51 protein-coding genes (1 of these 51 running past the window's edge) are annotated in these 57671 nt (G+C 41.2%); 23 read left to right on the top strand and 28 right to left on the bottom strand.

From position 1 onward, the window contains the following. From gcvP to N483_RS08435, 3 genes are all read left to right on the top strand, one after another. Positions 1-1237 carry the 3' end of an aminomethyl-transferring glycine dehydrogenase gene (gcvP, locus tag N483_RS08450; RefSeq protein WP_023400830.1) on the top strand. It extends 1661 nt beyond the left edge of the window, so 1237 of the gene's 2898 nt are visible here — the last part of the coding sequence; its start codon lies beyond the left edge, outside the window; it ends in the stop codon at positions 1235-1237. 340 nt (positions 1238-1577) lie between these two features. Next, positions 1578-2003, top strand: coding sequence for an acyl-CoA thioesterase (locus tag N483_RS08440; protein ID WP_023400831.1), 426 nt, complete (start codon positions 1578-1580; stop codon positions 2001-2003). Between the two features lie 224 nt (positions 2004-2227). Next, entirely contained in the window at positions 2228-3220 is a 993-nt protein-coding gene (locus tag N483_RS08435; RefSeq protein WP_023400832.1) for a fatty acid desaturase, read from the top strand. Between the two features lie 237 nt (positions 3221-3457). Here N483_RS08435 and N483_RS08430 read toward each other — a convergent pair whose 3' ends face one another. Continuing rightward, the gene (locus N483_RS08430; RefSeq protein ID WP_023400833.1) at positions 3458-3772 is read right to left on the bottom strand and encodes a hypothetical protein; all 315 of its coding nucleotides are present in this window, start codon (positions 3770-3772) and stop codon (positions 3458-3460) included. 587 nt (positions 3773-4359) lie between these two features. After that, positions 4360-5220 carry a hypothetical protein gene (locus N483_RS08425; RefSeq protein ID WP_023400834.1) on the bottom strand — a complete coding sequence of 287 codons (861 nt, stop codon included), beginning with the start codon at positions 5218-5220 and terminating at the stop codon, positions 4360-4362. A 705-nt stretch (positions 5221-5925) separates the two neighbouring features. Between N483_RS08425 and N483_RS27455 the strand changes: the two genes are divergently transcribed. The 3 genes from N483_RS27455 (at position 5926) to ppiC (ending at position 6824) form a co-directional block, all read left to right on the top strand. Continuing rightward, positions 5926-6138, top strand: a complete 213-nt coding sequence (locus N483_RS27455) for a hypothetical protein (protein ID WP_023400835.1) — start codon at positions 5926-5928, stop codon at positions 6136-6138. Between the two features lie 18 nt (positions 6139-6156). Then, the gene (locus N483_RS27450) at positions 6157-6321 is read left to right on the top strand and encodes a hypothetical protein (RefSeq protein WP_023400836.1); all 165 of its coding nucleotides are present in this window, start codon (positions 6157-6159) and stop codon (positions 6319-6321) included. Between the two features lie 224 nt (positions 6322-6545). Beyond that, positions 6546-6824: a peptidylprolyl isomerase PpiC gene (gene ppiC / locus N483_RS08415; protein ID WP_023400837.1), complete on the top strand. Its 279-nt coding sequence runs from the start codon at positions 6546-6548 to the stop codon at positions 6822-6824. Positions 6825-6969: 145 nt separating this feature from the next. Here the strand turns inward: ppiC and N483_RS08410 are convergent, their stop codons facing one another. Further along, positions 6970-7518 carry a hypothetical protein gene (locus N483_RS08410; protein WP_023400838.1) on the bottom strand — a complete coding sequence of 183 codons (549 nt, stop codon included), beginning with the start codon at positions 7516-7518 and terminating at the stop codon, positions 6970-6972. A gap of 368 nt (positions 7519-7886) precedes the next feature. Next, positions 7887-8906, bottom strand: a complete 1020-nt coding sequence (locus tag N483_RS08405) for a phospholipase D family protein (protein ID WP_023400839.1) — start codon at positions 8904-8906, stop codon at positions 7887-7889. 539 nt (positions 8907-9445) lie between these two features. On the opposite strand from N483_RS08405, the gene N483_RS08400 reads away from it, so the two are divergent. Beyond that, the gene (locus N483_RS08400; RefSeq protein ID WP_023400840.1) at positions 9446-10138 is read left to right on the top strand and encodes a hypothetical protein; all 693 of its coding nucleotides are present in this window, start codon (positions 9446-9448) and stop codon (positions 10136-10138) included. A gap of 104 nt (positions 10139-10242) precedes the next feature. Beyond that, positions 10243-10959 carry a transposase gene (locus N483_RS08395; RefSeq protein ID WP_023400841.1) on the top strand — a complete coding sequence of 239 codons (717 nt, stop codon included), beginning with the start codon at positions 10243-10245 and terminating at the stop codon, positions 10957-10959. 16 nt (positions 10960-10975) lie between these two features. On the opposite strand, the gene N483_RS08390 is transcribed toward N483_RS08395, so the two are convergent. From N483_RS08390 to speD, 3 genes are all read right to left on the bottom strand, one after another. Then, positions 10976-12757, bottom strand: coding sequence for an ABC transporter ATP-binding protein (locus N483_RS08390; protein ID WP_023400842.1), 1782 nt, complete (start codon positions 12755-12757; stop codon positions 10976-10978). Between the two features lie 146 nt (positions 12758-12903). Continuing rightward, the gene (gene speE / locus N483_RS08385; RefSeq protein ID WP_023400843.1) at positions 12904-13863 is read right to left on the bottom strand and encodes a polyamine aminopropyltransferase; all 960 of its coding nucleotides are present in this window, start codon (positions 13861-13863) and stop codon (positions 12904-12906) included. A 21-nt stretch (positions 13864-13884) separates the two neighbouring features. Further along, positions 13885-14322, bottom strand: coding sequence for an adenosylmethionine decarboxylase (speD, locus tag N483_RS08380; RefSeq protein WP_023400844.1), 438 nt, complete (start codon positions 14320-14322; stop codon positions 13885-13887). A 587-nt stretch (positions 14323-14909) separates the two neighbouring features. On the opposite strand from speD, the gene N483_RS08375 reads away from it, so the two are divergent. The 3 genes from N483_RS08375 (at position 14910) to N483_RS08365 (ending at position 19231) form a co-directional block, all read left to right on the top strand. Continuing rightward, positions 14910-15296 (top strand): hypothetical protein, encoded by a 387-nt coding sequence (locus N483_RS08375; RefSeq protein WP_023400845.1) that lies wholly within the window; start codon positions 14910-14912, stop codon positions 15294-15296. 420 nt (positions 15297-15716) lie between these two features. Beyond that, on the top strand, positions 15717-17591 hold the full coding sequence (locus N483_RS08370) for a S8 family serine peptidase (RefSeq protein ID WP_023400846.1): 1875 nt from the start codon (positions 15717-15719) through the stop codon (positions 17589-17591). Positions 17592-17803: 212 nt separating this feature from the next. Continuing rightward, positions 17804-19231 carry a hypothetical protein gene (locus N483_RS08365; protein ID WP_023400847.1) on the top strand — a complete coding sequence of 476 codons (1428 nt, stop codon included), beginning with the start codon at positions 17804-17806 and terminating at the stop codon, positions 19229-19231. A 185-nt stretch (positions 19232-19416) separates the two neighbouring features. Here the strand turns inward: N483_RS08365 and N483_RS08360 are convergent, their stop codons facing one another. Then, positions 19417-21060 (bottom strand): DUF6794 domain-containing protein, encoded by a 1644-nt coding sequence (locus N483_RS08360; protein ID WP_155735407.1) that lies wholly within the window; start codon positions 21058-21060, stop codon positions 19417-19419. Positions 21061-21291: 231 nt separating this feature from the next. On the opposite strand from N483_RS08360, the gene N483_RS08355 reads away from it, so the two are divergent. Beyond that, the gene (locus N483_RS08355) at positions 21292-22320 is read left to right on the top strand and encodes a fibrinogen-like YCDxxxxGGGW domain-containing protein (protein WP_023400849.1); all 1029 of its coding nucleotides are present in this window, start codon (positions 21292-21294) and stop codon (positions 22318-22320) included. A 352-nt stretch (positions 22321-22672) separates the two neighbouring features. Here N483_RS08355 and N483_RS08350 read toward each other — a convergent pair whose 3' ends face one another. The 5 genes from N483_RS08350 to N483_RS08320 form a co-directional block, all read right to left on the bottom strand. Beyond that, on the bottom strand, positions 22673-23266 hold the full coding sequence (locus N483_RS08350; RefSeq protein ID WP_023400850.1) for a hypothetical protein: 594 nt from the start codon (positions 23264-23266) through the stop codon (positions 22673-22675). A 1-nt stretch (position 23267) separates the two neighbouring features. Next, positions 23268-23456 carry a hypothetical protein gene (locus tag N483_RS08345; RefSeq protein WP_023400851.1) on the bottom strand — a complete coding sequence of 63 codons (189 nt, stop codon included), beginning with the start codon at positions 23454-23456 and terminating at the stop codon, positions 23268-23270. After that, positions 23453-23707 (bottom strand): helix-turn-helix domain-containing protein, encoded by a 255-nt coding sequence (locus N483_RS08340; RefSeq protein WP_023400852.1) that lies wholly within the window; start codon positions 23705-23707, stop codon positions 23453-23455. Before N483_RS08340 ends, N483_RS08345 begins: the two co-directional genes overlap by 4 nt. Before the next feature lie 1223 nt (positions 23708-24930). After that, positions 24931-26289: a hypothetical protein gene (locus tag N483_RS08330; protein WP_023400854.1), complete on the bottom strand. Its 1359-nt coding sequence runs from the start codon at positions 26287-26289 to the stop codon at positions 24931-24933. A gap of 1306 nt (positions 26290-27595) precedes the next feature. Continuing rightward, positions 27596-27850: a helix-turn-helix transcriptional regulator gene (locus N483_RS08320; RefSeq protein WP_023400857.1), complete on the bottom strand. Its 255-nt coding sequence runs from the start codon at positions 27848-27850 to the stop codon at positions 27596-27598. A gap of 303 nt (positions 27851-28153) precedes the next feature. Between N483_RS08320 and N483_RS08315 the strand changes: the two genes are divergently transcribed. Then, positions 28154-28417 (top strand): helix-turn-helix transcriptional regulator, encoded by a 264-nt coding sequence (locus N483_RS08315; RefSeq protein ID WP_023400858.1) that lies wholly within the window; start codon positions 28154-28156, stop codon positions 28415-28417. Between the two features lie 86 nt (positions 28418-28503). Here the strand turns inward: N483_RS08315 and N483_RS08310 are convergent, their stop codons facing one another. Continuing rightward, positions 28504-29292, bottom strand: a complete 789-nt coding sequence (locus N483_RS08310; protein WP_023400859.1) for a hypothetical protein — start codon at positions 29290-29292, stop codon at positions 28504-28506. A 599-nt stretch (positions 29293-29891) separates the two neighbouring features. Between N483_RS08310 and N483_RS08305 the strand changes: the two genes are divergently transcribed. The 3 genes from N483_RS08305 to N483_RS08295 all read left to right on the top strand — a co-directional run bounded on the left by N483_RS08305 (position 29892) and on the right by N483_RS08295 (position 33921). After that, on the top strand, positions 29892-31949 hold the full coding sequence (locus N483_RS08305; protein ID WP_023400861.1) for an NHL repeat-containing protein: 2058 nt from the start codon (positions 29892-29894) through the stop codon (positions 31947-31949). Between the two features lie 76 nt (positions 31950-32025). Beyond that, the gene (locus N483_RS08300; protein WP_023400862.1) at positions 32026-32271 is read left to right on the top strand and encodes a hypothetical protein; all 246 of its coding nucleotides are present in this window, start codon (positions 32026-32028) and stop codon (positions 32269-32271) included. Between the two features lie 12 nt (positions 32272-32283). After that, positions 32284-33921, top strand: a complete 1638-nt coding sequence (locus N483_RS08295) for a methyl-accepting chemotaxis protein (RefSeq protein ID WP_023400863.1) — start codon at positions 32284-32286, stop codon at positions 33919-33921. Positions 33922-34294: 373 nt separating this feature from the next. Here N483_RS08295 and N483_RS27605 read toward each other — a convergent pair whose 3' ends face one another. Next, positions 34295-34423, bottom strand: coding sequence for a hypothetical protein (locus N483_RS27605; RefSeq protein WP_269201371.1), 129 nt, complete (start codon positions 34421-34423; stop codon positions 34295-34297). A 294-nt stretch (positions 34424-34717) separates the two neighbouring features. Here N483_RS27605 and N483_RS08290 point away from each other — a divergent pair, with 294 nt between their 5' ends. Both N483_RS08290 and N483_RS08285 read left to right on the top strand, forming a co-directional pair. Next, positions 34718-37144 carry a hypothetical protein gene (locus N483_RS08290; RefSeq protein WP_023400864.1) on the top strand — a complete coding sequence of 809 codons (2427 nt, stop codon included), beginning with the start codon at positions 34718-34720 and terminating at the stop codon, positions 37142-37144. Further along, positions 37144-38184, top strand: coding sequence for an NAD(P)/FAD-dependent oxidoreductase (locus N483_RS08285; RefSeq protein ID WP_023400865.1), 1041 nt, complete (start codon positions 37144-37146; stop codon positions 38182-38184). Before N483_RS08290 ends, N483_RS08285 begins: the two co-directional genes overlap by 1 nt. A gap of 142 nt (positions 38185-38326) precedes the next feature. Here the strand turns inward: N483_RS08285 and N483_RS08280 are convergent, their stop codons facing one another. From N483_RS08280 to N483_RS08265, 4 genes are all read right to left on the bottom strand, one after another. Beyond that, complete coding sequence (locus N483_RS08280; protein WP_023400866.1) at positions 38327-38926, bottom strand: hypothetical protein; 600 nt, start codon at positions 38924-38926, stop codon at positions 38327-38329. A 9-nt stretch (positions 38927-38935) separates the two neighbouring features. Next, positions 38936-39202: a hypothetical protein gene (locus N483_RS08275; RefSeq protein WP_023400867.1), complete on the bottom strand. Its 267-nt coding sequence runs from the start codon at positions 39200-39202 to the stop codon at positions 38936-38938. A gap of 92 nt (positions 39203-39294) precedes the next feature. Then, on the bottom strand, positions 39295-39519 hold the full coding sequence (locus N483_RS08270; RefSeq protein WP_023400868.1) for a hypothetical protein: 225 nt from the start codon (positions 39517-39519) through the stop codon (positions 39295-39297). 761 nt (positions 39520-40280) lie between these two features. Continuing rightward, a complete protein-coding gene (locus N483_RS08265; protein ID WP_023400869.1) occupies positions 40281-41501 on the bottom strand; it encodes a serine hydrolase domain-containing protein in 1221 nt (406 codons plus the stop codon). A 394-nt stretch (positions 41502-41895) separates the two neighbouring features. Between N483_RS08265 and N483_RS08260 the strand changes: the two genes are divergently transcribed. Both N483_RS08260 and N483_RS08255 read left to right on the top strand, forming a co-directional pair. Then, positions 41896-44136, top strand: coding sequence for a winged helix-turn-helix domain-containing protein (locus tag N483_RS08260; RefSeq protein WP_080672645.1), 2241 nt, complete (start codon positions 41896-41898; stop codon positions 44134-44136). A 397-nt stretch (positions 44137-44533) separates the two neighbouring features. Then, positions 44534-46324 (top strand): winged helix-turn-helix domain-containing protein, encoded by a 1791-nt coding sequence (locus tag N483_RS08255; protein WP_023400871.1) that lies wholly within the window; start codon positions 44534-44536, stop codon positions 46322-46324. Positions 46325-46338: 14 nt separating this feature from the next. Here N483_RS08255 and N483_RS08250 read toward each other — a convergent pair whose 3' ends face one another. From N483_RS08250 to N483_RS08235, 4 genes are all read right to left on the bottom strand, one after another. Further along, positions 46339-47973 carry an SUMF1/EgtB/PvdO family nonheme iron enzyme gene (locus tag N483_RS08250; protein ID WP_023400872.1) on the bottom strand — a complete coding sequence of 545 codons (1635 nt, stop codon included), beginning with the start codon at positions 47971-47973 and terminating at the stop codon, positions 46339-46341. 495 nt (positions 47974-48468) lie between these two features. Continuing rightward, positions 48469-48777 carry a hypothetical protein gene (locus N483_RS08245; RefSeq protein ID WP_023400873.1) on the bottom strand — a complete coding sequence of 103 codons (309 nt, stop codon included), beginning with the start codon at positions 48775-48777 and terminating at the stop codon, positions 48469-48471. 82 nt (positions 48778-48859) lie between these two features. Beyond that, positions 48860-49519, bottom strand: a complete 660-nt coding sequence (locus N483_RS08240; RefSeq protein WP_023400874.1) for a cupin domain-containing protein — start codon at positions 49517-49519, stop codon at positions 48860-48862. 40 nt (positions 49520-49559) lie between these two features. Continuing rightward, the gene (locus tag N483_RS08235; protein WP_023400875.1) at positions 49560-50327 is read right to left on the bottom strand and encodes an SDR family NAD(P)-dependent oxidoreductase; all 768 of its coding nucleotides are present in this window, start codon (positions 50325-50327) and stop codon (positions 49560-49562) included. A 104-nt stretch (positions 50328-50431) separates the two neighbouring features. Here N483_RS08235 and N483_RS08230 point away from each other — a divergent pair, with 104 nt between their 5' ends. The 3 genes from N483_RS08230 to N483_RS08220 all read left to right on the top strand — a co-directional run bounded on the left by N483_RS08230 (position 50432) and on the right by N483_RS08220 (position 53262). Then, on the top strand, positions 50432-50770 hold the full coding sequence (locus N483_RS08230) for a winged helix-turn-helix transcriptional regulator (protein ID WP_023400876.1): 339 nt from the start codon (positions 50432-50434) through the stop codon (positions 50768-50770). 230 nt (positions 50771-51000) lie between these two features. After that, a complete protein-coding gene (locus N483_RS08225; RefSeq protein ID WP_023400877.1) occupies positions 51001-52380 on the top strand; it encodes an L-cystine transporter in 1380 nt (459 codons plus the stop codon). Positions 52381-52740: 360 nt separating this feature from the next. After that, a complete protein-coding gene (locus N483_RS08220; RefSeq protein ID WP_023400878.1) occupies positions 52741-53262 on the top strand; it encodes a DUF3859 domain-containing protein in 522 nt (173 codons plus the stop codon). 113 nt (positions 53263-53375) lie between these two features. On the opposite strand, the gene N483_RS08215 is transcribed toward N483_RS08220, so the two are convergent. The 5 genes from N483_RS08215 to N483_RS08195 form a co-directional block, all read right to left on the bottom strand. After that, a complete protein-coding gene (locus tag N483_RS08215; protein ID WP_023400879.1) occupies positions 53376-54566 on the bottom strand; it encodes an acyltransferase family protein in 1191 nt (396 codons plus the stop codon). Positions 54567-54913: 347 nt separating this feature from the next. Next, positions 54914-55303, bottom strand: coding sequence for a glutaredoxin family protein (locus N483_RS08210; protein ID WP_023400880.1), 390 nt, complete (start codon positions 55301-55303; stop codon positions 54914-54916). 58 nt (positions 55304-55361) lie between these two features. Continuing rightward, positions 55362-55583, bottom strand: coding sequence for a hypothetical protein (locus tag N483_RS08205; protein ID WP_023400881.1), 222 nt, complete (start codon positions 55581-55583; stop codon positions 55362-55364). Positions 55584-56023: 440 nt separating this feature from the next. Then, positions 56024-56245, bottom strand: a complete 222-nt coding sequence (locus N483_RS08200) for a hypothetical protein (RefSeq protein WP_023400882.1) — start codon at positions 56243-56245, stop codon at positions 56024-56026. Positions 56246-56769: 524 nt separating this feature from the next. After that, positions 56770-57123, bottom strand: a complete 354-nt coding sequence (locus N483_RS08195; RefSeq protein ID WP_023400883.1) for a low molecular weight protein tyrosine phosphatase family protein — start codon at positions 57121-57123, stop codon at positions 56770-56772. Positions 57124-57671: the final 548 nt, after the last annotated feature.

Raw genomic sequence — 57671 nt, 5'->3', positions numbered from 1 at the left:
TGAACTGCACGACTGGCTTGTAAATATCACAGGCTACGATGCAGTTTCACTACAGCCAAACTCAGGTGCACAAGGCGAATACGCGGGTCTTATCGCGATCCGTAAATACCATGAATCACGTGGTGAAGGTCACCGTAACGTATGCTTGATCCCAAGCTCTGCACACGGTACTAACCCAGCGTCTGCACAAATGGCAAGCATGAAGGTTGTGGTTGTTGGATGTGACGACAAAGGTAACATTGACCTTGACGACTTACGTGCAAAAGCAGAAGAAGTGTCTGAGAACCTATCTTGCATCATGGTTACTTACCCGTCTACACACGGTGTATACGAAGAGACTATCCGTGAAGTATGTGATGTTGTTCACCAGCACGGCGGTCAAGTATACATGGACGGCGCGAACATGAATGCGCAAGTTGGTGTAACAAGTCCTGGTTTCATCGGCTCTGACGTATCGCACTTGAACCTACACAAAACATTCTGTATCCCACACGGTGGTGGTGGTCCAGGTGTTGGTCCTATCGGTGTTAAATCGCACCTTGCGCCATTTATGCCTAACCACAGCATCATCAATGTTGCGGGCACCACAGAGGGCAACGGTGCAGTATCAGCAGCGCCGTATGGCTCAGCGGCAATTCTACCTATCTCATGGGCATACATTGCCATGATGGGCAGCGAAGGTCTTAAGCAAGCAACTGAAATGGCAATTGTGAACGCGAACTACCTAACGGCTAAGTTAGCGGATCACTACCCAGTGCTATATCGCGGCCGTAACGATCGTGTTGCACACGAGTGTATTGTTGACTTACGTCCACTTAAAGAAGCATCTGGCATTACTGAAATGGATGTGGCGAAGCGTCTTATGGACTATGGCTTCCATGCACCGACCATGTCGTTCCCAGTTGCAGGCACGTTAATGATCGAGCCAACTGAGTCTGAGTCTAAGGTTGAAATTGACCGCTTTATCGAAGCGATGATCTCAATCCGTAAAGAGATTGCTAAGGTTGAGTCTGGTGAGTGGTCTGTTGAGAACAACCCACTAGTGTTTGCACCGCATACACAAGCTGACGTACTAGGCAACGAGTGGGAGCGTGCATATGACCGCTTCTATGCTGCATTCCCAGTACCAGCGGTAGCGAAAGACAAGTTCTGGCCAACGGTAACGCGTATCGATGACGTATACGGTGACCGTAACCTTATCTGTTCATGTCCAGCTGTTGAGACATATGCAGAGTAATTGATATCTGATTGTCGGGAAAAATCCTGACATGGATTTTGATTTGAAAACCGCCTTAAGAAATTAAGGCGGTTTTTTTGTGGGTGAGTTTTGGGGTTCTTACTTTCGTCATCCTGACGGAGGTCAGGGGTCATTTTGCAGAGGTGCTAGGCTCAGCTGCAATCCTAATCAAAGGGGTCAGAGTAATTGATTCTTTAGAATACAAATCTTCTCGATTTAACTTTGATACCAAATTAATAAGACAACTCCCTATAGTTAAACCCTTCGCACAAACTCACCTTGCTGCTGGTACGATGAGTTGTTACTCTCAAAATAAATAATCATAATTTGAGGTAAGGTCATGCAGGAGTTTTTCGAAAAGTTTGCAATTAACACAAAAATTAATGTGGTATGGGGTGAAATGGATGCATTGGGGCATGTGAATAACGTGTCGTACTTTCGTTATTTCGAAACCGCACGCATTGATTTTTTAAAACAAACAGGCTTACTTTCTATTTTATCTGAACCCAGCCATAGCCCGGTTCTACGTGATACTTATGCGCAATACAAACGACCGGTGACTTTTCCTGATACCTTGTATATTGGTTCATATATTACTGACATCAAAGAAGATCGTTTTACCATGCGCTACGAGGCGTTGAGTGAATCACTGCAAGCAATATGTACAACAGGGTACGCAACTGTGGTGATGTTTAATATGAAAACGGGACAAAAAGCGCCCATTTCAGGCGATATGCTGACGATACTTAAGCAATACGAGATGTAAATCAATGGGGTCAGTGTAAGTCAATGGGGTCAGAGTATTTCGATCCTGCTTTCAATTGACCCGCTAAGTCAATGGGGTCAGAGTATTTCGATCCTGCTTTCAATTGACCCGCTACTTTTGTCTGGATACGTTGGGGAAGGCGTAACGTGAATTTCAAAAACCGTTTACTCTGACCCCATTGATTCCGGTATGATTCTAATATCAACTATTTAGTACAGCTATCAATGTCAAAATTAACAGCGAATCAGAATATCAATGCGATAGTGACAGCGATTAAAGCCGAAGAGTCATCGCTAAGAGGGCGTTACCCTATTCTTAAGCAGCAAAACAGCATTGCGATGGTGATTTTTCTGTTGTCATTATGCTCCTTTATTGGCGTTGTGACGCTTTATTATTTCGCCGTTGTGCCTGCGTGGCTGTGCGTTATTTTAGTTGCCTTTATTACTTCTATTGCCCATGAATTAGAGCATGACCTGCTCCATAAGCAGTATTTTAATCAGCATCCATTTATACATAACTTTATGATGCTAATTGTTTGGTTGATGCGACCAAACACTGTGAACCCTTGGTATCGCAGGAAGATCCACTTACATCATCATAAAGTCTCTGGTACTCCACAAGACTTAGAGGAGCGCCTGGTGGGTAATGGTATTAAGTCTCCATTTTTGAGAGCGGTTGTGGTAGCTGATGGGCTGCTGGGTTTATTGATCAATTCAAAGCGTTTTAGTAAAGAAATACGTGACTTTAAGTTTTTTCAGGTCTTTAATGCAGGTGTTCCGCTGGCGACGATTTACTTTGCAATCTTACATAGTGTGATTGTTTATTATGTACTGCAATTTATTCACCCATTTGAATTACCTGCATGGGGAGTGGAGTTGCTTGCAGTTGCTGAGTTCTTGATGGTGGTATTGATAGTACCAAATATTATTCGTTCAACCTCTCTTAATTTAATTACTTCTTCAATGCACTACTATGGTGGTGTGAGTAATATGTTAGAGCAAACACATGTGATCACCAGTCGCTGGTTTTTACCTTTTCAACTATTTTGTTTCGATTTTGGCCGTACACATACCATTCATCACTTTGTACCGAATCAACCCTTTTATATTCGGCAATTGATAAGCAAAAAAATACGGCCAATTATGGCCCAGCACGGAGTACGTTTTAATGACTTACAAAGCTTAAAGCGTGCGAATGAGTACTCAGGAAAAGAGTAGAGTAGTCGACCTTTGTGTTAGTCAATCAAAGGGGTCAATCAAAGGGGTCAGAGTCATATGAACCCTTTCAAAATGCTCGCTTTAATTGCTACTTTGAATGACCAACAGCCCGCATCGTCACTGTTCAAATGAGGTTGGTAATCCCAAATAACATGAACGATCAACGACTCTGACCCCACAGTTTCATTGTTTTAAGAGAGTGCTCTCGCTGCGCTCATAGTCATAATCTCTTTGCCGCTAGTGCACGGTAATAGGCAAGTCATTAACCACCAATGACTGCCCATTTTTCTGGGCGCGCTGAAAACTAGATATCAAAACGTCATTGGACAAAGTATTGATATCATCAACCTCTTCAACCATGCAAAACGTGATGGAGTCCCAACCTAAATCTTTGATAAAGGTTTTAAGGTTGTTGATATTATCTTTGTAGTTTTTATCGGTCGTTAACAGGCCGATAGAGTGCTTGTTGCCGAGTTTGTATTTACTTTGATCTGTGGTCGAGCATTTTGCGTAGCCGCTCAATACATACACGGTATTTGTGCTTTCATTCATGGTGGTGACATCACTCAATTTAAATTTTTTTCTTAGTGAGTTCTTGATGCATTTTTTAAACCAAGCTTTCTACGTAGCGCGAGATTACTTTGCTAGGCCTTGAAAGTAGTGGGCAAAATATTTTTATTCGAGGTCAATTCCACCTAAGGTGTCAATTTTTTGCTAGATACAGCCTTTCTATCAGGGGAGTCAGCGCATTGAAGCTTGAGTAGCAAGCGTTCACTATGAAATCAATAACCCTGACCCCATTGAGATTGGCAATATCAGGAGTCCCTGACAAGCCTTATTGTGTTAAAAAATGATATGCGACGATGTCACACCATTAAAGCTCTCCGATGTGAGTAGGACGATTTGACACGTGACGATAGTGAGTATTAAGTCGTTTTTTATCTATACCTACATCGATATCTGAGCTCTTTAATTTGTAGATAGTGTGCGCGGAGTTGATGGGGTAATCGCATGATGTCGTTTCTAAGGCTTTATGCTAAGCATGCCATTAAATTACGATTTCAGGATGCTCCACTCTCTGTTTACGCTCGTATGTAATCGACTTTTGCTTCTATCTCTAAGATTCATATAGTTGGCCGCTATTTTTTATTACCGAGTTCTATCCATAGCTCTTTATCATCAGTCAGTGTGGACTTAGGTAGAAACGGATTATCTATGGTCAATATCGTTTTATCGTCCCATTTGCTAAGGGGAAACAAATGCTTGGTCGTAGGGTGAGTTTGGATATATTGATCAAAGCTTCCATCTTTGATTGCCAGCATTAAGCCCGACTTCAGATCATCAATGAGCTGCGTGTTGTTTTTATGAGTAAAAAAATACATTGGGAACCGATAGTGCAAAATAACATCATCAAATACCATTAACTTAGGCATGATTTTTTTTCGACTTTCTACTTCAGAGAAGGCTTCATTGATCCCTCTGGGAAAGGCTTTACACCTATCTGCATAGACTTGCTTAAACATGTTTTCATATACGACGTTGGTGATCACGCTAAGGCCCGCCGCTAGCATGATGTCTGTATCAGGCCAGTGCTGCCCTTGACACAAAGTGGTATTTTTTAGCGATTTTAAAGATTTGATTTGAGAAAAGAATTGTTCACTATCTTGATGAATAGTAAAAACTCGATACCCGAGTAGCCCTTTAATCAGTGGAATGGGCACCACGCCCAATTCTGATTCTCTTTGCTGGTTGGTACCTGCCCAGTACAAGTCAATTAAACGATTAGACTGCAGTTCAAAGAGCGCTCTGTCCTGCACCATATAAGGTGAAAATTGAATCCTAATTGGTTTATTGAGTTTATCAAAAGCCAGCTCTATGAGTCCCACATAGTAATTATGGGTACTATCATACTCTGACTGACTGCCTCGAACGCGAATTGTTTCTGTCGCAATAGACGCCTGGCTTACTAGCAATAACCAAATAAGTATGAGCCTGTACATTGGTCTCTCATCATTGTCGCCCAATACTACTAGCGTAGTGCATCTTTTGAAATTGCGTTGTGTTCATCTGATTATTTACTTTTTACTAGTTGGTGCCTTGTCTTGTGAATTTCAAGGATCAAAGGGGTCAGAGTCGCTGATCCCATTCAAAACACTTGTCTGGAATCAATGATCTAATATCCAAACCGTGAGTTGCGTTACAATCCTTATCGAGGTCAATAAGTGTAAAGCATAAATTTAATCAACGACTCTGACCCCATTGATACTGCGATCAAAGAAGTCAGAGTCGCTGATCCTATTAAAATATTTGGCACGAGGCCATGATTTAATATCCAAAGCTTGATCTGCGCTACAACTCTGAAAGAGGTCAACAAGTGTAAACCATAAATTTAATCAATGACTCTGACCCCATTGATAGAGTCGCGAGAAATTTTATTTTGTTAGTATCTCTGTTCAAAATTACTTGTTTTGGCGTACATCGATACTAACAATACGCAACGGCACAGAAAGTATGAGTTTTACAGACATTCCTTACTTCAGAGAAATTCAGATAAAGCGTGACAATATAGAGAGTTTCGAGGTTTGCCCTTTTAATATTCCTACGATTAGAGAGCTAGATTACTTAGAATTTCATTCCGAATTTATCTTTTTTTAGGGGGAAGTGAGCCGGGTAAGTCTACACTCATCGAGGCGATTGCGGAGGCTATGGGGCTTAACGCTGAAGGTGGCACTAAGCAGTCAACATTCACTACCCATAAAATCCATTCGTCACTCTATGAGTATCTCAAGGCAACTAAAAGTATTAAGCACCCAAGAGACGGGTACTTTCTTCGAGCTGAGAGCTTTTACAACCTCGCGACGCTTATGGGTGAAGTGGGGAGCCAGAGTGGCTATGGCGGTAAATCTCTGCATCAGTAATCACACGGAGAATCATTTATGGCGACCCATTCGCCAGTATTGTTGGTATACCCAAGGGCAAAAATTTATCACTTCTCACAGATAGGTATAAGTGAAGTCAAATACGAAGATCCTGATCACTATGCAATTACAAAGGATTTTTTGAATCATCAAGAGCAGGTGACGAAAGTGCTGATGGAATAATAAACTGATCAAAGGGAGCGATGAATGCGGAGTCAATTGTATTTGCAGCTAAATTTTAGGGGTCGACCTTTTTTGTCTTCTGCTGCAATAACGACTAAGCCATAACTTGGCCTTTATTCCTTTCATTTCGATTTAGTATCCTAGTGCTCATCTTTCACAACGTATTGGTGTATTATTGCATTTAATTATTAGTGCAATAATTTACACAGTGAGCATAGAGTCATATGGCCAATACAGCGCATGCATTACACATATTGGTAAAGCATAAAGAGCAAGCGGAAGATATTCTCAAACAGCTAAAAAAAGGAGCAAAGTTTCAAACTTTAGCGAAGAAGCATTCAACCTGCCCATCAGGTAAGAAGGGTGGAGACTTAGGTGAGTTTAGGCGCGGCACCATGGTACCTCAATTTGATAAAGTTTGTTTTTCTTGTGAAGTACTTACTCCGCAGCTGGTTAAAACTAAATTTGGTTGGCATATCATTAAAGTGTTGTACCGCACTTAAATAAGCTCAAAAGGCTTAGAGTTTTATTTAAAATGAAAACGCAGTGGCCTTGTCATAAAACACTCTGCGTTAGACACTTTTCAAAAAGATCGCAGCTTCATTGATTGTGGCCAACGAAGCTAGCGTCTAACGCGGTTAAATATTTTTATTCCGCTGCGGTTTTTGGCGCCTTTAAACGGATGATGAGTGGTTTGATACAGAAATGTGCAAAAACAGATACCACGACAAATATCACCACGCCAACAAATGGGATCATAGGGCCTGTAAAATAGGCTCCACCTAAAACGTAACCGACAATCGCTTCAATTCGGTATAAAGGCAAGAACAGCGAAATAAATGTGATAGCCATTAATATAGACAGTGCTGCGGTTGAATAACCTAGGCTAAAAATAGTCGACTGGGCAATACTAATAACTAACATGGCTAAAAAACTTATGTAAGCCGCTTTATGAAATTTGGAGCGGTCCTGATTATCTTGTAAATGCTGACTTCTTTTTTCAATACTGTAAGCGGTGATCCATACCAAAAATGGTAAGATCACAAGGCCCCACCAATTCGACAAACCTGGCATATCCTCTCGAGCTAAAAAGTGATGGGTGACGACACCACCATTTAAGCTTTCCCATATTAAAAGGGCGATTTGACACACAATAGCAGTTGCCATTAGGTAGTTTCTTATTGTTTTTATATCCATAACATAGTTCCTTATTTTATTCAGTAAGTGCATAGCCATATTGAGCAATAAGCGCACCAAATATAAAGTCTATAGTTTTCAATGTATTATCGTTAATTTGAGCATGGATATTGTTGTTAGCTACCAATTATTAGTGATTTTAATGAATAAGTGGTGTGAATTGGCATGGTCATAATCAAAGGGGTCAGAGTCGTTGATTCATAAAATAGAAAGCGATTCGCGCGCACAATTGATATCCAAGTAAACACTTGGACTTTGTACTTCATAAACAGGTATGAAATCTCTTTGCTTTACTTTGTTCAAAAGCAGCTTTGCACGGTCAGGTTCTTCGAATTCGGATCTGTGTGTAATGCACTTTTTCGGGAACACTATGCCAATTTTTGTAAGTTATGTTCAAAGTGAGCCATAACTTTGTCTCTCAAAGTGCCATATTTATCAGCGCTGATATCAAGAAATGTAGGTTGAACGGCCTGATCTGGTATTTCTATCACGAATCTATCATCTTTAGGTGTTAGCCACCTGACAGGTATTCTCCATTCATTTGTTGATGTAGACTTTTTAAGCGCTTGCTCGGGGATAACTTTGTTGGCCCTTTCTAGGGCTTCTCCTATTGCAATTACTCCGGTTTTTTTGGCGTAAAGAAAGATAATGTCGCCAGGTACTACTCTTTTCATGTGATCTACATATCTATAGCTTTCCCAAGCAATCGCATGTTCACTGGCAAGCATTAATTCCTCATCCAAATAACTGCCATCTTTGCTTCGTTCGCTGTACTTTCGATTGCTATTACAAATAAAAAAATTAGATTTTTTATAATTGTGATGTTCAAATTTTGCTTGTCGATAATTGATTTTCAATTGATGGTAGTCGTTTTGAATTTTCTTTATTTCTAGCGCTGTTTGTTGGTGTTTACTTTGGAAACCAATCAAGTTTTCAAGTATATCGCTTGTTAGTGGCGTGGCTTTGAACCATAGGTTTGCGTACCACTTTACTAACTCAGAAACTTGAGGGGAGTCACTGCTTACACCTACTTCGAGATTGTTTTCCATTGCGTTGCGAGTGAAGTTTGCCGAAGTAATAACAAACTTGTTGTGGTCGAATATATAAACTTTAGGGTGAAAGTGGTTATTGTCTGGGTCTAGTAATCGAATTTCGATACCTTGTTTAAATAGTAAGGCAATAGCGTCCAAACATACTGAGCCACTCAAAATATCATTTGCAGATATTGATGTGAGGATCCGAACTTTTACATTCTTTTTTTGTTCAAGCAGCGCTGTCTCAGTTAGGTATGCTGTTGCAATATCAATACTCTTTTTAGAATTAGAAATAAGGCTCTGCAGTTTTTGTTTATGCTTTCTCACATTGCCATCTTCAATTAAAATATCCATAACCTTTTTCTAGTTCCTTGTTTTGCAATTGCTTTGTGGCAATGTATCAAAAATAATATATAAAAGTAACGTTCAATCAAAGAGGAGTGTAAAAAGCTTAAACCTGTTATCAATAAGGAGTTTGTTGTCGTGATGAAAAGGTTAGGATTAAATAATCAATGACTCTGACCCCATTGATTTTAAAGGTTGGTATTCAAAGTCATGCTGTCATGTATTATCGCTTTGGCTCTTCGTCCAATTTTTAATTTTTTAATATGCAAATTTGTTAAACAACTGCTGATGTTGTGACGCTTTCTACAATCTACTTAGATGCACCTGTTATTATTTTATTCGAAATTTAAATTGCTCTATTTGTAATGTTAAATTGCATGTCGTTTAATAATTTTATGATTGTAATAATGCTTTGCGCAGAAATAATCACATCACTTGTGCTAAAACGGATTGTTCTTGTGAGCGTGTGAGTTTGCGCTATTTTTTATACTCTAATATTTTTTAATTTAGCTAATTATTCGCATATGGCTATCAAGGATTGGAGCAAAATGATGGAAATTAATCGAAGCCGTAATGTTACTAGTCAGCCAGCGCCCACCCGAGGTGAGCAGCCTGCACTTAAACAACAATTGAAAGGTTCACAGTTGCAACTTGAAGTGCCTTTAAATTCGGCAAAAGTGACTATGCAAACACATGTTCGTGTGAGCAAAGAGGATGTTAAAACGGCTGAAGACGAGGCAAAAAGAATCACCCTTGCATATGTTGATGCAATGGAAAAAACTCACAAAGCACTGAAGACAAGTCTGAGTGAATTTGAGAAGTTTAAAACAGAACAAGCAAACAAAAACCCAAAATTGGACTTGAGTGATTTGGATTTGTATCAAGACAAAGAAGGGGATTTAAAGCTGAACAGTGGCAAGCTTTCTGCCTCGCAGATAACTGACTTAGAAACAGCACTGTCGGGTAACGAGAAATTGAAAGACGCATTTACTCAACTACACAGCGGAATTGTTGAGGGCTTACAGCTTAAAGATTCGTATCAGTATGCTGATTTGAATGCGTCTTCGTTAAATGGCTCAATCAGATTAAATGAACTGACTGAACAATACAGTAAACAATTCCACTTTGAAGGCTTTGGACAGGAATATAAAACCCTTTCTGAGCGCTTAGATGTTGATGCTGGGTTGTTTGGCCACTTTTTATTTGAAGCGATGAACCCGAAAATACGCACGTTTGCATAGGTGACGTTAAAGGTCAAAGGGGTCAGAGTCGCTGATCTCTTCACAAATTTTGAATAAAAGTAATGAATTACCGTAGCCACAATAGCTAAAGGATTAGTGACAACATGGCGAGATTACCAAGATTGAACCTACCTCATATACCGCAGCATGTTGTTCAGCGAGGCAACAACCGACAAGCGACGTTTGTTAATACAAAAGACTATACGGTTTATTTAGATAAACTAAAAAAATATGCTAATGAATATGGTGTGAAAGTTCATGCATATGTTTTGATGACGAATCATGTTCATTTACTGCTGACTCCAACAACGGCAAATGGTACGAGCAAATTAATGCAGTCTTTAGGGCGCTATTATGTTCGATATTTTAATACCACCTACCAAAGAACCGGCACTTTATGGGAAGGGCGTTATAAGTCGACGTTAGTGGATACTGAGCGGTACTTTTTACTTGTGAGTCGCTATATTGAATTGAACCCAGTTAGGGCTGGTATGGTGTCGGAACCTGCGAAATATACTTGGTCAAGTTATCATCATAACGCATTGGGAAAAAACATTTGCTTACTGACAGAGCATGATGTTTATTTGGCTCTGGGTTTATCTTCTCAAAAAAGGCAGGCAAACTACCGAGCTTTGTTTGTTGATGAGATCCCAGCAAAAGCGCTGACAGAAATTCACGCAGCGACAAATAAAATGTGGGTGCTCGGCAGCAAGCAGTTTAAGCAACATATAGAAATGTTGTCAGGTAGACGCTCGACTCCTTTGCCTCGTGGCGGCGATAGAAGGTCAGAAAATTACAAAAAGCAAAAAGACAATCAATAACTCTGACCCCATTGATTTAGATGATATCAGCTGGTTTTGTATCTCTGACAATTTTACCGTCCTTGATTTCAATAATGCGATCCATCATGGTGAGTACATCGTAAGAGTGGGCGATTGAAATGACGGTTTTCCCCTTCATGAGCACTTTGAGGGTTTCGATAAACTCAGTTTTTAAAGCTGGATCAAGCGCACTGGTTGCTTCATCGAGCAGGAGTATTTTTTTATTTCTCAGTATTGCTCTGGCAAATGCCAGACGTTGACGTTGACCGCCAGATAGTTGTCCGCCATTTTCCCCGATAAAAGCAGACAAGCCACGACGGCCTCGCGCATCTTGATAGCTGTCAACAAAATTTAAGGCGTTGGCCATGTCAAGAGCATGCCTTACCGATGCCTTGCTCACGTTATTTAAGCCAAAAGCGACGTTCTCAAAAATACTCTGATTAAAAAGACCAATATCTTGATTTAAAAAACTTATTTCACTACAGATGCTTTCGGTTGAATAGTCTTCGATATTTTTACCATCAATATAAATGGCTCCTTCTTCAATTTCATCAATACCAGAGAGCATATTGAGCAAAGAAGACTTACCGGAACCAGAAGGGCCGATGATCCCGACTTTTTCACCCGCTTTTATTTTTAAAGAGAAGTCAGTGAATAATGGTGCTTTGTTTTCATAGGCAAACTCGACATTTTTAAACGTAATTTTGCCTCTTGCAGCATGGAAATTTCCCTCCCCTTCGATGAGCTCTACTTCTTCAAGAAACTCATTGATCAGCTCTCTGCCGACGGTCACTTGGCCCCAAGAAACAAAAAAGGCGTCAAACTCATCTTGGCACCATTCTGAGAGGGATATTACCCGATAGACTAACGCTAAGACCATGGAAAACTCGCCGATTGAGAGCGTGCCCTCCATCCATAGCTTTAAGCACATCCCGCCTGTCCCAACAAGTAACAATCCGTTGAGTAAACCTACCACAGAGGCAAAACTTGAAAAAACTCGATATTCCTTCGCGACGACTCTGCGATGTCGAGAGGCCCATTTTTCAGCGAATTTTTGTTCGTATTCTTTATTAGATAACATTTTCACTGTTCGAATACGCGCAAAGCGTTCTGTGAATTTACCGGTTATTTCGGCGCAACTCTCAGCTTCTAGACGGTTAGTTGTTTTGGCTTTGGGGATCCATTGCCCCATCAATAATACTAAAAACAGGCCAGTCCAAATAAGGAATGGGACGGTAAGCCATCCATCGATATTGCCCACGTAAACAAGTAGCGCGCCAATAAAAGCCAAGATAAAGCCAGCGAAACCACAAAACTGTAAAACCACATCAATGATGGCTTCGGACGTATCGACAATCACAATGGCTGTAGCCCCCGGATCGTCCTCTTCGTGGTAGCTCGCCGGTGTGCCTATTAATGTTCGGTATAGCTTAATGATGGTATTTTTTTGTAAGTTTGGGCCGAGCAACTGATGAAAAACAAGATTCTTAATCAGGGTAATAGTCGGAATAACAACGGCAATCGCAATAGCAATGAAGATTAAATCATGCCCTTTGTCGTTGAGTTGTGATTGATTGCCTGCATTATCTAACCAATCGACTAACGAGCCTAAAAAATCATAGGTCACAATTTGTAAAATCCCGCCGAATAAGGCAATGACGAATGCGATAGCTATCCAACTGGAAAACTCTTTTGAGCACTGCTGAATAAATAAAAGATTGTGTTTAGCTTGGTATAACTGGCTGTCAAAAGAGTCTTTTTGGCCTATTTTTTCAAATCGTTTATATAATGATTTCATCGCTTTATGCTGTATCTATATGTATCAAACAGAGTTCAAGAAAGTGAGTTGAGCTTAGAGCTAATAAGCCACTGGCACGGTACCAACCTCCGTATCAGTGACTTCTTTAAATATGCTTATGCCCAAGTGGCATATTGAATACGCGACTATTGATCGTTGCTGTTATTTGATGTCTCTGGCGTGTAATCGTCCCAATCACCGGCTTCAGGCATCGACAGTGTGTCCACGTTTTCGCATTTAACAGCTTGATCTACATGCTCTCGCATGTCTTTTGACAAGAAAAAAGCACCAAAGTGTGCCTCAGGTGAGTAGTATTTAGTTTGAATATTCGCTGTAGCAACACGTGATTCTAGCGTTTCTAGTGGCAGCGTATTAATGCTGCCATTTCGAGTAGCCCAAATAAATGCGTGGGAGCCGCCAAAATAGTCGTAGCAGCCGCCCATGTATATGCCAGCAGGGTTGTTAAATGCTTGAGTTAAACGCGACACCATGGACTGCATCATATAAGGTTCGAAATAAGGCGTACCACCTTGTGCGACTAAAATACCTTCAGCTTTTAATGCGGTTAAGCAATTGGCAAAAAATGACGGAGTGAATAAGGTTTCCGATGCACCGCCATCGGGGTCCGCTGCGTCTAAAATGATCAGATCAAAACAATCATTGTATTGGGAGATAATGTCAGCGCCATCGCCAATGCGCAACTCAAATCTTGGATCATCAAAGGCGCCATTGTTTATTTCGGGCAAAAATTTACGGCTCAATTGGATAATTTGCTCATCAATATCCACCATGACCACTTTTTCAACACTGAGGTGTTTTAGTACTTCACGTGCACTGCCACCGTCACCACCGCCGACAATGAGCACGTTTTTAACACGGTTATGAAAAATAATAGGAACGTGAGCCATCATTTCGTGATAGATGTGTTCGCCTTTTGTCGTTACCTGAATACCATCGTCAATGCGCATTACTTTACCAAGGTGGCGGGTCTCAAAAATACTGACGTCTTGAAATTCTGTTTCCACATCTACCAAATCTTTTTCTGAACGAAGTGCAATGTGAATACCACTTGTCATTTGCTCATAATGCCAATTAATTTTAGTCATGTGCTTGAATACTCCGTTTTGTTATGCGGTTATTGAGGTTGCTTGTAATTTGTTGTGCAAAAGTGGTTGGAACTCTCCCAAGCGACTGATGGAGCCGCCTCTAGTGAAGTCATTGACTACCATTTTACCCGGTTGAAAATACTGTTCTATCACGGGCAGGCACAGCTGGGGTTGTGCATCACCACACATAAAAATGTCCATGGCTGCAAAGTTGTACTCCGGCCAAGTGTGAATAGAAATATGACTCTCAGCCAAAATAATCATGCCAGATACACCGCCGTTAATTTCAAAAGGGTGCACATGGGTTTTCAGGATCGTGGCGTTTGCAGCGTTGGCGCAGTTAATCATCATGTCCTCGATGTTTTGCTCGCCCATTAAATTTGAGGCGTCGAATATATCGACAATAATGTGTTGACCCAAAGGGTGAACTAGCTGTGGCTCTGCTGAGGTTATATTCATTTTTTTACTCAATGTGCTGTTTTAGATACGCTCTGGGGGTACCGCCCTTTTCAATATTTTTATAGTGAAGTAAGGCAACACGTAACAACCAGATATTTAGTTACTGGGAAAGCCATTAAAATAAATTTTTTCTGACCGCAGGTATTCCAGCATTGAAATGTGCAATGATTGTGGACAAGTACAAGGTGATGAAAATTGCCCTTTTTGGGCAGTGAGAGACATTCTTTTTTATCTTATCTAGTATTTAATTTTAAAAAGGCATTTGTTCAATTTCGTAAGTCGCTTTAAAATTCTAAGTTTTTTATTTGAAATCTACTTTCTTATTAAGCCCTTCCATTTTATTTAATTAATTTAATGTCAATAATCCACGATGTTGATTTTTGTAAGTTATTGCATTTAAAGGAGTGTTTGTTTTTTGGTGCGTAAGATAATTGATTTAATATATTTTGTGTGTTTTTAATTCGTTTTTTGTGGTTGTATTAAAAAATAATGTTGATATATTCCTTAATTAGGAACGTTTAATGGCTTTTTTATTTCCCTTAATTTTAAGGGGTAACGTTAATATATGTATAAAGGAATAATATACAATGAAAGCAATAAATAAATTTTTAGGCGCATCTGTTTTTGCATTAGGCATGTCAGCAAACCTTGCATCTGCTGCTGAGGTTACAATTTCTGAGCAAAATTATGGCTCTGTCACGATTGATGTCGCTGAAGTTGTAGTTAATCACAGTCAGTCAGGTACTTTTTCCATGAACGTGAGCGCAAATCATTTATCAATCACTGCAACAGATAGCAATGGCCGTCAATTCAGATGTTTTATGAGTAATGTTGTTACCTATGACGAGCCGGACACACTTGAAAAAGTGGTGAATATTGCCTCTGCTATTTCAGAGGGTGATAGAGTAAAAATTGAAATGCAAAGAGGTGCTTTACCTCAAAAGTGCTTTGTTACTAAAGTCTTAGATTTTTAAACCCTTTAAATCAATGGGGTCAGAGTCGTTGATCCCATTTTAATATACAGTGACAACCTGTTCATATGTACCCTAAAGGTACCTATTGTGGGTTGTTACTTATCAGCTATAGCTTTAGTTTCTAGAATATGATCACAAAACCCAATTTCAGAGGGGGTCTTTCAGGCAATTAAACAGCCTCATTTTAATCTCGTTTTTCTATTCTCAATCGTTTCCAACCTTAGCTCTACGATGACCTAATTGTTATTTCCTCGCCACTTTCAATGATTATCTACTTTTCTTAGCCTTCGCTTTTTTAGCGGGATTTAGGTCGTTTTAAATACTATTTTGTTAAAGTTAGGAGAATAAGGTGTGTATTTTTATTGACAAGTTGAAAGTTAGAATGCTAGAAATAAATTGAACCCATAAAAGGAACTTGTTATGAAAATAAAAAAACAATATCTTGCAGGTCTCGTTTCTGCGCTACTTTCAGTGAATGCATTGGCAACAACGGATAGGGATTATGAGCACCGTTGGCTTGATCCAAATGGTGATCCCATGTTGGCACTGCAGTGGAATCTGCTTAATTCAGGCGCCATAAGCAATACGCAGTCGGGTATCGATTTGAATTTATGGCAAACGCATATTTGGGGGCATAAAGGCCAAGATGTGCTTGTCGCTGTGATTGATTCTGGCGTTGATCTGGGTCATGCGGATCTGGCCGCCAACGCCATTGATGATCCAGCAATAGATGCTCAGCCGACAATTGGTGGCGATCATGGCACCATGGTCGCTGGGATTATCGCAGCCGCTCAAAATAATATAGGTGTTCGAGGTGTTGCACCACTTGCGCAAATTGCTGCATTTACCAATTTCGGTGGAACATTTGACAGTCATGAGCATTGGAAAGTAAGTCACGGCTTTGATGGTAATCAATTTGACAACACGACGGCTGATAGAATTCGTGTATTCAATAAAAGTTATGGTATGAGCCCATCTGTTAGCTTACCGTATACTTTTTCTAAAACAGTTAAAGATGCGCAAGGTAATGACGTACTGCTCTTTAGTCAGCCCGAACAGGAAAAAATCTATGAGACGGTGACCTTGTCGACTAAAGAAGATCCGCGCACAGCTGTTTATGTGCAGGCTGCGGGTAATTCTTATCTTGCTTCTCGCATTCATTATTTTTCAGAGCAGGGCCTGTCGTTCTACGGCTATAGTTTTCCTGTCGGAGATAACTATGGATTGCCTTGGACCAATGGTAACTCACTCTATACACCAGCTAACTTTTGGAACCTCGCCGTGAGCGCGCTAAGTGCCGATGGTGTGCTATCTAGTTATTCAACAGTGGGTAGTAACGTATTTCTCACCGCGCCTGGTGGGTTAGACAGAGGTACGCCCGGACACGCAACCACCCGTATTTCATGTGACTGGATCATTGAACATGTTGATGCGAATTTTGACTGCTCAGAACATGATGATTTTACAGTACGAATGAATGGTACGTCGTCTGCAGCGCCAAATGCATCAGGTGCTATTGCGCTGTTGTTATCAGCGGCTGAGCAACAAAACCATGACCTTACTCCGCGTGATATTCGTCACTTGTTGGCGCGCACTGCAACCAAGGTAGATCCAACTCGAGCAGATATTCAAGTTAATGGCATCACTGGCCTCGAGGGCTGGTCAACCAATGCGGCGGGGCATACTTTTTCTCCTTACTATGGGTTTGGTTTATTGGATGTGGATAAAGCGACAGAGTTAGTGCGTCGCTTTGCCATTGAAGACTTGCCATCAGAGTTGGTAAAAACACCTTGGTATGGTTTAGGTAATACGGTAAATGCAATGATCCACGATGATGCATCGCGCACTACAACTGCGTCAATCCAGGTTGATGATGACTTGTTTATTGAAGGTGTTCAGATCCGCCTAAATGCCAAACATGCTCGTATTTCTGATATAAAAGTGGAATTAGAGTCACCAAGTGGTACACGCAGTATTGTTATGTCACCATTTAATAATTTAATTGGTCAGCACCTTAACCTGCCTGAGCAGTCACCTGGCAGTGCCGATGGTTACAACGATCATTTGATGCTGAGCTATAAATTTTGGGATGAAAAGGCAAATGCAGGTACTGGTGAGTGGAAAATCCACGTCACTGATATGAGCAATGAGCCTATGTCTTTTTCGACATTCGATTTTGATACAGGCCGACAAGTACAGTCTGTCGAGAATAATGTAAAGCCAGGTACCTTAGAGAGTTGGTCAATTCGTATCTTGGGACATAAAAATAAAGTGACAAAGAAAAAAGCACTTTAACTTGTTTTAACTCGCTAGCTAAGCCATGGGTTTTGCTAGCGACTCACACTTGTGGGGGCCGGGTTGCGGCGCCCATTTTTACTTTCCCCGTTCGTAAACTTTTGTAAATTCTTAAGCTTAGCGTTTTACATTGCTGACATTTCATCACATTAATAGGGCATCGACTTTGTTGCAGTTATGTCCATCTCTTTGTGAAATAAAAGGAGCGTCACGTGTATTTACGATTTAGTCTAATTGTCTTGATGGTTTGGTTTGTGCAACCAGCCTACGCAAAAGGCACTGAAGCGGTGATCAATGAAATAAAAGCAAAGTACCAAAACACACTTTCAATTGATGCGTTTTCTTTGCGATATCACTTTCTGAATAATGTTTATAGAAGTCAAAACTATTGGGATATGCAAACACCTAACCGGCATATGTCAATCAGATCAATCGATGTCGACATGGTCAATAAGCACTTTTATGACAATGATATCTTATACTTTGCCGGAGGCAGACTATATGACAGAGTACAGTTTCAAAATGATACACATAGCTATTTTTACGAAAAAAATGCGTCGACTATAGGGAAAGGGGTGATCTCAAGGGGGATGGATAATTTCGATCGTGCCTTACCTTATACACTGAGCAATGTAGACTTTTTGGCCATCAGACCTCTATTGCGAGAAAGCGAAATAAAAAAGCATGTAAAAGTAACTTATAACAATGAAGCCAACACGTTTTTGATCACACATCAAAACGCCAATCAAAAGACGATTAAGTATGTGTTTGATGCTACAACACTGCGCTTAAAATCTCTTGATCTGGGTGAGGGCGGCGGTCGGTTTGAATATAATAATGTGCAAACCATCAATGGCTTTACGTTAGCGACTGAAGTAAATAAATATTACACTGGCGATTCTTCTCCTACCTATATTAGCTTCAATGCTGATTTTTATGTGATAGATAAAATCGACTCCGATAAACTTACATTGCCAGCTGGGTATGGGCCTATCATTAAAGCCGGGGATGGGGTGAGGCAGGCGACCAAAATTGCTGAGAACTTGTATGTTGTGACTGATTCTTCAGCGCGACATAACAGTGTATTTCAAGTGAATGGAGATGAGATCACTCTATTTGGAGCAAGTCCGAGCGAACGTGTTGCCCGGCAGACTCTGAATTTAATCAAGCAGCAATTTCCCACCAAACGTATTACGTCAGCTTTTATTACTCATCCTCACCTAGGTCAAATTAGAGGGGTGAAAGTACTGGTTGAACAGGGGATCGAAATATTGGCAGATGCATATAGCATTTCTGCTATCAAAGCATATGGTCCATTTGCACCACATATTGAAAACTTTAAGTTTAAACAAATTGAACATGAGCAAGTCATTCAAGGTGCACAATTTTATATTTTGGAAAATATGTCAGCAAAGCGCCAGGGGTTTGTATATTTCAAAGATGCGCAGATAATTTTCCAATCAGGTTTTATGCATATCCCATATGATAATACGATTGCGACAGTCGTTCCTAATTATACCCGTGCATTCATTCGCTTTATTCGTGAAGAAGGGCTTGTTTTTAAACGTATTGTCGGGAACTTTAACAATAATAATATCTCAGTAGAGGTGGTTGATAAAACCTATGAAGCGAAGATGTAAGTGAACTTAATAGGTTTAAGCCTTTAAATAGTAAAAAGCCGAGCAGAGACTGAGCCTAAAGAGGTGGTCACAGAGACCACCAACTCAGTATGGCAATAATCTTATACATCGGCCACAGGTAAAACAATTTCTATACTTCTTTAGCAAGCTATCTAAGTACATTAGCAAAAGCGCCAACTATAAAGTTAGTTACGGCCTATAAGATAGGCTTTTTTTGTCATTTCGGGTAAATAAAAATCGTAGGATGAGCCATTTTTCATCAACAAATATACACCATCAAATCGATCTCCGAGGATAAAACTGCCATCGTTAAATTTACCCAGTCGCTGTGGTTTTATATGGTAGCCATATTGAGGATCCGCTGTGTAAGGGACTCTGTCCATGCCCTGTGGGTAATCAAAATAAACAACGGGCGTTATCTCATTATTTTTTACTGATACTATGCCATTGGAAGAGGCTAAATACATAGCTTCATCCGAAATCAATATGGCACTTGTGGGTAAGAGCGCCTGCCAATGTATTTGGTGTTCCGTGGTGATGGTTTTTTGAGGATCTAGACTGTTGAAAATAGAGGCAAACTTTGTATTGCCACTTTTGTCGAGCTTGACCAATGTTCCATTGTTTGGCGTGCCTATCCAAAGGTTGTCGTGGTTATCAACGGCTACATCGCTGATGTTGACAGCTCGCCTGCCAATGTATTTATGCACAAAGAACTTATTTGCACTTTCGAGATCCATTTCTGTTAACTTAAGCCGGTATAAGTCGGTTTCATTACCAGTATCTTCTACCTGAAAATAAACAGCATTGTTGAACAACAGCGGTGTTGCGCTTCTTTGCGGAAAGAAAAATTCACTAGCTTGTTGGTTTCCATAGCCGTCGGAGTCGAACTCAGGATATTGCCTAGTACTTGAATTAGCTTGAAATAGTAGAGCTAGTTTGTCTGAATTCAAGGTATAAATGGCATCTTGAGAAATAATGAGCAATCCTGCTTTACTTTTACCCAGCCGCAACCAGTCAAATTGAGTGGGTAAGTGCAGCGCCTGATGTGTCGAAGGTGTTGCTGGTTCGGTTGTGATAATTGACCACTGGTTATTTACTTTACATAGCCATTGGGCCTGATTTCCACGCACAATAACATCGTGAATTTCTGGGCAGCCTTGAACCGCGACTGGCGAGAGCTGTGTTGACTTTGCGGATATAAAATAAACCCCATCATGCCATATATTTTTATGAGTTTTTCTCCAGCCTTTGACTGTGACAATAAAACCATTGCCATAGGGCTCGAGCCCCCAGATATCTTTATTAGTTGGCTGCTTGGGTAGCAAAGCTTTGGGGGCTTGATGTGTTTTCCATTGCCACCCGAGTATGGCCGACTTTCGCCTAGCGTATCTTTTTCGTTCCTGTAAAAGGTGCTTTTTATGAAGAATTTCAATCTCTTGCTGAGATATTTGATAGGTGTGGAGCTGCTTATCAACTTCCCATGGAAGACCATTAAGTTCGCGATGTAAGCTTTTGATAATAATACTGCTCATATTGTCAGGGTGACGAATATCACGCTGTGCAAACCATTGAGCGAGCGCCGACTTAGACCAAAGACCCAGTGAGTTTCTGAGGCCAGCTCCAAATCCATGGTGATACTTAGCTAGGTCTTGTTCTGTAGTATTTTTCAGTGCGGCTAAGTCCTCAGGCGGTAGCGTAGATTGAAGTCTTAAAACCGCTTCTTTCAAGTTTTGTGGCGTTTGTTCTACGGTTTGGGAGGGGGGGATTGCACAGCTACTGATGAACAAAATCAAAGATATGCTGAACAATTGGATGAACATTCTTTCCATGAATAAAACCGCTCGTATTATTGTTATTTCTTGATTTTATTACTGTCAGTTTAAGACATCAAGAGGTTGTTTCGCGGCTTGAAAAGTGCGTTTTATTGCAATGATTTATTGATGCCTCTGGTATTTAAGAAGTCAATATTACATACTCGCGACTAGCAGTTTTACTCGGGAGAAAACTGCTTAGGAACCATAGCCACTTATTACTTTGGCTACTTAAATTAGGAATATTTAATGAAAAACATCAATAAACTTACCGCTTTTGCTCTGCTCATGCCGACAGTCGTTTTTGCCACAGAGAATAACTTTTCTGGTGACTATCAACTTCATTTAGATACTGTTCATGATGGACAGCTTGTTAACGAAACAACAGTTGATCTGACCGTGAAGGGCTCTAGAGCGCACTTTGTGGCGAGCGAATCTGAACTGATCCTATCAGGAGAAGCCAGTGTCAATGCGCTCAATATCAAATTCCAAACCAGTGATTTACTTTCTGGTGAATTGCGCTACTTTGCAGGGGGGCTCAGCGACTCTGGTGTTTACCAAGGCAGCTGGCATAGTAATACAGGAGCCAGTGGTGACTGGCGTTTTAATCATAATCCGGCAGCGAGTTTTGAGACTTGTAAGCAAGTTTTAGATGCAGGTTATAGTGTCGGTGATGGTGTGTATAAATTGCTAAATGAGTCTGGTGAGCAACAGTCATTTTATTGTGATATGACCACAGATGGTGGTGGCTGGACATTAGTCGGTAGTTATCCTAAAACTCAGCCCGGTGGTATTGCTCGCATCTCTGATTATGGCACGATACCTGAAACCAGCCCTAATGACCCAAGTTCACTATTTCTCTATCAGCAAGACTTAAGCAAGTTTCGTGATGCTAGAGAGCAAGTTGCCTGTGCTGGTGCAAATTGTGTAAGTGGCAAGACTGTTTATGCTGACAATTTATCAACCTATGATTTGAATTTGATCCGAAGTGCGTGGGGCTATTTAGATCGCGTGGAGCATATGCCTAAGGTTGCAGATATTCCAAGCTGCAGAACAGATTACAACGACACAACAACGCTTGTGTCGAGCTGCGTTTTACCTACTTATTTAACGTGGGCAAACAACTCTCATCAAGTTGGTTGGCAGGTTGACCCGCACGGTCCAACTCATTGCTGGGTTGCACGAGGTACCTATGCGTCTGGAGCAATTGGCTCTGGTTTATGTGCAAGTAAAGTGGAGCCAAATGGCACCCGTTTTGCGCTATTGTGGATGAGGTAAGTAATTACCTATGATCAAAGGGGTCAGAGTCATTGATCCCTTCCAATCAATAGGGTCAGAGCTATTGATTCTTTTGAATAAGTTACTTTGGATCCCTCATCACGCTTTATGGTATAGCGATGATTAATGATTATAAAATCTGAACAAAGGGGGGGCTTTATTGAATGCAGGCGATCGATCCTTATGGCAACTTGGCTGTTTCAATATGAGCTTTGCTTGTATCAATATAAATTGCGGAATGTAAGAATAACTCGCCCCTGGGATCAGAGGTACTAGACCTCTGCACCAGCTTTTTATCTACAATAAATTTTTGGGGCGTTTTAATACTATGGGTTGTGTGAAATGTATGAAATCACTGTACCTTGACTTTAATTTCACTTCTGATGGAATGCACCACCATAGAGAGTAATGTTCCACAGGTCAAAGCCCATGCTAAATAAATTAAAGTCTTGTAACTACTATACACTAAAATAAGAGAGGGGAGGTCAAATACATTTCTCAACGTGTATTCAATCATCGCAGCAAGGTAAACGAGCGATGTGTATAAAAATATCCAATGAAATATTCCATCAAAATAAGTGAGATCAACCTTTTCAGACTTTGATATCTTTCTTGATATTTGTACTCGAAATATAAATATTGCAACGGCTGTTAAGCTAATAAGCATCTGTATGCCATATATGAGTATTCCATGAACTACTTTATTAATGTCGATGGCTTTAAGGCTGATAATTTCATAGCCAAATATTATATATTCAGATAAATTAATTAGTATCAAAAATATAGAAATGTGAATAATGTTAGGGTCTTTTTTAATAAACCCATATAGAAGAGCCGGTAAAATAGTTATTAGATAGATTTCCGTAACTACTTTTGGATTGCCGACCAATGTGTAAAATACTGAAATAGATATAATTGTCAGAACAATTAGTTGCGAGGGCTTCATACTAATTACCTTTTTTCTCCTGCTTTGGTTTTTTGGGAGAGAGAAGATCAATGCTTATCTTGGCTGAAGCGGGGTCTACAGGTTGCCAAGGGCCGCCGCCATGTATTTGCGTACACAATTCTAATTTAAGAGAGGAAAGCTGCTTACTCGCTGAACGTACCTTTTTGCCAACATTAAAATTTATCATCATTCTTCATCCTGTAACTTTGATTCAGTTTGGCCATTTACTTCATCATGTATCATCTTTATTTGATTTAGCAATGATTTCGAGTCTATCTTACAATACATAAGCCACTTAAAGAAATGCCCAGTTCTAGGTTCTCCTACTCCAAGCTCGTAATTGCTTACCGTTTCTCTGGTGATTTTTAGCTTGTCGGCCATTTCTTTTTGGGTTAGCCCTGCTTTTTTCCTCATTGCTTTGAGGTCATCTCCACTTACCACCGTTTTTTTCCTTGCTAACTTGAAAGCCTTTGACACTTCAATTATGTACGATATATTAACAAAAATGCTTCATAAGTAAACAGTGCCATTCGTCCCTTTTTTAGTATTTTTACCGATTTGATTTTGTCTTTCTTTAAAATTTAGATGCAAAACTCAGCAGCTCAATCATATGCAAAATTGAATCAATGCATCTTCCTCCTTTGAAATTTAATATATTTTCGAAAACCACCTCTAACATTGTTAGTTGGGATCCACAGGAACCACACAATATACCTGATAACATGGGGTAGACATCAAGCAAGTATGAAATGTACTTGAAACGCAACATATGAAAATAACGAGCAAAAGCTAATTGCTTGATGGCAAAGGAGGAAAAAGTTGCTAAACACACTTTGGACGTACAACCGAATAAAGCCAACCCTAATGGATTCCAGCCAGCCTGGATGGACGAGTATTGGCTATTTTTAAGTAAGGAAAATCAAAAAGGGCAAGCCAAGGTGCTGAATTTTTTGTTTTTATCTTTGATTTATAGACTAGGGGAAAGTCTTCTAGCTAAGCTCAGAACCATTCAGATATTTTGAACTATGAGCGAACAAAACTAATCGTGAACAGACAGAAAGCCCGCTGATTTATAGAGGGGACGATTTTGCTAATTTTCATTGAAAAGCAGGGCTACTTTTTCGCTTATTGCTTTGCTAAATGAAATAGTCAATTACTTTGGCTTTGTATAGAGGATGGCGTGGCAATCAAAACCATATCAATTGATAATACCACCTTATGATGAAGGTTAGCTGTGCACCAGTAAATGGGAGCAAAGATACAGTACCAAAGTGATTAGCACAAATATCTTAATAGCGAAAATAGTAAAGCTGAAACTCGTGATATAGCTGGTATTAAGCTCATGTAATTCAATTAGCTCTTGGTATGATATTGAGGTGAGTGATCAAGCTTCTATGAGTTTAAATACGTATAAAAAACATTAGATGGCCATTGCAATTGATTAAGCTTTGTAGTGCTAGAAGAGATCGTGGTAATTGACATCAAGAGCGGTTAGTAAATAGCTTTTGGGACTGGCTGTATTTTTATTGAATAGGGTAGTTGGTGATTTTAATTGAGTTTTAAAGAGTTTATAAAAGCTTGATAAAGGCCAGGCAGCTAGTTTTATAGACTTGCCTGACCTCAAGCTGATTATTAAAATTGACTTTTTTAGTAAGCTTCAAGTATTAATTTGACAACACTTTTATAACCCGGCTGTCGTATGAGCTACCGCCTCCTAGAAATTGATTATTGAAGAAGTCGTTGAGTACTGGGTAATTTTGTCCTTCTACACCAAATAAGGTGATTTCAATTCCTGAGTAGTTAAAGTGATTTTGCACCCATGCTTGAAGATTTCCCTCGATTTGAGTCTTACCATAAATACGTATTTTATTTCTATCTGAATTTGCTGTTCCAGAGAATAGCCCTTTTCCTGTAGATGCAGTTAAGTTTAAGTTGGTAATGTTGAAATCAGAAAAGTATGTCCAAAATACAGAGTGCCCATCAGGGCTATACGTTTCATGGAATGCATGTACACTCACATCTAAAATATCAACGTTTGAATAATAACTATCGATACAAAAATAAAAGCAATTTATGTTTGAGTCTTTAATCACAATTGACGAATTATCTAGTTGAATGGCTTGTTTCCCATGGCTCTCAATATTTGCATAGTAAATACCGATATTATTAGAGTTAGTCGCTTGCAATGCTCTTGATACTTGTGGGTTAGAATTTTGCGGATCATTGTCATCTCGATCCGCTTTAAACAGTTTGTTGTTTGTAATATTAATGTTGAAGAAATTAATATTTGTTGAGTTTACTAGATGTACCACTGAATTTTGTGTAGCCCCTCCAATCATGACAATTTCATCTTCAAAAGTAGCCATTCCATTGATGCCTGAGAAGGTAATGTTATGCTTATCTTGAATTGTTATTGCTTTATAATTGCCTCGTTCTAAACAAATATGGTAGCCGTTATTATCTGGTTGTGCTGCATCAATTGCTGTACGTAGCGACTCATCATTATTAACAATGGCATCACACCCTAGAGTTGTATTGTATCCCAATATTTTAGCGACTTGCGATGACACTACATAATTGTGCTTTACTTTATGGCCATGATAAAAGTTAATTTTTTGGCAGACATTGTCTATGGTTGTCGTAATCGTTTCCTGTGTTTTCGAGTTGTACAGCTCGTAGGTAGAGGCGTGGCAGTTACCACTTTCTTGCTTAATCAGCCAATCTGTTAAGCTTTGCTTTGTATATGAGCTTTGTACTGAAATTCTGTATGCGTTTGCACTGCCCCATACATTAATGTCACTGCTTTCCTCCAATTCAAAAGCAACCACCTTACATGGGTCTGAGATAAAAATGGACTTGTTGAGACCACTAGTGAGGTTTTTAACGTGATATCGAGTCGGAACCGAAACGCAATCTACTTTATCTTGGATAGGTGGATATGTGCTAACAACTTCATAATCTGAGGGGACCTCAGCCAAGCTTAGGAAAGGGATGAGTGTGACTAAAAAACTCCAGTTTTTCATTTTACAGACCTTTATTTTAGTTAAGTGTAAACCTAGTTTTTGAATCGTAAGGTTAAAAGGCAACAGGAAATAATTCGACTTGCTATTGTCTTGAAGAATATAAATTCAAATCATATTAAAAGAGGCGAGCATTAAACTTCCCAATTCTGTTGTGGCACAACAAAGGAGTTCAATGGGGTCAGAGTTATTGATAGTAAATATATTTGTCATAAATCCAATTATTTCCTATCAATTCAGAGGGAAGTTTTACTCTTAACCAACGGTTTTAGTAGCGCTAAGTTTTTAGCACTAACCTATGCTCTGTGGAGAAAACTTCCGGTGTCCAGAGATTAGTTATTTAGAGTCTGGTAAGAACTAAAATAAGCAGCCGAAGAAAGTCATAGTGAGCGGGGGTTATAGATAAATATTTAGTTAGGGGTCAGTGTCATTGACCCCTCTTTTAATCAAGTAAGAAAGGTTGCTTAATCTGGATTGGGTTCCTGACTATACCTGTTAAGTGTAGTTCCTAATTTTTTTGCCTGTGTAAAGACCTCTCACCGCATCGATGGTCAGTGAAAAAATTACCATTACAGACAATAAGGTAAGTAACCACTTCATAGACTCAAAAGAATTATATATAAACATCGGGTTGTAGTCTGTTAACTTCCTAATGCCCCTCTCTATTAGAGATGCAATGTTCACAAGAATTGATGAGAACAATATTAGAACATACATAATTTCGTTAGAAGTTAGTCTAAAATCACAGTGGCAATGTTTTGCTAGCTTACTAATACTCCATAAATTTTTGTTTGCTATTGTGTAAGTTATTTTATACCGAAACAAAATCACTAGTGCTAAAAGTAAATCTTGCATACTAACAATGACATAAAACCAAGTACCAGTAGTCAAGGCCCACGGATATATAACAATATCAATGGTTCTTGCAATCAAAATACATAAGGCTATCCATCGAACTGTTGGACTCTTTTTGCTAATTACCACAGCTAAAATAAGAAAAAGCCAAATAGAGATGTTTATTATGTGATTTAAGTCAGTAGGTAATTTATAAAGTATATCCATATTACTCCAAACGGTTAATTGTTCTTTCGTGTTATTTTATGTGGTGGGGGCGGGAATATATTAGCACTAGCTGGGTCAACTTGACCGCCTCCTCCAGCCACGCCACCTGCACCAGATATTAACTTTAAGGAAGGCTCTTCTAATGAAAAAAAGGAGTCCTTTAGTTTCTTTTTTCCCATGACTTTTCCTGTAATTGATGTGTTGAATTTATCAATGTAACAAATATAAACAAAGTTTATTAGTTTCTTTATTCTGGAAATTCTGAATTCCTTAATGGTTCGTTTTTATCCTCTTCTGTTTTCCTTTGAGGCAGAAGTGATTTAGGGTTTAGCCCACAAACTATATACATTTTGATCAACAAACTAGTATCTGGAGAAGTTTCTCCACTCTCCCAATTGTATATTGTTTGTTTTGAAACCCCCATTTTTTTAGCAAAGCGACTTACACTATAGTTTCCCGCGAGCCTAATTTGCTGGACTAGATGTTTTGAGTTGAGAGTCAATGTACTTTTCCTGAGTTATCCTTACCCTTAATTAACCTTTATGTTATCTGTTATTTATATTTTGTTCATCTTTATTGTATGAGAATAACTTCGATAGTCAAACCTATTTGACTTCCTATTGTGTAGGATAAGTGCGTATACACTCTGACCAATAGTTAAGCAGGTTGAAAGTTAATAAGCATTATTGAAACTTTCCTTATTTGCATCAATAAGCAAGAAGGAGGAAAACGGATTTCATATTAGTTAACTGTCGGCAATACGTCAGAGATACTTCTATACGTTTATTTTAGTAAGAGAAATGATATGAAAAACAATGCAATAAGAAGGAAAAATAAGGTATGTAGTTTTATGTCTGAAGTTCAATTGAGCTTGCGGCACACTCGAAAAAAGCGGAACTTGACTCAAACTCAACTAGGCGCGAAGCTCAATGTAGACCAAGCCACGATAAGTAACTTTGAGACAGGAAAAACGATAATGACCATTGCACAGATATATGAACTATATCTTATTTTTGGAGAAGACTTTCGGTGTCCTAGGATTAGCTACTTAGAATGTAGTGAGAATTAAAGTAATACGGTTTGAGTAATAAACATCAGTCAAAGGGAGCAGCGCTGCTGGCCCCTATCGTTAAAATGACGCAAATCGGATTACAGTTAATTTGCCGCTTGTTGTGCCTTTGCGGTGGTGGCGAGCCGACTTTCTAAACGTTCTAATTGCTCTGCTAGTGCGTTTTGCGTAATTTCAAGCTGGGCGATGCTGCTACCAATCTCGACTTGTTTTGCGTTGCTGCCACGTGACTGTGATTTCAATTGATCTAAATCGGTATTAATTGACGTTAACTGATTTTTCAGTGATTCAGCAGCTTGCAATTGCTCTTCTAAAAGAGACAGCTTGAATACCAAATCAGTTTGACTTTGCGCGAGAGTGTCTACTCTTGTTGTCACGCCAGATTGGGTGTTGGCGTGCTTTGTCTGGTTGCTAGCAATGGTACTTGTCTGCTCTTTGAGCTTTCTGATTTCAGACTGATTTCGTCTCCATGCTGAGGCCCAGAGTTTATCCATTTGTGACCAAAGTTCATCGGTACGTTCGCTCAGCGCCTTCAAGTTTGCCTGCATAGCGCCTGCGGACAAGCCCATTTCTTCTCCTGTCGCAGAGAGTGTACGTTCAAGCTCTGCTATACGCTTTGTTGACTCAAATAACTGCGCCTGCGTTGCTTGGTTTTGTTGATAGAGCCCATATACTGCCGCTGTTAAAGTAATGATAGCCGCGGTGCCCAGCCAAGTCATAAAACTCGTTTTTTTGGTTTGCCCTAATTTTTGTTCAGGGTCTTGCTGTGGCAAAGGCGCTTTATTACTAGATGGATTGAGGGACTGTTTAAAGGTTTCAACCTGATCTAAGTCGGGCGTAATACTGGGTAATTCAGGTTCTATTCTTTTATCCAACGCTCTTTCCTCTTTTGGGTTCTCTATGGAATTGAGGCAGCTTACTTGAAAACAGCTTAGGATGGAATCTACAAATTAGACGTGTGAGACACGTTGATTGATTATTCCGCTCAATGACAAAAAATGAACACCTCTGCACTGCCAAGGGATGCTTGTGCGTTGACTATTTGAAGGTTCAGGTCCCTACAAATTATCACTAGTGTGGAGTTATGAATTCATCTAAATACTGTCAGTGACCCAGCCAATCGTTGCATTAGAATGGAAGTTGTCAATATGAATAATATTAATAACTCCATCTTGCGCTGTACCGAACAATAGAACCTTATTTACAATCATAATATCTTCTTAAAACTAGCCTGTAGACCTTGCTAGTAAAGCATTTCTTCTCCTTATTCTGTTGGTGGAAACAATAATACAAATGTGAATTTTTTAATAAATACGATTTTTCCAATGTGACTTACTGGCGAGTAATTTTCTTCCTGCTACTTTTTGGTATGAAACAGTAAAAAAATCGTAATGATAATTAATTACGCCAAGGATCTGCTCGAGCGCATCGGCAGAAGCTTGACTAAACGGACTCTTTTTACAGGCTAGGTACTATGGGGATCTCATACCACAGTTATATTGGTACGACTGTTGATCAGTTGCCACAACTACCGTGTTCGACAGTAGGACACCTTTCTCTCAGCACCCCAGTTGGGAGCTGTGTCGACAAATTTGGCCGCGTATGGCTTGCGGATACAGCGCACAATCGCGTGTTGGTATTTGATTCAAACATGGATCAAATACTGGCAAGTTTCGGCACGATTGGGACTGGGCCAGAGCAATTCAATATGCCTTTTAGGTTACTTGCACACCCGGATAAAAACTGGGTATATGTGACTGATATTGGTAATTTCAGAGTTCATATACTGGAATACACCGAGCGTTTAGAGATCAAGCCAGTTAAGATATTTGGCGACGAACCAGAAGTCGCACTTAGGGGCCCCAACGGTATTGTGGTCCACGATGGGAAAGTGTGTGTTGCTGATGAGTTTTATGAAGGGCAACAAAGTCAATCTCGACTCGTGATATTTAGCGAAGATGGCAAGTTTGAGCGGTCGATTGATGAGATTGTGCCAGAAAATGGTGGAGATCCTGTTCATCTTTTGTGGCCTCAGGGATTGAGTTTAGATAAAGATGGCAATATTTACATTTCAAATACTGGCTTCTCCACTGTGGTGCGCTGTAATTGGCAAGGCCAAGGCGTGGTATTTAGCGCGACAGGAAAGTGTTACATCGATGGACTGGCATTATCACGCGGAGTGTCTGTGATCCAAAATCGTGTGCTTATTCCCGGTGGCTTGCCCAATGCTATTTCAGTGTATGATTTAAATGGCCAGTTTATGGGTAGCTTAGATGGTTTTTTTGCGCCAGTGCAAATAACTGAGTTTACAGGCGCGAACACTTTACTAATTACCGAACCATTTTTGGCATCTCTGCAAAAACACACAGTGAATTTAGCCACTCTCAAAGGGGAGAAATCACGTGCAACCAAAGTACTTAAGTCTGTGGGTGATGAGCGTGATAACCCTGGGCAACTGCATTTTGTTACCTCGGTTGTGGGAGATGTCACCAATACGCAATCTAGCTACTCAAGTAATGCGCCCCTTTTTGAGCATTGGGTTGAACATCAACTTGCCCTGCAAGATCAGTTACTAAAAGTGATGCAACCTCCAGGGTTACCATCGTGGTTAAGTATTGCATTATCAGCACAAACCGAATGGGTGCAAAGATGGCAGCAAACCATGGTACGTATTTTCCTAAATGATAAGTTTGAAGACCCAGAAGATTTACTGTGGATGATGGACTCAGGCAATTATCAATTGCAAGCCACGGAAGACGGCAAGAGCGATTCTGCTAGGCCTATTAGCTTGCCAATGTTACCAGGTTCGCTGGGCATCGCTTCTTTAACACCCTCAAAACCACTGCCAGGACAGTTAGATCCTGAAGTGCCTTTACTGGTAGTAAGCAACTATTTAAGTGGCATTGTCACCATATTGCAGTATAACGACAGGCTTGGAGAACTGGTGCCATACACCGTTTTTGGTGGGCTGGGTACAGGAGATGAGCAGCTTAACCAGCCGCAAGGTATCGCAATAGATCCTACCAATAATGACATTTTAATTGCTGACTCGGGGAACAATCGTATTTGTCGCTGGCGATTGTCAGATACCGGCGGTCCATTTTTAGTCCATACCTTTGGTCAATTAGGCTCAGAGCACGGCGAGTTTCACACGCCATCGGATATTACCGTCGATGCACAGGGTACGTGTTTTATCACAGACCAAAACAACAACCGAATAGAAGTATATGATCAGCAAGGGAAGTGGCTCCGCAGCTTTGGTCAAGAAGGATATGGCACAGACAGTGAAAACTTCTTGCTACCAACCAGTATTGATCATGAAAACGGGTATTTATTTGTTTCGGACTTGGTTAACCGAGCAATCAAGGTTTTCACCTGCTCAGGTGAATTTATGGAATCGTTCAGTGGATTCGGCGCAGACAGAGAAAAAGGTCAGTTGTGGCTCCCTTATCTGCTTCACGTCAAAAATAGTAAGGTTTATTTGCCGGACTGTGCACTGAACAGAGTAAACGTTTATCAATTTAACATTTAACAAGGACTGTACATACGCTATGGCTGGACGTGATAGATGAACATAGCCACGTGTGCAGGAGAGGCCGGGGGGAATTATGGATAGTGTATTTAAGCGTGCGCAGGGAAAGAAGCTGTCACATCGCAAATCACAAGATTCAAAAGGGGTCTGCCAAAAGTCTGAAGCAGACTCAAAGCAATTATTGCAACAGTTTCAAGATGTGATCAAACATGTTGAAGACAATGCCAAGGATGAGGGGTCGTGCAAAGATGCGCTGCGTCGCTTATACACCAGCCATGAATCCAGCTTTTCTGCTAAGAAAGTGACTGGTCCGCACGAGTAATGAGGAGGCATCATGAACTTTTCAATTCATAATGCACCAATTAGTACACGTGCTTGGATGATAGTGGTGTTATTTGCACTGGGGCTTTTTGCTAATTCCTTGCTGGATGCTCATAACACCAACAAACATATGCGTGCTAACTATGAATATGGTGTGCAGCTGATCATTGAGAGTGCGCTCGGTGTTATCAATCATTACTATGAGCAAAGTAGAAGTGGCGCACTCAGTGAAGAAGAAGCAAAGCGTTTGGCCTTAGTGGCCATTTCTGCAATGCGCTTTGATAACGGCAACTATATTTTTGTGGCTGACAAGGAAGGGATCCAGCTGGCCTCTGGTCTAAAACACCTGCTTGGTACAAATATTTTGCCGCTCAAAGATGGCAATGGAAAGTTATTTGTGGAAGAGCTATACGCGACCGGAAAAAGTGGGGGGGGATTCGTTGAATATCTTTGGAAAACTTCACCAGATGCAACGGAGCTGACGCCAAAAACCAGTTATGCCGACTATTTTCACGAGTGGGATTGGATGATTGGCACTGGTATCAATATTGCGGCGTTAGAGGAAGATATCGAGCAATCTCAGATGATCTCCCTGATGAACGTCGTTATGGTGTTGGCGGTATTATCTACCTTGGTGATTTATTTCATTAGAAGTATCACTAAACCAATTAAAAGCACCGTGTCAGCAATGCGCGATCTTGCGAGTGGTGAAGGGGATTTAACTCAGCGTTTGAAAGAGGAAGGCAGTCAAGAGCTGATCGATTTAGCTCAGTATTTTAATCGCTTTGTGGGTTCTATTCAGGACATTATGCTCAGTGTCAGTGCCGCAGGAACACAACTGGCTGACTCTGCAACTCGCTTGTCATCGTCAGTTTCAACTGTCGACATGAACTTGAACCAGCAGCGCAGCGATACAGAAGAGCTTGCAGGGGCAATGAATGAGATGCTCGCCGCGGTGACTGAAGTGTCGGGTAGAACGGTAGATGCGTCAGAATTCAGTGTGAAAGCAGCCAAGCAAACAGAGCAGAGCTTGGAGATCATTGAGTGTAATATTCAAAAGTCTCAGCTTTTGGCTGAAGATATCGGTGAAGCGAGTCAAGTCATTGCTCAACTTGCCGCAGATAGTCGTAATGTCGATACCGTACTTGAAGTGATCCGAGGAATTGCCGAGCAAACCAATCTGTTGGCATTAAATGCTGCCATTGAAGCTGCCCGGGCTGGTGAGGCTGGACGTGGATTTGCTGTGGTTGCTGACGAAGTGCGCACTTTGTCACTGCGCACGCAGGAATCAACTATTGAGATTCAAACGATTATTGAGAAGTTACAAGCTGGCGCAGAGCAAGCGGTAGAAGTTATGAGCAAAGGCGCTGAAAAAGCGTCTAATACATCGCAGATTTCGTCATCAGCGGGAGATGCGCTTAACGAGATAGCTCAAGAGGTCCATGCCATTCAAGGTATGAACCAGCAAATCTCTGCTGCAACAGAGCAGCAAACCATGACGGTCAATGGTATCAATCAAAATGTTGCCAATTTGAATGACGGTTCTACTTCGTTGGCCGGTGAATCGACCTTAATGGCAACAGCCAGTGAAGAGCTTAGTCAGGTGTCTGAGGACATGATGAGGATGATAAACCGCTTTAAGTTAGCATAATGCTGTTAAAAAACGGGTTGTTAGGTGAATTGGTTTGGCGTAAAACTATGAATCGACCCTAACAACCTAAGTACATTAAGTAAGGCGTCTTGTACTTCAGCGCAACATTGTCACAGTTAGGATCAGGGTTTTTTCGCCATCCTAGCGGGTGCGCTCCCCATTGTAACCTGTTATCGTAACGAAAGTTGGGATCCACTGTTTGATACGATGCATGATCTTCCCTACTCGTCATCCTGAAATAAGGTAGGATCTACAGTTCAATGCGACTCATGATCTTCCCTACTCGTCATCCTGAAATAAGGTAGGATCTACAGTTCAATACGACTCATGATCTTCCCAGCTCGTCATCCTGAAATAAGGTAGGATCTAATGTTCAATACGACGTATGATCTTCCCAGCTCGTCATCCTGAGATAAGTCAGGATCCACTGCTCAATACGATTCATGATCTGCCAGTCCGTGATCCTGAGATAAGTCAGGATCCATTGTTCGATACGATTCATGATCACCCCAGCCCCTTTACTCTGAGATAGCCAGATCCTTCGGCAATAAGATGTGTACACGCTCTTTTAATCGCTTTGTGACAATCAACCAAGTCTACAGGGGACGAAAGAGGAGTATTGTTCGAGAGAAATATATGTTTTAGGGACGTGCTCTACTCATTTTTAATATGCCAAGTTTGAGCTAAATCAACATCACGAATTGTTTGTTTTTTAAACGCCGAGTCTCCCCTGTGTATACCCTGATTTGGTCTATATTGAGTGTGCGACTAAAAACCTCAAAGCAAGGATACAAAAATGAGCTTGATTAGTAATGTACAACAAACCCTAAACAGACTATCCCATTTTGGCTGGAATGAATGGTTTCAAGAGCATGGATTAGATATTTCTGCAGAAGATCTGACCGCAGAGTTGCAACGGTTACTTCCTGCTATCCGACGAGACAAGCCCGGGATGGAAGACTTTTCAACGAATGGTAAACGGGCTATTGAGGCTGGAAAACCGAGCTTAAGTCTACTTTATCACGCCTTATCCAGCCCAAATGTACACCCGACATCTGATGGGAAACCACACCAAGACAGTGCTGCCTACCCAACATTGACTGAACTTGACCAAGTAGAGAACTTGATTTTTAGCTTAAGTAAAAGAACACTTAGCTCCTTTCAAAATCCGGTAGTCGCAGTATTCGCCTATCAATATCGTGTTGCTCAAAACAGTCCGCACAAGTTGCATGCCGATATTGGCTACTCAAGGTGCGGGATAGCCCGTATTGGTACAGAACCGGAGCGCTACGATGCGCCTACGCGTTCATTTACATCTAGCCCGGAATCAGAAGAGCGCAGTATTGCTGTGTTGCCTGCCCGGTATGGCGCGTTTATTGCTGAGCGTCGCTCACCAGATAGTCAAGATGTTGTGTTCCGTGACTCCCCAACAGATCATAGTCAAGAGTTTCTATTTCCCGTTCATAAGCTATTTGCAGGTGATGAATGTCTCTTTGATGACCAAGGTCAGGGTATTCATTTATCTCAAGTCGAGTTTACCGAGTATCATATTAATGAAAAGCTTAGACGGCTCCACAAAAACCCCGGTGATAACCCTGATTTTGTGCCTCCTTTAGCAATTTTCGATTTAGATAAACCGCCATTTACGCGCGACTCTGTCAATGATGAATTAGTGGAGATGAAGCAGGCGGGGGACTCTGTATTGGTCATTTCCAAACCCCAAGCACATCTATCGCGCACTGCATCTCAGCAGGTGAATGGCAACATGGAATTGGCGCGTTTTGAAGTGCCTGAGGGGCGAAGTTGCTTTTTTAGTTCACTAATTATCACCGCCCATGCAGGAAGAGCTGCACCGGAATATGTCAACATCCGACACAAAGTGATCACAAATAACAATGGTGATATTGAACTAGAAGACTTAAACAAAACACTTAACACCAGAGAGTTTACAGAGCAAGTTATAAACTTAGAAGGGAGATCTGTTGGTGGGTACGAAGCTGCGCATTTTATAGATGATTCTTGCGATGGTTATTTATCTGTTTCTATTCCTGAGTTATCAAATTTACAAACTTATAAAGCCTTTTCCTTGGTGACCGCTGTCGACTTTTTCCCGCAAATCCGTCAACTCGATATTCAACGTTGGGTTGAAGAGCTTTACGGGGCTGAGGTTGGTTTAAGTCTGGATACGGTGCAAAACAGGCTGCACTTTTCTCAAGGCGGTCCACGACCGCTTAGTGATGGCAGGTTTACCAGAACCCTTTCCGGTCAAACAACTAAAAACAACACAGTGCCTAATCAGTCTCTCACAATACCTAACTCAGCTGATTTAGTGTTCCCTGCTGCGGATAGAGTTAACCGCACTATGACGAGTATTGTCGGGCCAGCTGCGAGTGGGAGTGCGTTTAACAAGAACGAATCACTTGCGAGGGCTTTGAGCTGGTTACCTGACTCCGCAGCTGACGTATTTGCGCCAGGTTGGGATATTTCGACGCATGTTGATCAAGGCCAAAATACCTATGCTTCATATGGATTAGGAAGCCCCTTCTTAGAAGATGCAAAACTTTGTGCCGCATTGAACTCATACTGGCCTGCCGCCGCACCTGACTCGTCTAGGACGTTCAATATTTCTTGGTCTCCAACTGCACAACCGCTGCTGGATAAAGAGCTTGGTTATCACCCCGCGCACCCTCGGGTACTGAGTCAGGAAGTGTCTGCAAACTTAGGTTGGGATGGTGAGCATGGGCCATTTATTGAGTCTGAAAATGGTCAGAATTACGTAAACTGTGCACATAGAAATCGCTCAGATTACGTTAGCAATGCACTGGCGAATAAAATAGGCTTCAATGGCTTGGATAAAGTCCCTGCTGAAGAAATGATCCAGCGTATGGATGTGTTACGTGCGTGTTTTGACTCATTGCGTCGCCAGACAGTTACGAACAACCAATTGTGGATGGTTAACGCAGAAAAAGTACCATCATGGCAAAATTGGCACAGTACGGTACTTCCCAAAGCGAGTAATAGCTTAGAGGGTATTGGTTATATATATCGTTTTGCTATTGTCGGTCAAAATGCCGTTGATGTAGAGGCTACTCCGATCACCCGAGAGCGCTATGAACTTGTTAATCAGGTCGAATTTCAAATCAGTGCTCGTGAAATTTATATTAAAGTTTTCGATCAAGACTGGGTGTCTCAACCTGTTAATTTGGTATTAGAGGAGTACTAATGCCAAATTACGAGTGTGATTTAGTGATTGTCGGTTCAGGGCCTGCTGGGTTAGCTGCGGCACTTTGTGCATTAAAGTCTAATTTAAGTGTGATCCTTGTCGAGCCTCGCGTATTTCCCCGCTATCGACATGGCGAATCCCTTCATCCTGGTGTGGAGCCTGTGCTCCAACACTTGGGTGCAGGGTCACTTTTATCAAACGGTGAGTTTATTCGGTATTTAGGCATTTGGTCTGGTAGCTCGACAGATTTAACCTACCATAAACTGGGCAATGACGATGAAGGGGATTGGCGAGGGTATCAAATTATGGGAGCAGAATTTGATACTGAACTACAAAAGCTCGTATTGCAAAGAGGTGCCAAGCTGATAGCGGATAGAGCTCACTCAGTGGTACGAAAAGGAGAGTGTGTCGCAGGTATTCGCACTGTGGGTGGATTGCAAATTCGGGCCAAATTCACGTTGGATGCGGCGGGAGGTAGACACTGGTTGGCCAATCAGCTCAATATTGAAGTTGAGCCTTTTTCGCCCCCTTTGGTATCAACGAGTGAGTATGGTTCACTGTCATCGGAAGGTGAGCAAGTTGCACAATTACCAAGGTTTGAGTTTGATGAAAATGGCTGGACATGGACTGCTGAGGTAGAGCGAAAGATGTATTGTGTAACACGGCTAAATTGGCATACAAACTTAAATAAAAAGCCTGAGAAAACTTATAGTAAAACCCTCAATAGCACCACAAAAGTCAGGGCAAGTAATGTGACGTGGCGGTGTGCGCAAAGACTAGCAGGTGCAGGTTTTTTTATATTGGGTGATGCCGCAATGGTGCTGGATCCTGCGTCGTCTCAAGGTGTGATCCGAGCGCTAACTTCCGGGGTTACTGCGGTAGAGTTGATCAAGGTTTTGCTCTTTGAGCCTGAGCAAGAAGCCAGCTTATATCAAACATATACCGATAAAATGCAATGGCAGTTTCATGACTCACGGCGCAGTTTAATCAAGCACTATCGACAGTCGCCCAGTTGCCCTTATTGGTTAAGCGCACAATAATCAATTGCAAGCTAAGGGATGCGTTTACCCGAGGCGTGTCGCAATGTGAAAGTGTAGAGGATAACGAAAGCAGCTGTTCGGCGGCAATAAAAAACCAGATGAAGATCTGGTTTTTTGTCATTTTTAAGTATATGTGTTCTGGTTAAGAAAGCTTACGTTCGTGAGGGGGACTTAACCTTGGGGCACAAATTAACATGGTAAGCAGAGCGCCACAGCAGAGTGCCCATGCAATGTAAATCAACCCTTCAAAATTGTCATAAATCAATGTCCAAGACTTCATATTGAAATAGGACCAAGCAATATTCTCTAGCAGAGTTAACAAGTTTACAATTGCCATATAGATGAAGAGCCAATGAAAAACACCGTCGAAATTAGTAAGTTTGATGTGTTTCGAATTGGACAAAAGTCGTGACAATTGCACTCTGAAAATTAGTACAAGGGCTGTGGTAACAGTAAAAAAGATTTGTACACCATAAATAATGCTACCTTGAAGCAGTGCATTTTCGGTAACGGTGACGTAGTTAATAATACCAGACTCGAAAATGATAATTTCAATCCCAGTTAAAGCTAAAATAAACCCTGCTATGTGAATTACATTTATCTCTCTTATATATATGCCATAGCCTATACATGCAGTTAATAGGCTAACATATATCGGCGTCACTAGGCGTTGGTCCCATAATTGAATATAAAAAAAAGCCAAAGAGGCGATACTTAGCAAGATTAAATTTGAAAGCTTCATTACTTATCCTTATTTAAGCTTATCAATTGCAATAGGGATATTGCCAAATTGCCGTTGAGCTGTTCTTGGTGCCTTATAAGCTGTATTGCCTCCTGATATCGAGATACAAGCACTGATTGTGAGTTGCTGCCCTTCTTTGAATTGAGAGTAGATTGGCTGTACGTCAATTGAGCTTACTTTTGATGGGCTATTCGTTCTTACACCATCAGATACTAAGTCACAGCGATTTAAGCCAAGGGTTTGTAGTTTTCGAATAGTTCTAAAAGGGGAGTTCATTGCTGTTTATCCTTTACGTTTTGTTTATCAAGCTACCACTGATGTCATAACATATTTCAGCTTACTTAAAGTTTCGAGAGGCGTTGGTTTTTTCATGCATACTCGTCGTTCAGAATTGGACGAGTAAGTTTGGAAATAAAGTGTGCAGATCTGGCTGGCATCATCACAGCATATGTATCTGTAAAAGCAATATCAGTCAGTGTTTGTCTGATAGATTTTACCTTACCGTTTTTGCGCAGTAGGAGGGCATTGTTAACTATCCAAGCAATTGAAGTTTTTAATTTACTTAAAAAAATATGAGGTAATATTTTGTTCATTCTTCGTCATCCTGTAACTCAGGCCTAGTTAGAGCATTTCTATAGGGCCTTACATGATTAAGTAAAGACTTAGTATCTAGTTTGCAGTGCGGTAGCTCAAAAGAGGTTTAAATTTTATTGAATTTATACCCTGCTGATAGTTACCAATTGCTTTACGAGTACATCCTAACTTTTTTGCCATAAGCTTTTGAGATATAACTGCGATTATATTAATTTGCTTTGAGTCACCGCGATTGCTCTCGTTTTCTACCTTGCTTTATTGCGATGTGGGGGTTGATATGCACCAATAGAATACTCTGCATTAACAACTCTGTACCAAAATAGAAACAAGGGTGAGCAAATCATGCTCACGACTGCTAAACGGCGCCGATTTCATAGCCTGATCGGGTTATGAATTACACGATATTTCTTAATAGTCCAAAGGTCAACATGACGTTTACATTAAACATGTTTTTATTTCAGGTATTCTGAAGTTTGATAAATTGAGGCAGTACGATTTAGCCTACCAGCAGCGCTATTGGGGGTGGAGCATTAAATAGCAAAGGTGATTGATAATCTGAATTAGGCAAAAGAGGATCATCTAATGCAAAATATGCGCTGTACATAAAGGTAATTAACACCGCAGCGCAGGGCTGTTAAACGAGCTTGATGACGCCTGTATGGTGAAAAACCCCAAATATCAACGATGTCTGTGGGCTATAGCGCTGCAAAATGGACTTTTCAAAGCGCCACACGAGAGGCGCTTGATAAGTACGTAAGGGTTAAATAAATGCCGGTACAACTCTTTGGGCTATTTGGTCAAAAATTGTGTCTTCTCTATCGTATCCGGTGATCACGACCGTTAAATCTAACTCTTTGATAATTATCAGACGCTGACCACCACCGCCCCATGCGATATTGGCGTTGTAGTTTTTACCTTTCACATTGATATCGGTCTGGTACCAGAAGTAACCATAGGAGTAATGGTCTGGGATCCAGTCTGAGACAGGGCGAATAAGCTTTTGCATCGCCTTATTTAGATAATGCTGGGAAATCAACTGCTCCCCTTGCCATTTTCCGTTATTTTTAACGAGTTGGGCGAGCTTGAGCATATCTCTTGATGTCATTGATGCCCGCCAGCCACCCTCTGGTAATCCACTTATTGCGTTTGCCCAAGTAAAGTTTGTAATGCCTAACTTGTTAAACAATTCTTTTTTTATAAATTGCTCAGCACCACTTGGTACTACGGCATCTATGACTTGCATGACCAAGGTTGGGTTGTAATTACCGTAGCGATAACGTTGAGACTCAGAAGTAATTGGTTGACTGTGTTCTAGTAGCTCTTGGATAAAGCCCTGACCTTTTAGCTTTTTCAATGTTTTTAATGAGAATTCATTTTGATTGCGGGATAGCTCCTTGGTTTTATCTTCTGGAATTTGCAGACCACCGCTCATAATCAGTGCTTTATGCAATGTGATATTTTTTGCGCCTTGGGTGAACTTTTTTGCATCTAACTGAGGCAAAAAACTGACTAAGGGTTTATGTAAGTCCGCCATGGTTAAATAACCAAGCTGAATGGCTCTGCCCAATAACAAGCTGGTGTAGCCTTTCACTGCGGATGCTTGGTCATGAGGTAAATTGATCCTACCGCGCAAAAAGTAAGATTCAAAAACCAGTTTTCCTTGATGTGAAATCAACATACTGGTGTAGTCACCATGTTTTTTATTCGCCACCTCTTGTGCGAATTGCATTACCACATCTTGGTTTTTACTATGTAAGGCCAACTCTCCAACTGGGGTGCCATCTTTCATATCTTGTGGTGCGGAGCTTATAAAAGCTTTATCAAGCTCTGAGATATCCCAAAATCGCCCTTGAAGTTCTTTTTGTGTGGCGACTGGTGCAAAGTGATCAGATTGCGAAACACTGTTTGCCATTGTTGTGCTGCTCAAACTTAGCAGTGCGGCCAATAACATGGTTTTTTTTAGATTTATTGAATTGCCCATAACAAGCCTCTTGATTTAACGTCATTTGCTCAAACGCTACAAGACAAGGGAATTTGAGCAACTTAAAACACCTTAAATCTTCTAAAGTTACAAATAGTGTTTGCTAAATAAAAATATATCCAATACTTTCAATGGTATATGGTTTTATGGTTATGTCGAAATATCCGAGTTCCGCGGATTTTAACACTCGTTGAGACTTTGGTTTTGAGGCGAGTCAGCGTTAGACACTACGCTTAAGCGTTTATTTTTGATATTTATATATGCAGTCTGCACAATGTCTATGGCCCAAAGTATTGCCAATTGTGTTCATTCTGCATGGCAAAATTAAACAATGGGGTGTCAATGAGGACCGCTGCTTGCAACTAGAAATATATTTACCGAGTGGGATTAGGGGATGATGCACAGTCAACAGTATCAGCTCGGTCGCTGGCTGGTATGCCCGAAGACCAACAGCATCAAAAACAAATCAGAAACGCGTATGCTCGACAATAAGAGTATGCAAGTACTTTTGCTATTGATCCAAGAGGCCGGAAAGGTTGTCACCAAAGAGACAATATTCGAACAAGTTTGGGCTGGCAAATTTGTTGCGGCTGACATTTTGTCGGTGACTATCAGCAAAATTCGCAAAGCGCTTGATGACAGTGCGCGCAATCCCATTTTTATAAAAACCATACCGAATGAAGGCTATCTACTCATTGCTGAGGTGAAGAAGGTTGAGACACCTTATGTATCGAGTATGGAGAGCGCCACACAGCAAAAGTTCGTGGCAATATGTTGTGTACTGCCAATCTTATTTTTGATTTGGTATTTCACTCAGCCGGATGAAAAAGCCGAGCCTCAGTCGGTAAATGTCCATTCTATAGCGGTATTACCGTTTGAAGACTTAAGCCCATTGCAAGATAGCCAATATTTCGCGGAAGGGTTATCTGACGCCATTATCAATCAATTGTCTCAGGTAAAGTCGCTTAAGGTGATTTCACGTTATTCATCATTTTTATATCGAGATAATGACAGTGCCACGGAGATAGGTAAGGCGCTACAAGTTGACGCGATCCTAGATGGCCATATACAAAAAATGGGTGAACAAACGCGTATTCATGTAAGGATAATAGGCACTCATGATGGTCAGCTATTGTGGTCAAAAATCTATACTGGTCAATCCGATACTAGTTTTCAGCTTCAAGATGAAGTGAGCGCTTCCTTATCTGGTGTTATAGACAATACCAAGAGTACCCATGAAAAACAGCGACAAGACATCGATGCGCAAGCGTATGAGTGGTATCTAATGGGGCAATATCATTGGCGTCAAAGGACGCCTGATTCATTGAACAAGGCGGTCACCTATTTTGAGCATAGTCTGGCGTTAGAGCCGGATTACGCAGATGCACATATAGGCCTAGCCATTAGTTATGCTTTTTTACACACATTTGGTAGTTGGGGTGAGATGGAGGCAATCAATGCTGCGCTTCCACATATCGAAAAGGCATTAGCACTGAAGCCCAATTCGCCTTTAGCACTGGCCACGCAGGGGATGCTGTTATCAGACAAAGCTGCGGCGACAGGCAACTTTGCACTTTATCGCCATGCTCAAGATGCGCTGAGTTTATCGCTGGAGATTGAAAACAATGCTACAACACATCTTTGGTATAGCAAATTGCTCAATCGCTTGGGTAAACAATCAGAGGCTGTAGCCCACTTGGAGCAGGCGATAATATTAAACCCACTGTCAGCGCCCCTAAAGCGAGCGATGAGCTTTTTGTTAAAATCCATGGGGAAACAAAACTCGGCACAGCTTATATATCAGCAAGCCCTAGAGCTGGATCCTGACTCGGGTACTCAGTTATTGGATGCTGCTAAGGTGAATCGGCATACTCAGACGTCTATTTTGGCGATGGCAAATTGGCATAGGCAGACTCCAGCACTTTTTGATGTTTGTTCAAGTATTGAAGTGTGTGAACAACAGGTGCTCGCTTACCTTAGCGTCGGCGCAGAGCAGGCCGCTCGAGTACTGTTGAATCGAATGGAGCCTTTACATGGCCACTTTATACATTCGTTGGACATGATTGCTCTGAGCGAAAGTAAAAACGAGGCGCAGATCTTAGCGAATATACGAAATCGAGTGTTTCGACTTCCTTATAGTGTCGCTGCGAGATTAAAACTGGCTCGCGCACAATATAGAGCTGCGCAATTTGAAGCGGCAAAAAACACTTTGCTACAAGTTTATCCAAGTTGGCAGCACGACACGCTAGGGCGGGTTGAAGTGAGTACAGACAACTACCAGTCAATCATCTTGTATGCTGCCACTCTTATACAGCTGCACGACACTAAACGTGGGCTGCAACTGTTAAGAAAAGTAGATAATTTACTGGGGCAAGGTGAAGTTTTTGATAAGGTACAAACGCAGTTTTCTTTGGCTGAAGTAAATGCATTGCAAGGAAATCATCAGCGTGCTTTAAACCACTTGGCAAACGCGCTTGAAATGGGTTGGGTGGAGTCACTTAATTCTCAGTGGTGGACGCTAAAAAATAATCATTTATTGCAGTCATTACAACCCTTGCCAGAGTTTCAAAAGCTACTTGCAAAACATCTAGAAACGCGAAAAAAGTTGGCTGACCGTATTGATGGTTTGCTGTGATTTTGATGCTTTATTAACTTTACTTTTTCACTTCTGGTGCGTTTATTTTCCGCTGAAAATAATACATTTTGGGGTAATTAGACAAGTAAATATACTTGTCCGGCATGTCAGGCTTTATCCGGCATTATTAACCGTGTAGAGGACAGTTAAGGTAGTGGTGGCGATATAGCACTCAATGGTGTTCGATTGATTTGTACTCCATACTAGTACTGGTTGTAGATAGCAGGCACATATGTACCTGCTATCTACACTCGAAACACAAGTTAACTGCATATTCGAAGTCACCCTATTCAGGATAAGTTGTTGTTGAATTCTTATTTGTAATTTATGTAGGGTGTTGTTATTTTGGGGACTTTTGATTGGCCTCTAATATTTATTGCTTAGCTTACACTACAAGATGCTTTATTTTCGTGACTTTGAATTTAACCCCAGTACTAGCACCCTATATCGGCACGGTGATGTCGTCGCATTGACAGAAACACAATTAAACTTATTGATACTGCTTTTAAATGAACCGGAAAAAATCTGGAGCAAAGAGGCCATTTTGCAAGTACTTTGGCAAGATAAGGACGTCACCGAGCAAGTAGTTTTTCAAACCATTAGTCAGTTACGTGCAGTGTTAGGCAGTGACGCAATTCAGACATTCCCTAAAAGAGGTTACAAGTGGCAACTCTCCCTCACTCAGGCTCGTGCGCAGCTATCTGTAAATAAAACACCCATACAACATAGCGGCAGTCGCTTTTGGGTAGTCAGTGCACTGTTGTTTATTTTCACATGTGGAATTGCGTATCTAGGTGCGCAGCAATCGAGCTTGCAAAAAGCGACTTCAAAATATGCTCTTGCCCTTTCACCAATAACCGTAACACCGCACTCAGAGGTAGAATCTCAAATTGTACAGCAACTAAATGAAGCGTTAAGTACACAATTGGATGTTGAGCTAAGCCCGTTGAAAAAAGTCAATACTTTGACTTCACGGCAAAGCCATACTTTAAAGCCGCATGAGGGAACTCGTATGCTCACTGTGCGCGGGGAAATTACAAAACTGAGTATGGCAGGGGGAGTCAGCTATCTACTTGACTATACATTAAGTGGTGAGAGTAGACAGTGGCAAAGCTTTGTTATTGCAGACGACGTTGCGTTATTAGCAAATCGTGTTCACGGTCAAATAGAGCTGCTTTCACACTCACGCTATTTTGAGTTGGTATCAGAGAATCAAGTAACAGCTGAGCTTACCTTAATGAATGCGGCATCTTCGGATAATTTAAGTATCGCATATGTGCTTATTTCTCAGTTAATTGAGGGATTGGAATATGACAGAGCCAGTACCTTGCTTCACCAGTATCAAAATCAGTTGAGGGTTAAGGATCAGTTCCATCAGGCATTGTTCAACCTACTAAAAGGACAGCTTTTGTATGGCCAAGGGCAAAATGCATTGGCCGTACAATCATTAAACCTCGCAGATAAACAGTTTGAAAAGCTTAAATTAGCGGGTTTACAAAGTGAAACTAAACAGTTACTCGTACAATCGCTGTCTCTAACAGAGGAGTATCGGATACTAAAAATGTATTTAATTGATGCTGCGCAATTAGCAAAATTGGCAGGGCGCACTCAGTTAGAGCTTGCGAGCTATTATCAACTATCAAAACTGGCTGCGCGTCATCAACAATCAACTGATAAATATCGTTATCTTGCACTAGTAAGCCAAGTAGTCACACAGTTTGGATTGGATGAGAGCCACCTGATGCTCAGAGATTATCATCAAGCAATTTTTGCCAAGGTCGCGAGTGAAAAGCTCACTCATTTACAACGTGCAATTTTACGACCTGTGAGCGAAGAGAATCGCTGGGTATATTATGCCGTTGCGGATCTTGCAAGCAACCTACTGATCACGGAGAAAAATTGGCAAGGGCTAGTCGCATTTACTGCGGCGCTGAACGATGACGTATTGCGCGCAAAGCTGATCGCAAAAAAACAAGTTGCAATGGGGTCAGCAGAAGCATGGCATTATGTGGAACGGGCATTTGAAGTGGCTAGACAAGAAAGTAACTATTGGGTAAGTGTCCCCATGGCATTGCTGTTACTTAAATTAGAAAGTGAACAAGTCAGTGAGCACTTGCATATTTATCAAAGCCATATTGAACAGTTTGCCTCACCTAGTTTTAAGGCGAGGCATAGCCAATATTTGTAATTGCTAAAGGGAGTTTACATTGGATGCATGTCAATCCAGTTTAGGCGCCAATTTCCTTCAGTGACTGCAAGGTCGAGGTGATGTTCGCCTTTTTCTAAGAAAATCGCGGTTCCTTCTTGTGTCTGCCAATGCTGAAAACCACCCGTGTCGGTAATTGGGAACGGATATTGTTTGCCATTTACAGAGAGCGTAAACCCTTGGTTACTTTCTTTAGAGGCAACCCGGGAGTGGACCTTGTATAGTCCCGCTTTTGATACTTTTATTTTATAACGACTGCTTTGTTCTGGGAGTACACCACGCCAACCACCGATGTGGTAACGTCCATCTAAGTCATTGGTTACTTCTACCGTATTACGGTTTTTTCCAGCCGTATTTTCGGCTTCAATGCGCCCTGGTAGTATGTGAGTATGTACCCGCGAAGCGTAAACTTGATTGCTATAGTCACTTTGCATAAAGTGCTTAACTGCAACTACAGCATAGCGATATGTAAAAACGTCACTATTCGCGTCAGTGAAGTAGGGATCTAATACGTTGTTTGCAATGAGCTTCAATGCACCCCGACTAGAGTAGCTGCGATAAACACGATAGCTTGAGACCTCAGGATCAGGGCTTTTTTGCCAGCTTAAGTGAGTTAATAACCCATTTTGTTTGATTTTTAGTTGTTGTACTGCATCGGGAATTTCACTTGCAAGCTTATTTTGAGTGCGAGCAGCGTGTTGGGCAGCCTCAAGGCTGGCTTTAAATACGGCGGTTCTTAAAGTTTGTTGTTCGATAGGTGGTGCTAAGCCTGATAAAGCAATACGGAAGCCCTCGACTGCCCCGGAGAAATCTGTTGGCATGTTTGAACGGTGAAAATAGGGTTTTATCCCGTATTTCCAATCTCCACCTACACTGATTTTGGTGTGACAATTTTGCTCGCTTGTCTCAGTGGCTCCCCAATCTTCAGGGCAGCTGAGCGTCATTTCATTTAGGTTTGACAACATGTCATGGAGACCAAACTGATTTGGCTTGAATGTACCCACCACGCTGGTATAGCCAGTGTTATCGATGCAGTCCCACTTGAGGCGGCCATTGCTGCTATTAGTGTGAAATTGTCGCTCGCCTTCGGAGCTTAAATCTCGCACATTTTCGAAGTCACAGGCCTGTGGGTTTCTGTCTTTATCGCCAAAATAGTAATCACTGGATTGTTTTGCTTTGGCGGCGTATGCCCACTCCACCGAGGTGGGCAATCGGTAGGGTTTGCCGGTTACTTTTGCGAGCCATTGTGTGTATGCATGGGCGGCATGCCATGTAATGCACGTAACAGGGTGATAAAACCCGGTAGACTTATCGTTGGCTTGCCAGTTGCCTTTGGCTTCAAAAGTGAGACCATTGGCTGTTTTGTGATAGCACTTATCCGGCATTGTATAGTTTGTCGCTTGAATGAACTGGTTGAACTCAGCAACGGTGACTTCATATTTACCGAGTGAAAATGGCGCTATTTGTACAGTACGGTTTAGATATTTGCCTTCTGTGTCACGCAGCGTATATTCACCCTTTGGCAGTGTAATCATTATAGGTTCTATCGCTTGTTGTGGGAGTGTATCTAAATCACCTAAGCCTGCTGTGCCAATTAATGTGGATGTCATTAGGAGGGAGGTTGTAAGCATAATTGTGTTTTCCTTTATAAGTCGGTGTCCACTTTAGGAAACATGAGATGTCGAGTCTTATCGATAATTTATAAACTACTAAAAATAGAACTTATAAAAATTATAATTTTAAAAATCAATGGTTTGAATGTTTGTCTTGTTGGTGGTTTTACACTGTTTTTCAGCTTGTTGCGGAGCATAAAAAGGCGAGAGGCCAATTAAGGCCCTGCCAGACTATTTAGGTTTTTTTGTTGGGAAGACGAGGTGTTGTAATACTTCGCATAGGATTTTTTTATCTCGCTACCCATGCGTAAAAATGGCTTTAAAACGCTGTTGTTAAATCTTATTCCTTGAATCAACGACAGACTAAATCAGTTTGGCTTTTGGCGACATTGAGCGTGAATAATTGGCTCAACTTTTCTCGATATTCATCGTTTGTTGAGCGTAGATGTATAAGGCTGGCGTTTGCGTCTGGCGGCATTTTTTCAGCCGCTTGAACGGCTGAATTAACCAGACTTAATCCTCAGGTCCTTTCATGGTAAACACTAAGTGTTTACGCATATCTTTTAAGATCACGCCCTTTTTAACCATGGCTGCACTGAGGCGCTTTTGCCATTTAAGTAGCTCTGGTTTTGCAGCTTCTAGGGCTTGTTCGCTGTCAAACTGAAAGCACAATAGTAAAGAGCTTGGAAAGAGATGAAACTCCATATCAAACCAGCATTGCAACATACCGGGGATTTCCTCGCGGGCTTGTGCTTCGAGTCGGTCTGCGACGTCTAGTACAAGAGCTTGTTGTTTTTCTTGTACTTTAGAGAGTTTTTTCATGGTTGAGCTCCGAGTAAGCGGCGATAAGTATCGTTATGTACGCGAATTATAACCAAGCAACAGGTCTCACAACAACGTCATGTCACCGTTCAATCGTCCCCAGATGTCCCACTTTCACCAAAATTAGTGTTGGTTGCTCGACATGGGGTGTATGTTCACTCATGTGTGGGCTGCGCAGCCATGTACCTGCTGGGTATTTGCCATGCTGGTCAATAAATTCGCCCTCTAAAACAAAAATTTCCTCTCCGCCAAAGTGTTTGTGTGGCACAAATTGCTCGTTGGCGGGCCACTTAACTAAGGCTGTATGTTGATGCGCAAAACTGTGTAGTGGCATAACCTGTAAATTGCCTTGCCCCTTTTGCCACGTAGTTTCTCTGGTATTGATCCGCACTGTTTGTGTGTCCTGTTGATCAAATTGGTTGAGTTTTACAAAAATAACGCAACCATGTTGGCTAAAAGGGGCGTGCACACTATTTGGTGGATTGCGCAAATAGGTGCCAGCCGGGTAATCTCCATACTCGTCAGAGAACACGCCCTCTAGTACAAATATCTCTTCTCCCATCGGGTGTGGGTGTGGCTGAAACTTTGAACCTGCGTCGTATTTTACAACGCTGGTGGTGTGCCCTGACTCTTTGTCCTCACGTTCCAGAGGTTTGCGCCAGACTCCTTTGGCTGGGCTGGCTAACCAAGGTTGATCGACAGTATGGACAATGACTTGTTCAGTAAAATTCATATTTAGCATAATATTCTCGTCTTGATTGGATCCTAGTGAGTAATCTTGCCTAATTTCTACCGGCCATCACTCCGCCATCGACATCCACAATTGTGCCCGTTATCCAGCTCGCCTCGTCGGATAATAAAAATAAGATGCTATGGGCAATATCCAGAGGTTCGCCAACTCGTCCAATTGGGTGAAAATCATTGAATGATGCGAGCACTTGTTGCATATCTTCAGGTGCTATAAACGACTCGTAAATGGGGGTTTGGACTACCGCAGGGGCAACCGCATTGACGCGTATATTGGTTTCGCCAAGCTCCATGGCCAAATGTTGTGTCAGGGCGTGTAATCCCGCTTTTGCCATGGAGTATGCTGAAGAAGGCGTTGCTTTTATTGCTTGTTTTGCCCACATAGAGCCAATATTGACAATGTTGCCACCACCAAAACGTTGCATGTTTTTTACTACAGCCTGAGTCAGGATAAAAGTCGCTTTGTTGAGGTTATGGTATTTATCGTAGTCTGCAATGGTATGTTCTACAAAAGGAGTAGGCGAAAAATAACCTGCTGCATTGACGAGGTAGCCATAGTGTATGTCCGTGCTAGCGATGCTATGTGCTAGTTGCTCGACTGCCTTGATATCATATAGGTCGATTTGCAGGCCTTTAACGTCACCAAATGTGCTAAGTTCACCAACCGCGGTGTTTAGCTTATTGGTATTGTTGCCGAGTACTTCAACTTTGACACCTGCTTGCAGGAGTTGTTTGGCGGTTTCAAAGCCCATGCCGCTTGAACCGCCAATGATAAGGGCTGTGCCGTTACTGGAAAAAGTCATAATCACGTCTCTTGTTTTTGAAAGTCGTGATAATATTAATTTTAACAAAAGCCCCTGAATAGTAAGTACAATTTGGTTAGGTAGGTACTTTTTGGTACATCTTTATGACTTTACAAGAGAAAAAAATTTCAAGAAAGTTAGCACCGCAATCGAGTGCGAGAATGGTCGAGACTATTTATGGCTGTAAGTGGTCTTTAACCGTCTATCAATTACTAAAAGCCGGGGTTAATCGACCTGGGGAAATGGTGCGACAAGTCGAAGGGCTATCAACCAAAGTGCTCAATCAATGCCTTAAGCGCAACGTCGAGTTTGGAATTTTAGATAAACAGGTGTTCAACGAGCTGCCGCCGCGAGTCGAGTATAAGGTGACGCCATTTGGCGAGAAATTCTTAGCGATTTTGGATCAGCTAGAGGCGCTGCAAAATGATCTAGATGCTTTATAGGCAATCAAATTGGCATCAAGGCTTCATGGATGCCATTTAAAATATACACTGCCACTTTGTACCCGCTTCGTTTTAGTCAAAAAAGCAGCAATTCAATAACTCGAAAATATATCTCATTCCGAATCATTCTTTTCAGTAATGCAATAATTTATTACTGTGCGCGCTAGGAAAAAATTCCGAACTATCTTCTTTTAGGTTTTCTCTCTTATTGAGCACTCAAAGGTAAATATATGTCCTTCATCGCTATGGTGAGCCTTGCTGTTTTTGCTGCAATTCTCGTTCTCCTATTCCAAACTCAGAAAAAAGGCGCAACGCTTTCTCGACTTGTTTTAATTGGCCTCTCATTGGGCAGTATTTTTGGTTTCGCTTTGCAGTTTTCGTTGGGGGAAGGGCATAAGGCCATAGAAGAAACCCTAAATTGGACTAATGTTGTTGGCAGCGGTTATGTCGCATTGCTTAAAATGATCATCATGCCATTGGTACTGGTGTCGATGATAGCTGCTGTAGTAAAACTCGAAAAATCAGGTGCACTTGGCAAAATAAGCGGCATCACTATTTCTGTATTAGTTGTCACGACAATGATCGCGGCGCTTATTGGTATCTTTATTACGCAATTATTTGGGTTGAGCGCAGAAGGTTTAACTGAAGGGGCGCGAGAAACATCGCGGATTGCGGTTTTGGCATCTCGAAGTGAAACGGTTAGCGACCTCTCAATTCCACAAATGTTGTTGAGCTTCATTCCAACCAATATTTTTCAAGATTTGGCATGGGAGCGCTCTACTTCAATTATCGCCGTTGTGATTTTTGGTATTTTAACAGGCGTAGCGGCACGCAAAGTGATGACCGAGCGCGAAGAATTAGAAGCGCCGATCCGAACTTTCGTTGAAACATTACAAGCTGTGGTTATGAGATTAGTGAAAATGGTGATCTCACTTACACCATACGGTGTAGCGGCGTTAATGGCGAAGGTCGTGGCAACATCAAGCCTTGCGGATATCACTAATTTGCTTGGCTTTATCGTGGCGTCTTACTTGGCGATCTTTTTGATGTTTGTCGTACATGGTCTGCTAGTTGGTCTATTTGGTGTAAGCCCTAAACAGTTTTTCCAGAAAATTTGGCCTGTACTGACGTTTGCATTTACATCGCGCAGCAGTGCCGCCACTATCCCTTTGAACGTAGACACGCAAATCAATAAGCTCAATGTACCGCCTGCGATTGCTAATTTGTCGGCATCATTTGGCGCGACAATAGGTCAAAATGGTTGTGCTGGGATCTACCCTGCGATGCTGGCTGTGATGGTGGCTCCAAGTATGGGCATTAACCCGATGGATATCTCGTTTATTCTATCTTTGGTGGCAATTGTGGCGATCAGCTCATTTGGTATCGCAGGTGTTGGTGGGGGCGCGACGTTTGCGGCATTGATAGTATTGCCCGCGATGGGACTGCCAGTGACTATTGCAGCGTTACTAATTTCTATTGAGCCACTGATTGATATGGCACGAACTGCTTTGAATGTTTCTGGCTCTATGACTGCGGGTACAATTACGCATCGTATTTTAGGCAAACAAGCAGATGCGCAGGCTGCGCAGCAGCCTGTTGCACAGTCATAAATCACCATTTGAGGCCTGCATTGCAGGCCTTTTGTCAAACAAGTATCACCCCTTCTCCTCTTACAATTCAAACTTTGATTACAATTTATCACTTGAGCTCTTATGCACTTTTAAGCTTCAAGAGTTGCGTTTGGCACAGTAGACGTGTGAACTAATTGACAAGCAAAACCGAGCTATCTTACTAAATGATGTAGGAGATTGTTATTGGCTTAGGTTGTGTTGGTAGTTTATATTGTTGAACACGGAGTGTACCCAAAGGTTGAATAACTTTGCAGGTCAATCACCAAAGGTAGCCTGTTTATCGGCTGTATTTATCGGTTAAGTGGCGCTCATTGTGAAATGAGTGAACAGAGGTGAACTATGTTAAAAGCGCTACTGTTTTGTATTCTTGTGTTATCAAATTTTGCTTCTATGGCAGCGCAGTCAAGCAGAAGTAAGATAGAGTCTGTGGTGTTTGTCCATTCTTATATAGAAAAAATAGGTGGCGAACTTATCCAAGATGAAGGTTCACTGAGCGGTGTGATGAACGTAGATGAACAATCAAAAACGCTTAAAGAAAGAACTTGGATCATCCCTAATAGATTGGGCACCGGCTTTGAAATTGGTATTGCTTTTTTATCTATCCCTGAACATGTAACTAACCTTGATGTTCGGATCTCTTATCCAGAAATGACACTCCCTAGCGGCGAGAAAAGGTCTCAGTTAAATCGAAAGGTGGATATTTCAGGGCACAATGGTGAGTATATTTGGGGCTTTGCATACTACTTTGATTATCCATATGAAGCGACTCCCGGTGATTGGTACATTGAAATTCGTGCCAAAGGCAACTTAATACATAGCTCTAAGTTTACCGTTGTTGAGAATGGCAAAGAGTTTGAGTAAGTCCCCCAATATTGTTAAGCGCTGGCAGCAGCACCACACAGGGTATACCATCTAGTGGTTGTTGCTGGAACATATCCAAAATAAAGTGGGGGACTCAGCCCCATTTAATTAGACTATTTTGCTAACGCATTATTTTCGCCATCGGGGGAGCGAGATGATGGGGGCTTTTTTCCATTTAATAAATGACCTATAAAGCGCCCTCTGATCAAATAATGATAGCTAACCAGTGAGATAACCAAGGTGCCGCTCACACTGAAAATAAACTTAATGGAAGCAGGTAAGTCGATATTAGTAAGTGGAAGCTGCATATAAAGCAAAATTGGCACATGCACTAAATACACCCAGTACGATGACTCTGAGATGTAACGACTCACTTTACTCTCTTTGTTTAGGTAGTTGTAACCAAGAATTAGCGCCAATGCGGTCCAGCTGACAATTGCAATCGCTTGCATTGCCACTAGCAGCGAGTGCTGTACACCTGATGGTGCAAAGTAGCCCTGTTGTGCGGCTTCAATTACTTGTGTGAGAGTTGGCGATGCCGGCAGTAACAGGAAGTAGTACCAAAGCGATACAATCGCTATACCAGTGATAACCAAAGTGCTTTTAACTCCTCGAGCGATCACCTGTAGATTGTTATATAAAATTGCGCCTGCAAAGTAAAAAGCACCATAAAAGCACCATGCCCAAAATTGAGGATACAGCTTGTCCGGGGCGTGGAAAGGGACGGGTTGCTCTAATAGTGATATAAAACTACACAGTACGAGCACGAGTAACAAAACGAGCGGGTTTATAGTTACTTTCGACAGGTAGTTGTAAACGTCAGACAAGCGAGTTAAACACCAATGAAGTATACAAAGCTGCATTAAGACCCATAAAAACCACAAATGTATGGTACTGATCTGTGGATTCTCAATGGCTTGAATTACCCCAAAAAGTGCCGGAACGGGATTGGCAATCTCTGCACCCCACATGAAGATATGAAGAAACACTGCAATGATGATTGGATAGAATACAAAAAAAGGAATTAAGACGCGTTTAAAGCGCAATTTGATAAAGGTTTGCTCACTTTTTCGAGCAATAAGCAGTGCACTACAAAAACCGGCAATTAAAAAAAATAGTGGCATCCGAAACAAATGTAGCCAGTTTGCGAGGTAGTTGAAAAATACATTGGTATTAGGATCCGCACTAAACCATATGTTTTTAAAATAAGGTCCGTAGGCAATTGCTGCATGGAAAATAACCCCAAGCAATAGCGCTATACTGCGTAAATTATCAATGAAGTAAAAACGTGAGTTTTGTTGCATTGTGTAAAGTCCGATTAATTTAAAATCCTTGTATTATTGCGTCTGTGAGTCGCTTTGAGCTGCGCAAATAACTTGTGTCAACTATGGCATTTGGCACCGCTCTAGAATGTAAGTAATTTTAATTATGTGTATAAAGCAAAGCTCCTCGATAGCGCTTAGCGAGCGGATAGGAATGAGTTCACATTGTACGGTCTGGTTTAGTGAACTATAGCGTGGCGGCTCGATACCTGAGAAAGTACAATATCATAGCAGCCACAGATAAGTGCTGAAGTCGTGCTAATTAGTATGTTTGAGTGGTGGCGCAAAAAGGGTCTAGTATTGCAGCATGTTGACCCTTCGCGTGAGGGCTAGAGCAGCTGGTGGCTCTTTAATTGTGCTTCTAGTGCGGCTTGGTTAAAGCCTCGGATCAAGCCATCAGATACCAAGATCAGAGGTAACACCTCACCGCCTAGAGCCTCAAATTCTTTAAGTGCTTCGGCATCTTGCTCAATATCCACTTTTACGAAGGCAATATTACGTTGTTCTAAATACTGTGCTGTTTTTTTACAAAATGGGCACCACTGTGTGGTATATAACTTAATAGGGGTCGTAGAATTTACACCGTACGAGCTATAGTCCCCTTTTTCAATTTGTTGGCTTGCAAATAAGCTTTGGATCGCCTGCATACCATAGCCCCCACCAAACCAGCCAAGACCGAGGGTAAGGGCAAAAATCACCAGATACTTTATTATATTCATTGTTCTATTCACCGGGCTAAAATGAGCGATAGCAGGTACTATCGCTCAGGATGATTAATTATGCACAGTCGCGCATACATTGTGCTTTAATCGTGCGGCAGTTATATCCAGGTGTTCCGCCCCACTGGCACACATAAAACTGGTATCCACAATAGTTTTCTAATGTACCAAAGTCTTGCCAGTTACAGCCATGCGTATAGCCATTGCTTGCAGAGACAGCAAGAGAAGTACCTAACCCCATGGCGAGCCCCATGACGGCCATTGCTATTTTTTTATTCATTGTATTTCCTTTATCATTTTAACTGTGAGTAAAAATTGCTCACAGCTAAATATGTAATCGCGCTTGATGGAATGAGTCAATAAATAGTGTGAATTTTGAGTTGATTAAAATTCACTCAGCTGTAGATGACATGGGATTTACTATTTTAGATTGAAAAATATAGGATTTAATACCTGTCTACATTAATAATTTTATATTGTTTATGATTGAGCAAGGGGCTGAATTTATCAACTTTGAAACTACTACTTGTCTATTGTGTGGAATTCTTTTGTGATTTTTAAATGTGTTTTTTGGGAAAGTGACAGCAAAGTGCGTAGGCACATTAGATATGTATTCATCAAGAAGGTATACAAAGCCATATTGCTGATTCAGTATGGCAATGATAAGGCGAGAAAGAAAATAGTAGACACTATGTAAAAGAGCCTACTAATCTTGTTATGTTATCCGCAATCACTCATACATTGCGCTTTAATGGTACGACAGTCGTAACCCGGTGTATAACCCCACTGACAAACATAAGCTTGAAAACTGCAGTAATTTTCTAGTGTACCGTGTGATTGCCAATTACAGCCATGCGTATACCCATTACTAGCAAAAACAGCAAGCGAAGTTCCTAGTCCCATAGCCAGTCCCATGACTGCCATTGTCATTTTCTTATTCATTTAATTTCCTTTATCACATTAAAAGTGAACAAAAATTGTTCACAGGTAAATATGTAATAGTGCTTTGCGTTTTGAGTCAATGGCATTGTATTAATTTTGAATTGATTAAAATTCACACGGCTTTGAACGTGGAAATCGGACGCGATTAATATGAAAGATATTAAATTTATGCTGTTTTTTGTAATAGAGGCTCTCGTGCAAAAAGCGATTCAACTATGCGTTTATTCGCTTATTATTTTGAGGTGAAAATTTAACTTATTGTTTTTTGATAGTTATATTTTCTCTGTTGAGATAGGCATAAAGTTCAGTAAACAAATTAAGTTACGTTTGAATAGCACCTACGAACTCGCAAAAAGAGGTATATGAGGATATTTTTCAACTGCTTAAGTCATAATTAGTTGGCAAAAGAGCCCTGTTATCACAGCTTTTTTGATGAAAAGCGCCTTCTAACGTCGATATAAGTAAAGAGATAGAGGGCGGCAATTCAGGTAAGTAGGCTGGGCCTGTACTAATAGATTGTGTTGTTAGTAACAGGTGTCGAGTTTCAAATAGGCGCCAACAGTTGCTTTGAGTATCTCAACCAATGCACCATCCATAAATTGGTAATCATCTGGTATGTCAAGCACCTGGATATCTATGTACAGCAAGAGCTGTGTAAACTGAGCTCGTAAACGGCATTTATGCTTTTCTTCCATGACAAAAATGACATCAGCCCACAGGATACCCCCTTTGTTTACTGTGCGCTTTGCACTAGGGCTAGTTCCGGCGGAGCGTACCCAGAGGTTAGCGTGGTTTCTCCACATTTGTTCGCCAGTAGCGCTTCGCCATTGGTTGCGATTACAAACAAATAATACGTTTATCTTTGTTGGATCTGGCATAGTTTGCTTCACTTTTTAACGGAGGTGAAGTTAACCCCTTTAAACGTTTTAATTGGGCTGCCTCGTTCTACTTCTCTGTGATGTTGCCAGCGAGACTTTTGGACGCTTATGTCAGCTTCTTGCTTTGCGGCCAATTTTTGCAGCAGTCAAGCACCAGATCATACTTCACAATAAGCAACTGTGGGTAACTTAAAAGGAAGCTATATCAGAGGTTGAGTTTGCCTTCAGCTACTTAGCGGATGAGACCTGCAAAGGATAATAGTGTGTTTGTCATGAATTTTTCTCCTCTACAGTTAGTTGATAGCCATAGAAGCTCGCTAAAGTAATTAAAAAATGTAGGAAAGAATGCAGTTCGGAACTGCGTAGCGCAATAAAAACGGAGTTTCATGGTGAATAATAATTAACTTGTTTTTGTGTTAAGTGCTTTGTTGTTAAGGTTTTTAATGTCTGGTTATACAGTTTTTCCCTTTTAATTGTTTGTTTTATATTTGTTTTTATTTTTGTTTTGTCGTTGGTTCAAAGGCGTGTAGAGAATTAAAATTCAAAAT

Source organism: Pseudoalteromonas luteoviolacea NCIMB 1944, assembly GCF_001625565.1.
Classification (GTDB): Bacteria; Pseudomonadota; Gammaproteobacteria; order Enterobacterales; family Alteromonadaceae; genus Pseudoalteromonas; species Pseudoalteromonas luteoviolacea_F.
Note: the sequence above shows the minus strand (reverse complement) of the source record. Positions and strands in the feature narration are given on the sequence as shown.

What these genes read in the sequence shown, in the direction of transcription:
- N483_RS08240 (WP_023400874.1), bottom strand. Translation starts at nt 49,519, where the DNA reads ATGCTAAATATGAATTTTACTGAACAAGTCATTGTCCATACTGTCGAT.
- speE (WP_023400843.1), bottom strand. Translation starts at nt 13,863, where the DNA reads ATGACTAAAATTAATTGGCATTATGAGCAAATGACAAGTGGTATTCAC.
- N483_RS08370 (WP_023400846.1), top strand. Translation starts at nt 15,717, where the DNA reads ATGAAAATAAAAAAACAATATCTTGCAGGTCTCGTTTCTGCGCTACTT.
- N483_RS08300 (WP_023400862.1), top strand. Translation starts at nt 32,026, where the DNA reads ATGGATAGTGTATTTAAGCGTGCGCAGGGAAAGAAGCTGTCACATCGC.
- N483_RS08315 (WP_023400858.1), top strand. Translation starts at nt 28,154, where the DNA reads ATGAAAAACAATGCAATAAGAAGGAAAAATAAGGTATGTAGTTTTATG.
- N483_RS08275 (WP_023400867.1), bottom strand. Translation starts at nt 39,202, where the DNA reads ATGAACTCCCCTTTTAGAACTATTCGAAAACTACAAACCCTTGGCTTA.
- N483_RS08440 (WP_023400831.1), top strand. Translation starts at nt 1,578, where the DNA reads ATGCAGGAGTTTTTCGAAAAGTTTGCAATTAACACAAAAATTAATGTG.
- N483_RS08290 (WP_023400864.1), top strand. Translation starts at nt 34,718, where the DNA reads ATGAGCTTGATTAGTAATGTACAACAAACCCTAAACAGACTATCCCAT.
- N483_RS08230 (WP_023400876.1), top strand. Translation starts at nt 50,432, where the DNA reads ATGACTTTACAAGAGAAAAAAATTTCAAGAAAGTTAGCACCGCAATCG.
- N483_RS08345 (WP_023400851.1), bottom strand. Translation starts at nt 23,456, where the DNA reads ATGATGATAAATTTTAATGTTGGCAAAAAGGTACGTTCAGCGAGTAAG.
- N483_RS08265 (WP_023400869.1), bottom strand. Translation starts at nt 41,501, where the DNA reads ATGGGCAATTCAATAAATCTAAAAAAAACCATGTTATTGGCCGCACTG.
- N483_RS08280 (WP_023400866.1), bottom strand. Translation starts at nt 38,926, where the DNA reads ATGAAGCTTTCAAATTTAATCTTGCTAAGTATCGCCTCTTTGGCTTTT.
- N483_RS08255 (WP_023400871.1), top strand. Translation starts at nt 44,534, where the DNA reads ATGCTTTATTTTCGTGACTTTGAATTTAACCCCAGTACTAGCACCCTA.
- N483_RS08260 (WP_080672645.1), top strand. Translation starts at nt 41,896, where the DNA reads ATGATGCACAGTCAACAGTATCAGCTCGGTCGCTGGCTGGTATGCCCG.
- N483_RS08235 (WP_023400875.1), bottom strand. Translation starts at nt 50,327, where the DNA reads ATGACTTTTTCCAGTAACGGCACAGCCCTTATCATTGGCGGTTCAAGC.
- N483_RS08360 (WP_155735407.1), bottom strand. Translation starts at nt 21,060, where the DNA reads ATGGAAAGAATGTTCATCCAATTGTTCAGCATATCTTTGATTTTGTTC.
- N483_RS08355 (WP_023400849.1), top strand. Translation starts at nt 21,292, where the DNA reads ATGAAAAACATCAATAAACTTACCGCTTTTGCTCTGCTCATGCCGACA.
- N483_RS08205 (WP_023400881.1), bottom strand. Translation starts at nt 55,583, where the DNA reads ATGAATAAAAAAATAGCAATGGCCGTCATGGGGCTCGCCATGGGGTTA.
- N483_RS08270 (WP_023400868.1), bottom strand. Translation starts at nt 39,519, where the DNA reads ATGAACAAAATATTACCTCATATTTTTTTAAGTAAATTAAAAACTTCA.
- N483_RS08425 (WP_023400834.1), bottom strand. Translation starts at nt 5,220, where the DNA reads ATGTACAGGCTCATACTTATTTGGTTATTGCTAGTAAGCCAGGCGTCT.
- N483_RS08430 (WP_023400833.1), bottom strand. Translation starts at nt 3,772, where the DNA reads ATGAATGAAAGCACAAATACCGTGTATGTATTGAGCGGCTACGCAAAA.
- N483_RS08295 (WP_023400863.1), top strand. Translation starts at nt 32,284, where the DNA reads ATGAACTTTTCAATTCATAATGCACCAATTAGTACACGTGCTTGGATG.
- N483_RS08195 (WP_023400883.1), bottom strand. Translation starts at nt 57,123, where the DNA reads ATGCCAGATCCAACAAAGATAAACGTATTATTTGTTTGTAATCGCAAC.
- N483_RS08285 (WP_023400865.1), top strand. Translation starts at nt 37,144, where the DNA reads ATGCCAAATTACGAGTGTGATTTAGTGATTGTCGGTTCAGGGCCTGCT.
- N483_RS08410 (WP_023400838.1), bottom strand. Translation starts at nt 7,518, where the DNA reads ATGGATATAAAAACAATAAGAAACTACCTAATGGCAACTGCTATTGTG.
- N483_RS27605 (WP_269201371.1), bottom strand. Translation starts at nt 34,423, where the DNA reads ATGAATCGTATCGAACAATGGATCCTGACTTATCTCAGGATCACGGAC.
- ppiC (WP_023400837.1), top strand. Translation starts at nt 6,546, where the DNA reads ATGGCCAATACAGCGCATGCATTACACATATTGGTAAAGCATAAAGAG.
- N483_RS08390 (WP_023400842.1), bottom strand. Translation starts at nt 12,757, where the DNA reads ATGAAATCATTATATAAACGATTTGAAAAAATAGGCCAAAAAGACTCT.
- N483_RS27450 (WP_023400836.1), top strand. Translation starts at nt 6,157, where the DNA reads ATGGCGACCCATTCGCCAGTATTGTTGGTATACCCAAGGGCAAAAATT.
- N483_RS08200 (WP_023400882.1), bottom strand. Translation starts at nt 56,245, where the DNA reads ATGAATAAGAAAATGACAATGGCAGTCATGGGACTGGCTATGGGACTA.
- N483_RS08220 (WP_023400878.1), top strand. Translation starts at nt 52,741, where the DNA reads ATGTTAAAAGCGCTACTGTTTTGTATTCTTGTGTTATCAAATTTTGCT.
- N483_RS08215 (WP_023400879.1), bottom strand. Translation starts at nt 54,566, where the DNA reads ATGCAACAAAACTCACGTTTTTACTTCATTGATAATTTACGCAGTATA.
- N483_RS08350 (WP_023400850.1), bottom strand. Translation starts at nt 23,266, where the DNA reads ATGAAGCCCTCGCAACTAATTGTTCTGACAATTATATCTATTTCAGTA.
- N483_RS08375 (WP_023400845.1), top strand. Translation starts at nt 14,910, where the DNA reads ATGAAAGCAATAAATAAATTTTTAGGCGCATCTGTTTTTGCATTAGGC.
- N483_RS08210 (WP_023400880.1), bottom strand. Translation starts at nt 55,303, where the DNA reads ATGAATATAATAAAGTATCTGGTGATTTTTGCCCTTACCCTCGGTCTT.
- N483_RS08405 (WP_023400839.1), bottom strand. Translation starts at nt 8,906, where the DNA reads ATGGATATTTTAATTGAAGATGGCAATGTGAGAAAGCATAAACAAAAA.
- N483_RS08435 (WP_023400832.1), top strand. Translation starts at nt 2,228, where the DNA reads ATGTCAAAATTAACAGCGAATCAGAATATCAATGCGATAGTGACAGCG.
- speD (WP_023400844.1), bottom strand. Translation starts at nt 14,322, where the DNA reads ATGAATATAACCTCAGCAGAGCCACAGCTAGTTCACCCTTTGGGTCAA.
- N483_RS08250 (WP_023400872.1), bottom strand. Translation starts at nt 47,973, where the DNA reads ATGCTTACAACCTCCCTCCTAATGACATCCACATTAATTGGCACAGCA.
- N483_RS08330 (WP_023400854.1), bottom strand. Translation starts at nt 26,289, where the DNA reads ATGAAAAACTGGAGTTTTTTAGTCACACTCATCCCTTTCCTAAGCTTG.
- N483_RS27455 (WP_023400835.1), top strand. Translation starts at nt 5,926, where the DNA reads ATGGGGCTTAACGCTGAAGGTGGCACTAAGCAGTCAACATTCACTACC.
- N483_RS08225 (WP_023400877.1), top strand. Translation starts at nt 51,001, where the DNA reads ATGTCCTTCATCGCTATGGTGAGCCTTGCTGTTTTTGCTGCAATTCTC.
- N483_RS08400 (WP_023400840.1), top strand. Translation starts at nt 9,446, where the DNA reads ATGATGGAAATTAATCGAAGCCGTAATGTTACTAGTCAGCCAGCGCCC.
- N483_RS08395 (WP_023400841.1), top strand. Translation starts at nt 10,243, where the DNA reads ATGGCGAGATTACCAAGATTGAACCTACCTCATATACCGCAGCATGTT.
- N483_RS08305 (WP_023400861.1), top strand. Translation starts at nt 29,892, where the DNA reads ATGGGGATCTCATACCACAGTTATATTGGTACGACTGTTGATCAGTTG.
- N483_RS08245 (WP_023400873.1), bottom strand. Translation starts at nt 48,777, where the DNA reads ATGAAAAAACTCTCTAAAGTACAAGAAAAACAACAAGCTCTTGTACTA.